Origin of the sequence: Mucilaginibacter conchicola, assembly GCF_003432115.1 — a bacterium.
In the GTDB taxonomy this organism is placed as follows: Bacteria; Bacteroidota; Bacteroidia; order Sphingobacteriales; family Sphingobacteriaceae; genus Mucilaginibacter; species Mucilaginibacter conchicola.
Genome location: NZ_QWDC01000003.1, coordinates 115,343 through 173,013, shown reverse-complemented (window position 1 = coordinate 173,013; position 57,671 = coordinate 115,343). Strand labels below are relative to the sequence as shown.

At 45.2% G+C, this 57,671-nt stretch carries 48 protein-coding genes and 1 tRNA gene (2 of these 49 running past the window's edge); 26 read left to right on the top strand and 23 right to left on the bottom strand.

The genetic code is table 11. From position 1 onward, the window contains the following. The 3 genes from D0C36_RS17355 to D0C36_RS17345 form a co-directional block, all read right to left on the bottom strand. Position 1, bottom strand: partial view of an acyltransferase family protein gene (locus tag D0C36_RS17355; protein WP_117392934.1) — a 1-nt sliver only. It extends 1,154 nt beyond the left edge of the window; only 1 of the gene's 1,155 nt is visible here; only part of the start codon is in view: it crosses the left edge, with 1 base visible at position 1; the stop codon falls past the left edge of the window. Between the two features lie 688 nt (positions 2–689). Further along, a complete protein-coding gene (uxaC, locus tag D0C36_RS17350) occupies positions 690–2,096 on the bottom strand; it encodes a glucuronate isomerase (protein ID WP_117392933.1) in 1,407 nt (468 codons plus the stop codon). 279 nt (positions 2,097–2,375) lie between these two features. Further along, positions 2,376–3,431: a glycoside hydrolase family 130 protein gene (locus tag D0C36_RS17345; RefSeq protein ID WP_117392932.1), complete on the bottom strand. Its 1,056-nt coding sequence runs from the start codon at positions 3,429–3,431 to the stop codon at positions 2,376–2,378. A 199-nt stretch (positions 3,432–3,630) separates the two neighbouring features. Here D0C36_RS17345 and D0C36_RS17340 point away from each other — a divergent pair, with 199 nt between their 5' ends. Further along, on the top strand, positions 3,631–5,607 hold the full coding sequence (locus D0C36_RS17340) for a PAS domain S-box protein (RefSeq protein WP_117392931.1): 1,977 nt from the start codon (positions 3,631–3,633) through the stop codon (positions 5,605–5,607). 373 nt (positions 5,608–5,980) lie between these two features. Here the strand turns inward: D0C36_RS17340 and D0C36_RS17335 are convergent, their stop codons facing one another. The 3 genes from D0C36_RS17335 to D0C36_RS17325 all read right to left on the bottom strand — a co-directional run bounded on the left by D0C36_RS17335 (position 5,981) and on the right by D0C36_RS17325 (position 8,665). Next, positions 5,981–6,286, bottom strand: coding sequence for a GIY-YIG nuclease family protein (locus tag D0C36_RS17335; protein ID WP_117392930.1), 306 nt, complete (start codon positions 6,284–6,286; stop codon positions 5,981–5,983). Positions 6,287–6,791: 505 nt separating this feature from the next. Beyond that, positions 6,792–7,289: a hypothetical protein gene (locus D0C36_RS24395; protein ID WP_147322032.1), complete on the bottom strand. Its 498-nt coding sequence runs from the start codon at positions 7,287–7,289 to the stop codon at positions 6,792–6,794. Positions 7,290–7,720: 431 nt separating this feature from the next. Continuing rightward, entirely contained in the window at positions 7,721–8,665 is a 945-nt protein-coding gene (locus D0C36_RS17325; protein ID WP_117392928.1) for a Smr/MutS family protein, read from the bottom strand. 105 nt (positions 8,666–8,770) lie between these two features. Here D0C36_RS17325 and D0C36_RS17320 point away from each other — a divergent pair, with 105 nt between their 5' ends. From D0C36_RS17320 to D0C36_RS17285, 8 genes are all read left to right on the top strand, one after another. After that, positions 8,771–9,271: a DUF892 family protein gene (locus D0C36_RS17320; RefSeq protein WP_117392927.1), complete on the top strand. Its 501-nt coding sequence runs from the start codon at positions 8,771–8,773 to the stop codon at positions 9,269–9,271. A 213-nt stretch (positions 9,272–9,484) separates the two neighbouring features. Further along, positions 9,485–11,371, top strand: a complete 1,887-nt coding sequence (locus tag D0C36_RS17315; protein ID WP_117392926.1) for a M1 family metallopeptidase — start codon at positions 9,485–9,487, stop codon at positions 11,369–11,371. Between the two features lie 572 nt (positions 11,372–11,943). After that, a complete protein-coding gene (locus D0C36_RS17310; RefSeq protein WP_147322031.1) occupies positions 11,944–12,633 on the top strand; it encodes a hypothetical protein in 690 nt (229 codons plus the stop codon). Between the two features lie 77 nt (positions 12,634–12,710). After that, a complete protein-coding gene (locus D0C36_RS17305; RefSeq protein WP_117392924.1) occupies positions 12,711–13,232 on the top strand; it encodes an RNA polymerase sigma factor in 522 nt (173 codons plus the stop codon). Beyond that, positions 13,213–13,482, top strand: a complete 270-nt coding sequence (locus D0C36_RS17300) for a hypothetical protein (protein WP_199502101.1) — start codon at positions 13,213–13,215, stop codon at positions 13,480–13,482. The genes D0C36_RS17305 and D0C36_RS17300 overlap by 20 nt, the downstream gene beginning before the upstream one ends. A gap of 18 nt (positions 13,483–13,500) precedes the next feature. After that, complete coding sequence (locus tag D0C36_RS17295) at positions 13,501–14,190, top strand: ClpP family protease (protein ID WP_394339849.1); 690 nt, start codon at positions 13,501–13,503, stop codon at positions 14,188–14,190. A 210-nt stretch (positions 14,191–14,400) separates the two neighbouring features. Beyond that, complete coding sequence (locus D0C36_RS17290) at positions 14,401–15,783, top strand: alpha-L-fucosidase (protein WP_117392921.1); 1,383 nt, start codon at positions 14,401–14,403, stop codon at positions 15,781–15,783. A gap of 210 nt (positions 15,784–15,993) precedes the next feature. Continuing rightward, positions 15,994–17,304 carry a zinc dependent phospholipase C family protein gene (locus D0C36_RS17285; protein WP_117392920.1) on the top strand — a complete coding sequence of 437 codons (1,311 nt, stop codon included), beginning with the start codon at positions 15,994–15,996 and terminating at the stop codon, positions 17,302–17,304. Here the strand turns inward: D0C36_RS17285 and D0C36_RS17280 are convergent. The 4 genes from D0C36_RS17280 to D0C36_RS17265 form a co-directional block, all read right to left on the bottom strand. After that, positions 17,294–18,031 (bottom strand): 4'-phosphopantetheinyl transferase family protein, encoded by a 738-nt coding sequence (locus tag D0C36_RS17280; protein ID WP_117392919.1) that lies wholly within the window; start codon positions 18,029–18,031, stop codon positions 17,294–17,296. The genes D0C36_RS17285 and D0C36_RS17280 overlap by 11 nt on opposite strands. A gap of 6 nt (positions 18,032–18,037) precedes the next feature. Then, a complete protein-coding gene (locus tag D0C36_RS17275) occupies positions 18,038–22,081 on the bottom strand; it encodes a non-ribosomal peptide synthetase (RefSeq protein WP_117392918.1) in 4,044 nt (1,347 codons plus the stop codon). Then, entirely contained in the window at positions 22,081–28,797 is a 6,717-nt protein-coding gene (locus tag D0C36_RS17270) for a polyketide synthase (RefSeq protein ID WP_117392917.1), read from the bottom strand. Before D0C36_RS17270 ends, D0C36_RS17275 begins: the two co-directional genes overlap by 1 nt. A gap of 161 nt (positions 28,798–28,958) precedes the next feature. Then, positions 28,959–29,300: a hypothetical protein gene (locus D0C36_RS17265; RefSeq protein ID WP_117392916.1), complete on the bottom strand. Its 342-nt coding sequence runs from the start codon at positions 29,298–29,300 to the stop codon at positions 28,959–28,961. Between the two features lie 256 nt (positions 29,301–29,556). On the opposite strand from D0C36_RS17265, the gene D0C36_RS17260 reads away from it, so the two are divergent. The 4 genes from D0C36_RS17260 (at position 29,557) to D0C36_RS17245 (ending at position 32,576) form a co-directional block, all read left to right on the top strand. Further along, complete coding sequence (locus tag D0C36_RS17260; protein WP_117392915.1) at positions 29,557–30,705, top strand: FAD-dependent oxidoreductase; 1,149 nt, start codon at positions 29,557–29,559, stop codon at positions 30,703–30,705. Between the two features lie 96 nt (positions 30,706–30,801). After that, positions 30,802–31,272, top strand: a complete 471-nt coding sequence (locus D0C36_RS17255) for a DoxX family protein (RefSeq protein WP_117392914.1) — start codon at positions 30,802–30,804, stop codon at positions 31,270–31,272. Positions 31,273–31,398: 126 nt separating this feature from the next. Then, positions 31,399–31,950, top strand: coding sequence for a PAS domain S-box protein (locus D0C36_RS17250; protein WP_117392913.1), 552 nt, complete (start codon positions 31,399–31,401; stop codon positions 31,948–31,950). Positions 31,951–32,003: 53 nt separating this feature from the next. Beyond that, entirely contained in the window at positions 32,004–32,576 is a 573-nt protein-coding gene (locus D0C36_RS17245; protein ID WP_117392912.1) for a hypothetical protein, read from the top strand. Positions 32,577–32,594: 18 nt separating this feature from the next. Here the strand turns inward: D0C36_RS17245 and D0C36_RS17240 are convergent, their stop codons facing one another. Next, positions 32,595–32,990 (bottom strand): hypothetical protein, encoded by a 396-nt coding sequence (locus D0C36_RS17240; RefSeq protein WP_117392911.1) that lies wholly within the window; start codon positions 32,988–32,990, stop codon positions 32,595–32,597. A gap of 128 nt (positions 32,991–33,118) precedes the next feature. Between D0C36_RS17240 and D0C36_RS17235 the strand changes: the two genes are divergently transcribed. Beyond that, entirely contained in the window at positions 33,119–34,210 is a 1,092-nt protein-coding gene (locus D0C36_RS17235) for an MBL fold metallo-hydrolase (RefSeq protein WP_117392910.1), read from the top strand. A 23-nt stretch (positions 34,211–34,233) separates the two neighbouring features. Here D0C36_RS17235 and D0C36_RS17230 read toward each other — a convergent pair whose 3' ends face one another. Beyond that, positions 34,234–34,797 carry a thioredoxin family protein gene (locus D0C36_RS17230; RefSeq protein WP_117392909.1) on the bottom strand — a complete coding sequence of 188 codons (564 nt, stop codon included), beginning with the start codon at positions 34,795–34,797 and terminating at the stop codon, positions 34,234–34,236. Positions 34,798–34,953: 156 nt separating this feature from the next. Between D0C36_RS17230 and D0C36_RS17225 the strand changes: the two genes are divergently transcribed. The 4 genes from D0C36_RS17225 (at position 34,954) to D0C36_RS17210 (ending at position 38,300) form a co-directional block, all read left to right on the top strand. Continuing rightward, complete coding sequence (locus D0C36_RS17225) at positions 34,954–35,382, top strand: hypothetical protein (protein ID WP_117392908.1); 429 nt, start codon at positions 34,954–34,956, stop codon at positions 35,380–35,382. Positions 35,383–35,535: 153 nt separating this feature from the next. Continuing rightward, on the top strand, positions 35,536–36,426 hold the full coding sequence (locus D0C36_RS17220) for an SDR family oxidoreductase (RefSeq protein ID WP_117393599.1): 891 nt from the start codon (positions 35,536–35,538) through the stop codon (positions 36,424–36,426). Positions 36,427–36,432: 6 nt separating this feature from the next. Next, positions 36,433–37,359: an NAD(P)H-binding protein gene (locus D0C36_RS17215; protein ID WP_117392907.1), complete on the top strand. Its 927-nt coding sequence runs from the start codon at positions 36,433–36,435 to the stop codon at positions 37,357–37,359. 20 nt (positions 37,360–37,379) lie between these two features. After that, positions 37,380–38,300, top strand: a complete 921-nt coding sequence (locus tag D0C36_RS17210; protein ID WP_117392906.1) for a helix-turn-helix domain-containing protein — start codon at positions 37,380–37,382, stop codon at positions 38,298–38,300. A gap of 204 nt (positions 38,301–38,504) precedes the next feature. Here the strand turns inward: D0C36_RS17210 and D0C36_RS17205 are convergent, their stop codons facing one another. From D0C36_RS17205 to D0C36_RS17180, 6 genes are all read right to left on the bottom strand, one after another. After that, positions 38,505–39,422 carry an alpha/beta fold hydrolase gene (locus tag D0C36_RS17205; RefSeq protein WP_117392905.1) on the bottom strand — a complete coding sequence of 306 codons (918 nt, stop codon included), beginning with the start codon at positions 39,420–39,422 and terminating at the stop codon, positions 38,505–38,507. A gap of 27 nt (positions 39,423–39,449) precedes the next feature. Then, positions 39,450–40,460, bottom strand: a complete 1,011-nt coding sequence (locus D0C36_RS17200; RefSeq protein WP_147322030.1) for an MBL fold metallo-hydrolase — start codon at positions 40,458–40,460, stop codon at positions 39,450–39,452. Between the two features lie 28 nt (positions 40,461–40,488). After that, positions 40,489–42,270: an amidohydrolase gene (locus D0C36_RS17195; RefSeq protein WP_199502053.1), complete on the bottom strand. Its 1,782-nt coding sequence runs from the start codon at positions 42,268–42,270 to the stop codon at positions 40,489–40,491. 18 nt (positions 42,271–42,288) lie between these two features. Continuing rightward, complete coding sequence (locus D0C36_RS17190) at positions 42,289–43,071, bottom strand: alpha/beta hydrolase (RefSeq protein ID WP_117392903.1); 783 nt, start codon at positions 43,069–43,071, stop codon at positions 42,289–42,291. A gap of 10 nt (positions 43,072–43,081) precedes the next feature. Continuing rightward, a complete protein-coding gene (locus D0C36_RS17185) occupies positions 43,082–43,837 on the bottom strand; it encodes an SDR family oxidoreductase (RefSeq protein ID WP_117392902.1) in 756 nt (251 codons plus the stop codon). Between the two features lie 119 nt (positions 43,838–43,956). Next, positions 43,957–44,436: a hypothetical protein gene (locus D0C36_RS17180; RefSeq protein WP_147322029.1), complete on the bottom strand. Its 480-nt coding sequence runs from the start codon at positions 44,434–44,436 to the stop codon at positions 43,957–43,959. Between the two features lie 49 nt (positions 44,437–44,485). Between D0C36_RS17180 and D0C36_RS17175 the strand changes: the two genes are divergently transcribed. Beyond that, positions 44,486–45,856 (top strand): alginate export family protein, encoded by a 1,371-nt coding sequence (locus tag D0C36_RS17175; RefSeq protein ID WP_117393597.1) that lies wholly within the window; start codon positions 44,486–44,488, stop codon positions 45,854–45,856. Between the two features lie 7 nt (positions 45,857–45,863). On the opposite strand, the gene D0C36_RS17170 is transcribed toward D0C36_RS17175, so the two are convergent. Next, the gene (locus tag D0C36_RS17170) at positions 45,864–47,810 is read right to left on the bottom strand and encodes a sigma 54-interacting response regulator (RefSeq protein ID WP_117392900.1); all 1,947 of its coding nucleotides are present in this window, start codon (positions 47,808–47,810) and stop codon (positions 45,864–45,866) included. Between the two features lie 326 nt (positions 47,811–48,136). Between D0C36_RS17170 and D0C36_RS17165 the strand changes: the two genes are divergently transcribed. Continuing rightward, a complete protein-coding gene (locus tag D0C36_RS17165) occupies positions 48,137–50,335 on the top strand; it encodes a tetratricopeptide repeat-containing sensor histidine kinase (RefSeq protein WP_117392899.1) in 2,199 nt (732 codons plus the stop codon). Between the two features lie 79 nt (positions 50,336–50,414). Here the strand turns inward: D0C36_RS17165 and D0C36_RS17160 are convergent, their stop codons facing one another. The 3 genes from D0C36_RS17160 to D0C36_RS17150 all read right to left on the bottom strand — a co-directional run bounded on the left by D0C36_RS17160 (position 50,415) and on the right by D0C36_RS17150 (position 51,558). Then, the gene (locus D0C36_RS17160; RefSeq protein ID WP_117392898.1) at positions 50,415–50,819 is read right to left on the bottom strand and encodes an EthD family reductase; all 405 of its coding nucleotides are present in this window, start codon (positions 50,817–50,819) and stop codon (positions 50,415–50,417) included. Between the two features lie 153 nt (positions 50,820–50,972). Then, positions 50,973–51,046 (bottom strand) — tRNA-Arg (locus D0C36_RS17155). A gap of 104 nt (positions 51,047–51,150) precedes the next feature. Further along, positions 51,151–51,558 carry a BLUF domain-containing protein gene (locus D0C36_RS17150; protein ID WP_117392897.1) on the bottom strand — a complete coding sequence of 136 codons (408 nt, stop codon included), beginning with the start codon at positions 51,556–51,558 and terminating at the stop codon, positions 51,151–51,153. 486 nt (positions 51,559–52,044) lie between these two features. Here D0C36_RS17150 and D0C36_RS17145 point away from each other — a divergent pair, with 486 nt between their 5' ends. Then, a complete protein-coding gene (locus D0C36_RS17145) occupies positions 52,045–52,905 on the top strand; it encodes an N-acetylglucosamine kinase (RefSeq protein WP_117392896.1) in 861 nt (286 codons plus the stop codon). A 129-nt stretch (positions 52,906–53,034) separates the two neighbouring features. Here D0C36_RS17145 and D0C36_RS17140 read toward each other — a convergent pair whose 3' ends face one another. Continuing rightward, on the bottom strand, positions 53,035–53,730 hold the full coding sequence (locus D0C36_RS17140; protein WP_117392895.1) for an NUDIX hydrolase: 696 nt from the start codon (positions 53,728–53,730) through the stop codon (positions 53,035–53,037). Positions 53,731–53,859: 129 nt separating this feature from the next. Here D0C36_RS17140 and pfkA point away from each other — a divergent pair, with 129 nt between their 5' ends. The 5 genes from pfkA to D0C36_RS17115 all read left to right on the top strand — a co-directional run. Beyond that, complete coding sequence (gene pfkA, locus D0C36_RS17135; RefSeq protein ID WP_117392894.1) at positions 53,860–54,843, top strand: 6-phosphofructokinase; 984 nt, start codon at positions 53,860–53,862, stop codon at positions 54,841–54,843. After that, positions 54,844–55,692 (top strand): hypothetical protein, encoded by an 849-nt coding sequence (locus D0C36_RS17130; RefSeq protein WP_117392893.1) that lies wholly within the window; start codon positions 54,844–54,846, stop codon positions 55,690–55,692. A 5-nt stretch (positions 55,693–55,697) separates the two neighbouring features. Continuing rightward, complete coding sequence (gene gap / locus D0C36_RS17125; protein ID WP_117392892.1) at positions 55,698–56,693, top strand: type I glyceraldehyde-3-phosphate dehydrogenase; 996 nt, start codon at positions 55,698–55,700, stop codon at positions 56,691–56,693. 170 nt (positions 56,694–56,863) lie between these two features. Then, entirely contained in the window at positions 56,864–57,385 is a 522-nt protein-coding gene (locus tag D0C36_RS17120) for a transposase (protein ID WP_117392891.1), read from the top strand. A 120-nt stretch (positions 57,386–57,505) separates the two neighbouring features. Beyond that, a protein-coding gene (locus tag D0C36_RS17115) for a polyphosphate kinase 2 family protein (protein ID WP_117392890.1) crosses the window boundary here: on the top strand, positions 57,506–57,671 show its 5' end (the start). 716 nt of this gene lie beyond the right edge of the window; only the first 166 of its 882 coding nucleotides appear in the window; it begins with the start codon at positions 57,506–57,508; its stop codon lies beyond the right edge, outside the window.

Here is a 57,671-nt window from a genome sequence, read left to right as displayed (position 1 = left end):
TTTGATAATAATGTGGGTTAAAGCCGGTTATAATCCCCGGAGAAATTGGTATAGCTAAATATAAGGTACTTTTTAAATGATTTAAAAAAGTGGTTAAGAAATATTTTTGTTACAAGGAAGCAATGCTTGATTTATTATGAGAAAATCAATTCTTCGTTAGGAAAGGTAGCAAGGTAAATGAAAGTTAGTGGATGTTACTTTCTTTTCTCCCACTGGTCGAAGTTTTCAACTTCGACCTAAAATGGCTCAAGGATTCTCCTTGAGTGTTAAGCTGAAAGCTTAACACATTTTGGGACTAAGTTACGCTGCGCTAAACTTAGACCAGCGATAGATTCAGCAATGCCCTTGCAGCCGCACAGGCCATCATTGTTCTGCCCGCTTTCGCCCAAAGCTTTTTTGCTGACAGAAAAAGACAAAGTAAAAAATGAAAAAGAAACAAACGCACAGACCAAGCGTCACCGAAAAATGCGACATAGCGTAACGTGCGGATAGCACAGGCCTTGCAGCGGCACTAACATTGTAGCTCGTTACCAAGTCGCGAGTTTTCTTTTTGGTACTTTTTCTTTTGCGGAAAAAGAAAAAGTACATCCACTAACAATTCATGTTACTCACTGCCATTCCTAACGAAGAACTAATCTTAAAGAGATAGCCGCGTCGTTATCGCTCCCCGCGATGGAGTAATATACCTCTCACATCTTAAACCCAAAATAGTCTTTGGCATTATGGTAACAAATATCAGCTATCACCTTCCCTGTCCATTCAATATCATTTGGCAATTCGCCGTTCTCGATATCATCACCAAACAGGTTGCACAACAACCTGCGGAAATACTCGTGCCGCGGGAATGACAAGAAACTGCGCGAATCGGTAAGCATGCCAACAAAACGGCTTAGTAAGCCCATGTTTGATAAAGCGTTGATCTGCTTGGTCATGCCGTCTTTTTGATCAAGGAACCACCAGCCCGAGCCAAATTGTACTTTACCGGCAATGGAACCATCGTTAAAGTTACCCGTCATGGCGGCCATTACTTCGTTATCTGCAGGGTTAAGGTTGTAGATGATAGTTTTGGCCAGGCGGTCGTCCTTATCCAAACGGTTAAGGAAACGCGACAATGCGCGGGCCTGGCTAAAATCGCCGATAGAATCAAAGCCTGTATCAGGCCCCAACCTGCTTAGTAAGCGCGAATTGTTATTACGCAAAGCACCTAAGTGGTATTGCTGTACCCAGCCCTTTTCATGATGCCAAAGCGCCAGGTTATACAACATGGCCGATTTAAATTTCACCTTTTCGCCGTTTGTTACCGGCTTTTCTGATCGTATTTTTTCAAATATGGTGCGAATCTCTTCATCCGTGTAGTCCTCGGCATAAATGTGCTCCAAGCCATGATCGGCAACCATGCAGCCGTTGGCAGCAAAGTAGTGGTGCCGGTTTTTCAGCGCGTACAGGTAATCTTCAAAGTTTACAATGGGCGTATTGGCCACCTCTTCCAATTTGGCAATGTAGGCATTAAGTGCAGTTACATCCTCAATGTACATGGCCTTATCCGGCCTAAAGGTGGGAAACATTTTAACTGTGCCGCCATCGCGTTTCAGTTGCTCATGATGCGCCAGATCATCCAGCGGATCATCAGTAGTACAAACAACCTCAACGTTCATCTTTTTCAGGAGTTGTTGCACCGAAAAATCGCGTTGTTGCAGTTTGGCCGATGCATCCTCATAAATATAATCTGCCGTGCCGCCCATCAACCTCGAATCGATACCAAAATACCGGCGAAGCTCGAGGTGTGTCCAATGGTAAAGCGGGTTACGCAGGGTGTAAGGTACGGTTTCGGCCCATTTCTCAAATTTTTCAAAGTCGGGTTTACCGCCGGTGATGTATTCTTCGGCAACGCCGTTGGCACGCATGGCCCGCCATTTATAATGGTCGCCGTTTAGCCAGGCATGCGTAAGGTTATTAAAGTTGATGTTGTTCGCTATCTGGTCTGGCGGCAGATGGCAATGGTAATCTATAATAGGCATGTCTTTCGCGTAATCGTAATACAGGCGGCGGGCCGTATCCGACTGCAGCAGAAAGTCATCATCTAAAAAATTCTTCATACAAGGCTATTGATAAGGCAATGTATTGTATAAAGTCAAAATTCAAAAGTAAAAAGTCAAAAATATAAGCGGGATGGCGTGATTGCCCATATCGCTCGCATAGTTGACTCACCCCGACATCTCCGCCATTCGGCGGATTGTCGACCCTCTCTACGCAAGCGTAAAGAGGGTTTGGCTCATTTTTATATTTCACTTTCTCACCCTCTTTTCGCACAGCGAAGAGAGGGTAGCACACGAAGTGTCGCGGGGTGAGTCATCTCTTACGTCAGCAGATTGCCCTTAAGCCCCCAAATTCTCAAATATCGCCTTCAAAGAAAAATTCGCCCCGCAAACGTGCTCATCGGCAGCGCCGTAATAAATGGTGAGGGTATCGCCATCGTCCTGTAAAACGTGGCCGTTGGTAAACACTACGTGGCCAAAAAATCCGGTTATCTCATAAGGCGCTGTCGGTTCCATAATGGGTTCAACAGAGCGGGCAAGCACTTTAGATGGATCGTTTAGGTCTAACAATACGGCACCCAGGCAATAGCGATGTTCGCGGGTGGCGCCATGGTAAATTTCCAGCCAGCCTTTTTTGGTTTTAATGGGTGCTGCGCCTGCACCAACCCTGCCGCTGTCCCACATACCTTCGCGGGTTTTGAGGATGCATTTGTGATTACCCCAATGCTCCCCATCAGGCGATTCGGCTATCCAGATAAAGTTACCGCCTATGTCCACGCTGCTGGGGCGGTGCAGGGCGTAATATTTGCCGTTTATCTTTTCTTCAAAAATGGCTACGTCCTTATTATGCGGCGGCAGTATCATGCCGTGTTGGGTAAAAGTTTTCCAGTTGGTAGTGGTGCGCATACCTACGCCTACGCCGCTGTCGCTTACTGCCGTAAAGGTGAGATAGAATTTATCTTCCAGTTCGGTTACGCGGCAATCCTCAATACCAAAAGTTTGCAACGGCCCGTTACCGAATAATTTGGGGTATCCCTCGGGTTCATAAAACTTTACGCCATCATCGCTGCAAAGCAAGCGCAGGTGCGATAGCGTAGTGAGGTAATCAACCCCTTTATAGCGCACTACGCGGGCATCGGTGGCTATCAGGTCGGCATCGTTAAGGGCAATTTCCATTATTTTGGTTTCGCCACTTTCGGTCAATATCGGGAATGATACATGGATATCATTCTGTTGCGGGCGCTCGGCCACGCGTACCAGCAGCCAGATTTTTCCCTCATATCTAAAAACGCCCGGGTTTAATAAACAAGCTATCAGCAACCCATCGGCACTTGGCACAAGGTCTTTTGGGGATAGTAACGGGTTTTGCGGAAAACGTTTTGCTATATCTGCCATAATAACTGTTAAACTTAGTTTTTATAACATCTCGCCATTGCAATAGTTTAAAGCGGATGTTATATTTGTTGACAATACCCCATACTCCCTATTGATTTTTACTCCCCGCAAAACGGTGCGCAATTTGATTTTTGCACGCCGATGGAAGGCTATTGAACGCTTAATTCCAATAACCAATATTTAAAGTCCGTAAACTTTAATGTCGCAACCCGTAACCCACACATCGCTGTCGTATACCGTATCAGAGCATTTGCCTATTGCCATTTACCAGTGCGATACTGCAGGCAACATCATTTCATATAACAAAGCAGCCGCTAAACTTTGGGGCGGCGTGCCCGATAAAAATGTGCGTTACACCGGCGCAAAATCTATCCTGAAACCAAACGGTGAACTACTACCCAATAACGAGCACCCTATTGCACGTGCCATAAGCACCGGCCTGCCTGTTGAGGGCGAGGAAATAGTTCTGGTACGCGCCGATGACACCTCGGTAAATGTTTTGGCCTATTGCGTGCCTGTATTTGAAGGTGATATACTTACCGGTGCGGTAAATACCCTTATTGATATTACCGAACAACGCAGCGGCGAACGCAAGCAACGTTTGCTGGCAGCTATCATTCAAAACTCTGAAGATGCTATTGTGAGTAAAACGCTTGACGGCACCATCACTACCTGGAACAAGGGTGCGCAAGAGTTATTTGGCTACACCGAAGAGGAGATGTTAGGCAGGCCCATAACCACGGTTATACCTGTTGAACGCCTTAACGAAGAAACCAGTATCATCAACAAAATAAGTTTGGGCGAAAAGGTGGAACATTTTGTTACCTACCGCCTGCATAAAAGCGGCGAAGAAATACCCGTTTCATTGGCTATTTCGCCTATAAAAGATATTGAAGGCAACATTGTAGGGGCATCAAAAATTGCCCGCGACATAACAAAACAACTGGAAGCCGAGAACGTGCTGCAGCGCTATGCCGAAAACCTGGAAGTGCTGAACAACGTTGGCCGCATTATATCTGAAAACCTTGACGTGCAAGAGATACTGCAAAAAGTGACAGATGCAACAACCACACTTACAGGTGCGGCTTTTGGGGCGTTCTTTTATAACAAGGAAGATGAAAAAGGCGAATCGTACCAGTTATATACCCTGACCGGTGCCCCGCGCGAGGCTTTTGATAAACTGGGGATGCCGCGTAACACCGCCGTATTTAGCCATACATTTGGCGGCCTGGGCGTTGTACGGGTAGATGATATTACCAAAGATGAACGTTATGGCCGCAACCATCCGCATAAAGGTATGCCCGATGGGCATTTGCCTGTAGTAAGCTACCTTGCGGTGCCGGTTATCTCTAAATCGGGCGAAGTAATTGGCGGTTTGTTTTTGGGGCATCCTAAACCGGGCAGGTTTACTAAAGAGCACGAAAACCTGGTAGTGGGCGTAGCGTCACAGGCCAGCATTGCGCTTGATAATGCCAAGCTTTACGAGGAGATCCAAAAGCTGAACTCCAAAAAAGATGAGTTCATTGGTTTGGCCAGCCATGAGTTAAAAACCCCCATGACAAGCCTTAACGGCTACCTGCAGATCATAGACCGCAGCCTGGATGAGAATGACCGTAATAAATCGTTCATCAAAAAAGCGCTTACACAGATCAATAAATTATCCGATCTGATATCAGACCTTTTAGATGTTTCTAAAATTGAAGCAGGCCTGCTCCCGCTCAACTATATAAATTTCGACCTGGCACAAATGGTAGATGAAGTGGTTGAGTTGATGCAGCATTCCACCAAATCGCACAGGATAGTGATATGCGCAAATGAATCAGAATTAAGTATCAGCGCCGATAAACAACGACTGGAACAAGTGATCATTAACCTGCTATCAAACGCTATCAAATACTCACCGGATGCTGATCATGTGAATGTAACTGTATCATCTGATACGGAGAAAGCCGTGGTTGAGATCCAGGATTTCGGCATCGGCATCAACAAAGAACAGCAGAAACGCATTTTTTCGCGTTTTTACCGGGTTGATGATGTGGCCTCGCATATCTCGGGCCTGGGGATAGGCCTGTATATCAGCAACGAGATCATCAACAGGCATAACGGCAAACTTTCTGTTAGCAGTACTGCAGGCAAAGGTTCTGTTTTCAGGGTAGAAGTACCGTTGAATAGTTGATAAATTGATGTCATTTCGAACGATAGAGAGAAATCTTGTTATTCCTGAAGAGTTCGCCTGCAGGGAGTAACAAGATTTCTCCTCGCTGTGCTCGTTCGAAATGACATATCTTTTTACTTTCAAATCAATACTCCCAACTGTCATTTCGAACGATAGTGAGAAATCCTGTTATTCCTGAAGAGTTCGCCTGCAGGGAGTAACAAGATTTCTCCTCGCTATGCTCGTTCGAAACGACATATCTCTTTACTGTCAAAACTATATCCTAAGCTGTCATTTCGAACGTAGTGAGAAATCTTGTTATTCCTTACAAGTTCGCGTGCATGTAATAACAAGATTTCTCCTCGCTATGCTCGTTCGAAATGACATATCTTTTTTAATATGCTGATAGATCTTTATTGAGAAACTTCCAATCCGGATTAGTAGAATTAACCAGCTCAATTTTCTTTTCTCTTCGCCACTTCTTTATTTCCTTTTCGCGTTCAATTGCATGTTCTATGTGTGTAAAATGCTCGTAATGCACAAGATAATAGCAATGATATTTACTTGTAAAAGAATTGTTAGTTCCAACATTTTCTCTGTGTTGCTGTAAACGAACATCTATATCATTAGTTACGCCTATGTACAAAACGTTTTTATCACGATTTGTGAGAATGTAAACGTGATAGTTATGGTTCCACATTTAATAAATATATAAATCCAATCAGTCATTTCGAACGATAGAGAGAAATCCTGTTATCTCTTACAAATTCGACTGCAAGTAATAACAAGATTTATCTTCAATGAGCTTCACTTCGTTCCGGTTCTCCTCGCTACGCTCGTCGAAATAAAATATCTCTTTACTGTCAAAACTATACCTAAGCTGTCATTTCGAACGTAGTGAGAAATCTTGTTATTTCTTACAAGTTCGCCTGCGTGTAATAACAAGGTTTGTCCTCGCTACGCTCGTTCGAAATGACACATCTCTTTACTGTCAAAACAATACCCTAAACTGTCATTTCGAACGACAGTGAGAAATCCTGTTATTCCCTACAAGTTCGCCTGCATGTAATAACAGGATTTATCTTCAATGAGCTTCACTTCGTTCCGGTTCTCCTCGCTATGCTCGTCGAAATGACAAGTTTGTAAATAAAAAAGCGCCCCGAAATTCGGGGCGCTTTTTGTATATATGGATTAACGATCTGCAATTATTTGCCGGTTGTACGCGGTACGGTTGGTGAACCGGTTGGCGTTGTACTTGGCGCGGTTGGCGAAGTAGGCGACATTGGCCTTGGCGTAGCCGGTGTTGTGGTAGGCGTAGTTGTAGGCGATGTGCTTGGTACAGTTGGACTACTTGGTGCAGGCATTGCCGGCGTAGTTGGTGTTGTACTTGGCACTGTAGGTGTTGTTGGCACCGTTGGGTTTGTTGGTGTTGTAGGGTAACTTGGGTTAGTAGGGTTTGTTGGTGTGTTCGGCGTAGTCGGTGTTGTCGGCGACGTCGGGTTGGTTGGTGTTGTTGGCGTATTAGGCACTATTGGAGTAGTACCTTTTTTCGCTTTTTTAGGCACTGTATCCTGATTAGCGGTTAACGCCATTTTATCAAAAGCAGCTTTGCTGATGGTATTGTTAGTGTGGTTTTTAGCCACTGCATAATTTAAACCGATTGCGGCGATCGCCGTCGCCATAATTGCACTTATCTTTTTCATGGTATTTTTTGTTTAGTGGTTTATAAATATTAACTAAAGGGTAACATATACCATGCCAGAGAAGGCGGGTAAGCCAATTAAATAAATAATTTTGTTTGTTTTTAGGTAGCGCCTACGGAGTAAAAAGCCTTAGGTTTTCTATGCTACAAAGCGGTTGTCCCTATATAAAAGAGCATATTTAACGCTTATTGTTATTATGTAAACTTACTGCCTCGTCAGGGGCTACCGCTTTGTAGAAAACATTTAATAGAGTTCTGTTTGCTCCGTGGGAGCTATCCAACAGGCGGACGATCAATTTTCATTGCCGTTGGCTTCAGCCAACGGAATGTCTAAAAGCAGATCTGGCTTTAGCCGAAACTGAACTTGGCTAAAGTCGGAAGCTTTTCTCATTTAAACCGTCAGCTGAAGCTGACGGCAATGAAAGGGCAAGTTTATTTTAATACCACCTTTGTAGCGCCATAACCAAACTTCTCTTTCTGCGCATCCATAAAAGTTTGCACCTTTTGGTTTTTGGCCAACAGCTTGTGCAGCTCGTGGCGCAGTATTCCGTTACCGGTGCCGTGTATAAATGTTATCTCATGCATCTGGTGAACTATGGCTGCTTCAAGGGCTTTCTTAAAGCGGTCAACCTGTATGCTCAGCATCTCGCTGCTGCCCAAAAAATGGTGGTCATCGCGCAGTTTTTCTATATGCAGGTCAATTTCTGATGCCGGCTTTTGTACTTCCTGCTTTTCTTCGGCTAGTTTAAAAAAGCTCTCTTTCAACTTTTCGGCATCTATCACCAGCTCAGGTTCATCCAGGCGGATCATCCAGCCTTGCTGTTTGATGTATGGGATGTTTTTCTTTGCCCCGGCAAAATCTTTGGCTTTAAACTGTTCGCTCACATCCAAAGGAGATAGTGCCGGCTGGTTCTGCTTGGTAAAGTACAGCGCACGGAATATAAACTTAGGCCATATCTGCAGGTCAGATAGTTTAGCCGAGTAGATCTTTGCTACCCCCTGCGGCTCAACCGTACCGGCAAATTCGCCTTTATATGTTTTTTGCTGTTCGCTGCTTAGGGTAAGCATCAATTGATATGAGGTTTCGTTCACCAGGTAAAAATGTACCAACGAATTGGCATGCGCATCGGTCACTACGGCTACGTGTACACCGCTGCTTTTAAATTCACCTGCAGGCGCTTTTACATCCTGTACGATCTCTTCGTTATGGCTATCCTCGCCGCGGCCGTGTACAAAGGTTACTTTGTTGGCCAAAACAGGGATCTCGAAATCATCATCGCCGGTAACGGCTATCATCTGTTCGTCGATTATGCGGGTTACATAACCTTCCATTTTTTCATCAACAAACCGAACAAAATCGCCTAATTTATATTTCATGGTACAAGTATAAGCAGCATTAATGCCTGTTTTATTATTTAACTAAATAAACATGCCTTTGGTTGGTGCTTATTGATACATTTGTTTACCTATTAATTTACAGTAATGACAAACTCCCCTACAACAGACGTAAAGACCCTGAAACGGATCTTTTTGCACAATCTTAACCGTATTTACAACGGTAAATGTTTTTTACGCAACCATGCCGATGGCCTTATTAAACAGGCATCATTTAAAGGCCTTGAGCTGGCATTGGATGAATTTACCACCGGCATAAAACGCCAGATAGCCCGCCTGGAAGAGATCTTCGCACTGGTTGGCGAAACACCATCGCCCGAGGGCTGTAACCCTATACGTAATATTGTTAAAGATGAATTTTGTATCGACGCAGAGCAGGATATCGCAGTTATAAATGATCTTGACCTGATGCTGTACGTGCAGGTACTGGAGCATATTAATATCACCTCGTACCGTATGCTGATAATGTTGGCCAAAGTATTACGCTACAGCGATGTTACCCAGTTGCTTACCGAGAATATTGATGAATCGGCAGATAATGATAAGTTGTTTATGCTGATCGCGAAGGAGTATATCACCAAGGATTGAGCAACCCTGAAAAAAACAAAGCCGGACATAAAAATCCGGCTCTGTATAGTTATTTAATACCCCTACTAAAATAACTTATCACAAAGTAAGGGAATTGACATGGTGCATACAAGCCTGTTGTGTAACAATTCGTTTACCTAAAAGTCCAACCCCAATACTGCGGTATAAATACTACATTTGCTGTTACTGAACCCACTATTTACCAATAAAACAATGTTAAAAAAACTACTTGTTACTGCTTTGTGCAGCACAGCGCTGTTACAATTGCATGCCCAAACGCTTTATCAGCCACGCGATATTAAAAAAGCCTTCGCCAATGGCACCCGCAGTATGGATGGTAAACCCGGCCCTAAATACTGGCAAAACCACGCCCGTTATGATATCAGCATTACCACTGCCCCACCGGCATCATTGGTTAAAGGTGTGGAGACCATCACTTATGTGAACAACAGCCCTGATACGTTGAAGAGGCTGAACATGAAACTGATCCTGAACATTCACCGCCCCGGTGCGGCAAGGATGGGTGGCACCAGCCCCGATTATTTAACCCAAGGTGTACAGATAGATGAGTTTAAAATTAGCGGTCAGGCCCGCCAGTGGAACAATGCTACTGCAGCAGGAACTAACCAGGCGGTAGCTTTGCCAAAACCATTGATGCCCCATGATTCGGTTAAGCTGGATATTACCTGGCACTTTGATGTATCAAAACAAAGCGGCCGCGAGGGGATGATAGATTCAACCAGTTTCTACCTGGCTTACTTTTACCCACGCGTTTCGGTTTATGATGATTACAACGGCTGGGATCGTGTTGAATTTGTGGATGCACAAGAGTTCTATAACGATTTTAACGACTATACCCTAAACGTAACCGTGCCTAAAAACTATGTAGTTTGGGCTACCGGCACGCTGCAAAACTCAGCCAAGGTTTTACAGAAAGAAGCTAATGACCGCCTGCAAAAGTCTTTTACCAGCGATAGCACCATCCACGTTGCTACTGCCGAAGAAATGGCTGCAGGCAAAGTAACTGCCCAAAATGCCACCAACACCTGGACATGGACTGCCGACAACATCAGCGACGTAGCCGTAGGTATCAGCAACCATTATATATGGGATGCAGGTAGTGTTATTGTAGATAAATCAACCGGTCGCCGCTCAAGCATGCAGGCTGCATATTCGGTTCAGGGTACCGATTTTAAACAATCTGTACAATACGGCCGTAATGCATTAGGCTGGTTTAGCCACAACTGGCCTGGTGTGCCCTATCCGTTCCCTAAAATGACGGCTTTCCAGGGCTTTGCCGATATGGAGTACCCAATGATGGTGAACGACAGCCAGATGGGCGACCCGGGCTTTGCGCAACTGGTGCAAGACCATGAAATAGCACACACCTGGTTCCCTTTCTATATGGGTATCAACGAAACCCGCTATGCATTTATGGACGAAGGCTGGGCAACTACTTTAGAATACCTGATAGGTATTGAAGAAAAAGGTAAAGAGAAGGCTGATGCTTTCTACAAACAATTCCGTATCAACGGCTGGATCAACAACCGATCAAGCAACCAGGATATCCCTACCATTACCCAAACCAGCGAACTTACCACCGGCTATGGTAACAATGCTTATGGCAAACCATCATTAAGCTACCTTGCCCTTAAGGATATGCTTGGCGATGAGTTGTTCAAGAAAGCACTGCATGGCTACATGGACAGATGGCATGGTAAACACCCCATCCCATGGGATTACTTTAACTCGATGAGCAATGTATCGGGCCGTAACCTCAACTGGTTCTTTAACAACTGGTTCTTCACCAACGGCTATGATGACCTTGCTGTTAAAAACGTAGTGACAGGCAAAGATGGTTATACATTTACTGTTGCCAATGTGGGCGGTTTCGCTATTCCGTTTGACGTAGTAGTTGAATATGCCGACGGCACTAAGAAAACCATCCACCAAACCCCTGCCGTTTGGGAGAAAAACCAGAAAGAAACCCTGGTAACCTTTAAAAACGAACGCGGCAAAAGCCTCAAATCTATCACGCTGGATAACGGTATCTTTATGGATGCGACCCCTGCTGATAACGTTTGGACGCCAAAGAAATAATTAATAATTGATATTACAGCAAAGCCCTCAAATGAGGGCTTTGCTGTTTTAAGCCCCCTATCCAACACGTCATTGCGAGGTACGAAGCAATCTCTTTAAGAGTAGTTCTTCGTTAGTAATGGCTTGAGCAGTATGAGCCGTCAGTGGATGTCACTTTCTTTTTCCGCAAAAGAAAGTAACCAAAGAAAATTCGCGACTTGGTAACGCGCTACATCGGTTGTGCTTTAGCAGAGCCTGTGCTATCCGCACGTTACACTATGTCGCATTGTTCGATAGCGTTCTGTCAGTGCTTCTCATTTTTATCTCTCTCCTGTCAGCAAAAAAGCTTCGTGCGAAAGCGGGCAGAACAATGGTGGTTGTGCGGTAGCAGGGGCATTGCGGAATCTATTACAGAAGTGATGGCCAAAGAGCGGCAGAGTAAGAGATTTCCAGCCCGTGGTTCTGACAGCTTTGCAGGGTAAAGGCCTTGTGCGTAGAGAAGCCTCTTTGCAGACTTGATTTTTTGCTACTTTTTTATCAAGCAAAAAGTAGTAGCCCCTGCGGCAATGAGCAGACTGACGTAAGAAAACCGCATGCACCCACAATATTTCTTATTTTTATCTATATTAAAGACAATTAAAATGACAAACTGCGTTTACACTGACTTTTGTAACAACATCCTTTCTGAACAGCAAATTCGTGATTTAAACGACTATTGGAAACACATATACGAAGACGGCGAATTGAAAATCACAGAATTTTGGTCATATAATTGGATGAAGAAAAAAGTTGTTCCTGGCGGCGGACTTTACTTTGTGCCTGAAAAAGAAGATTATAAAGATGTGATAGAATCCTTTGCAAAGGCCGACGGGCGATGGACCATTTATTACAACAAAAAGGCTAACACTCAAGGCGACGCACTTTGGGAATATCAAATTATTTATAGGGGCACTTCCGAAAACTTAGGAAAAATAGTATTTGACAGCCAAAAGCGAGAAATTGCAGAGACTGTATTTTCAGAATTAAGAAATCGTTATGACAGAAATTTAAAAAAGTTCTACGGTGACCCTAAGATTTTCTCACCAGCCTATTACGGGGCACCAACTTTCACGTTTTTCTATGACGAAGTAACTGGAAAACCTACTAAGGCTTGGTGCGAATACGGTTCTGAAGCAGATAATGAATATAGCATAAATCAGTTTTTTAAAAACGAGAATATAATGTCGGTTTTCTCCTGGAGCGAACACCCATATTATCACAGCTTCTATCCAATATTGACATAAATAGCCCTTCAAAAAATATTTGCACTTTTACGGTGATATATCCCTTACTAACCACACATCATTATAAAAGCAAGGATATGACAAGCAAAGCAGATCGCGAGGCGGTATTAACGGAGCTTTACAAAAGTATGTTCCCGGTGGTGGCTAAATATGTGGCTAAAATGGGGGGCTCTTTTGATGATGCTAAGGATGTTTTTCATGATGCATTGATTATCTACTACGAAAAAGTGGTAACAGGAGGCCTGTCGGTTGCAAACGATAAGGCTTACATTACCGGCATTGCTAAGCATTTGTGGTTTAAAAAGTTCAATCAGGCTATCAGCACAAAACCAATGGACGATATCCATTTCGATATTGCCGACGAGCCTGCCGAACATCCATCCACCAACAGAATACTTCAATACCTGCAAACCGCGGGCAAGCGCTGTATGGACCTGCTGAGTGCTTTTTATTACGATAAGCTATCGATGAAAGAAGCTGGCGATAAATTTGGCTATGCTGGCGAACGCTCGGTAACCGTGCAGAAATACAAATGCCTGGAGAAAGTTAGGGAAACAGTAAAACAACAATCACTGGAATATGCGGACTTCATTGAATAACATCAAACTAACGGATGATTATATGAATGGCCTGCTCCCCACCGGCGATGCGCTGGTGTTTGAGGCACGCCTTATCCTCAACCCTGCGTTACAGGAAGAAGTTCTTCTGCATAAACAAACCCTTGCCCTGGTAAAGCAATATGGCCGTGAGGCGTTGCGAAAGGACATCGAGGATATCCATCAGCAGTTGTTTAGCCATCCACAGCACCGCAGCTTTAAAGACAGCATCCTGCGCTTTTTTAAACATTAACCCTTAAATTTTATTGAGATGAACACTAATGAGTTCCGCAAGTATGCGGTGAGGCACCGCCATGTCCAAAGTTTACACGTTGATAGGTTTATAGCACGCGTAAATAACGCCAACATCACTGCATCCCTTACCCCCGCCATTATGGAAGAACGCCAGATGAACATCACCCAGATGGATGTTTTCTCGCGCCTGATGATGGACCGCATCATTTTCCTCGGCACGGCTATTGATGATCAGGTGGCCAACATTATCCAGGCACAACTGCTCTTTCTGCAATCGGCAGATGCCAAACGCGATATCCAGATCTATATCAACTCGCCGGGTGGTTCGGTGTATGCGGGTTTCGGTATTTATGATACCATGCAGTTCATCAACCCCGATGTAGCAACTATTTGCACGGGCATGGCCGCATCTATGGCGGCAGTGATACTGTGTGCCGGTGCAGCGGGCAAACGCGCTGCTCTGCCCCATTCAAGGGTGATGCTACACCAGCCATCGGGCGGCGCGCAGGGTACGGCATCAGATGTGGAGATAGCCGCCAGGCAGATCGCCATCATCAAACAACAACTCTACGAAACCATTGCCAAACACAGCGGCCAAACTTACGAACGCGTGCACCAGGTATCAGACCGCGACCACTGGATGATAGGCGCCGAAGCCAAAGAGTTTGGGATTGTTGATGAAGTGTTGGGGCGGGAAGAGTATTAAGTCCATAACAAACCATGTCATTTCGAGCGAGCAGAAGAGCGGGCTTGTGCGCGTGGGCGACGAGAAATCTTGTTAGATAAGACAAGCGATGAACTTAGCATTAATATCAGGATTTCTCCTCGCTGTCGCTCGTTCGAAATGACATTATTTTTCCTTAGATCATGGTTCAAAAATATTCCCTAATTTGGAGAACTACATTCTCCGCCAACAATGAAGAAACTACTGACTGCAATTCTACTATTAATCACTACCGCTTTTCACACATCAGCCCAAACAAAAACCGACCTTTCTGCATTGCAACAACGCTTTGTTGATCTTAAGTTTGGCATGTTCATTCACTTTAACATGCCTACTTATTGGGATGCCGACTGGCCTGATCCGGAAGCTTCGCCGTCGTTATTCAACCCTAAAAAATTAAACGCCGACCAGTGGGCCAAAGCCGCCAAAAGCGCCAACATGACCTATGGTTGCTTAACCACCAAACACCACAGCGGTTTCTGTATCTGGGATACCAAAACAACAGATTATAACGTAATGAACAGCCCGTTGAAGCGGGATGTGGTGAAAGAATATGTGGATGCCTTCCGCAAGAATGGCTTAAAGGTTATGCTGTATTATTCCATACTGGATACCCACCACCGCCTCCGCCCAAATTCTATCACACCGAAACATTTTGAGATGGTGAAAGCGCAGTTGACCGAGCTATTAACCAAATATGGTAAGATAGAAGCTTTGATAATTGATGGCTGGGATGCACCATGGAGCCGCATTAGTTATGACGATATTCCGTTTGAGGATGTGTATCGACTGGTAAAATCTATCCAGCCCGATTGTGTGTTGATGGATCTGAACGGCGCCAAATACCCTGCCGAGGGTTTGTTCTACAGTGATATTAAGACCTATGAAATGGGTGCCGGCCAGCGTTTGGATAAAGGCAATAACATTATGCCGTCGCTGGCTTGTTTGCCGCTGCAATCGAGCTGGTTTTGGAAAACCAATTTCCCTACAACCGCTGTAAAAGAGCCTGCCAAAATGGTGAACGAGCTAACTACGCTGAACAATGCCGGCTGTAATTACATCCTTAACGTAGCGCCAAACCGCGATGGCTTATTTGACGATAATGCCATTGCTGCCCTCAAAGAGATCGGTAAGCAATGGAAAGGCGACGCTGCTGCCCCTAAACTTGCCCCTACCGGCGAGCCTATCATCTCTACCAACCTGGCTAAACACAAACCCACCAACAGCAGTTGGAGCGAGGATATGAACATCATGGACTTTGCTAACGATGATGATTTCACTACCTCGTGGACATCAAGTAATACCGTTAAAACCCCATGGTTGGAAGTTGACCTGGGCCGCGATACGCAATTTAATACCATTGCCTTGACCGAGCCAAAAAGCAACATTAGTAACTACCATATCGAGTACCTGCAAAACGGCACCTGGAAACCGCTGGTAACCGGCGATGTTGCCAAGCGCGTAAAGGTTCATCGTTTTAATACCGTGTGGGGTAACAAAGTGCGCATAACTATCGATAAAGCTGAAAGCCAGGTTAATATAGCCGAGCTTGGTATTTATAATGAGAAAAAGTAATGCGCGAATTATAGAAGGAGTGAATTAGTGAATGATGGAATGAATGAGGACTGAATTAAGAGTTTCCCATTCACTAATTATCCTACTCATTCACTAATTCACTCATTCTATCCATCACTAATTAAATTTAGCGTAACATTTACATTATTCTTACCTGCAGGTAAAACCATGCGGGTAGCTTTGCCGTTACTACCGCATTAGATACTGCACATGTCAACGGCCCTTACATCTATCCGTATTTTCTTAAGCTCTCTTTTATTGCTCTGCTTTAGCAGCATGGGGGTTAAAGCCTATTCGGTTTTAGCGCATGAGGCCATTATTGATGCATCATGGAAACCCGTGATGCTGCCTATGCTTATAGAAAAATATCCTAACGCCACTCCACAAGATCTGGTAATGGCCCACTCCTACGCCTACGGCGGCAGCATTGTGGCCGATATGGGTTATATGCCTTTTGGCAATGGCTTTTTTACCGACTTGCTGCATTATGTACGTAGTGGCGATTTTATTACCAACTTGTTAGCCGACGCACAAAACCTTAACGAGTACGCTTTTGCTTTGGGTGCGCTATCGCATTACATGGCCGATAAATACGGGCACTCCATGTCGACCAATTTGAACGTGCCCATCATTTACCCCGATCTGCAGAAGAAGTTTGGTGATGTGGTTACTTACGAGGAAAATCACATGTCGCACAGCAGGATGGAGTTTGCTTATGATGTGTTGCAAATAGGCCAGCATGGCTATACATCAGAGGGTTACCATGATTTTATTGGTTTTAACATAGCAGTACCTGTTCTGGAACGTGCTTTCTTTAAAACTTACGGTCGTAACCTGAATACTATTTTCAGCAACATTAATGCTGATATCAACACCATGCGTTGGGGCGTACGCAATCTTTTCCCTAAGCTAACCAAGGCAGCTTACGAAGGCAACAAAACCGAGATAGAGAAACTTAACCCCGGTATTACGGCCAAAAAGTTTCAGTATAAGATGAGCAAACGTGCTTTTAACCTCGAGTTTGGCAAAAAACGCAAAGAGCCAAAATTTTGGGCCAAAGCCGCTGTGTTTATGATAGGGATACTGCCGAAAATAGGCCCGCTGAAAGCATTAAAATTTAAATCGCCGGGCGAGGAAGGGCAGAAACTGTTTGCCCAAAGCTTTGAGGCTATTCTGGAGAACTACAAAATTGCACTTAACCAGGTGCACGATAATACCCTTATACTGCCCGATATTAACTTTGATACCGGCGAACCTACTCTATTGGGCCAATACCGCCTCGCTGATCATACCTACTCTAAACTGCTGGAGAAACTGCAGGAACAGGGCTACAAGAACGTATCGCCCGAGTTACAGAAAAACATTGTGGAATATTACGCTAAAGCGGATACTTCAAAAATAAACAGCCTCAGCAAAAGCGATAAAAAGAAATGGGATATCACCGCATCAAGGGTTTTAGAATTAACCAATTTTAAGCCTGCCAGTGCCGACTCTACCCAGACCCTGGCTACTAAAAATTAATATCAAAGGCTTTTAGCCACCACTCTCCTACCGCTGCTACTGATGCCATGTAACCGTCAGCAACGAAAAAACTTTGCTGGTTCCAGTCTTTATGTGCTCCGTATAGATTTGCTTTTAACTCATGCTCCCCATCAAGCGATGGTGTATCACGCAGATGCTCACCTAAACCCTGGCCTGTCGCTTTCAGGAAAGCTTCTTTGCGTGTCCACAATTTATAAAAGAGGTTGGTTTTATCGAGTGATTTTATGTAAGCGATCTCATTAGCAGAGAAATGCTCCGGCAGGATATCATCGAAAGGAAAAACGGAGTCAATAAATTCCACATCAGCACCCACGGGATCTTGCGAAACGGCCAGCATTATCCAATTGCCCGAGTGGGAAACATTATAATGCAGCTCCATGCCATCACCGGCAGGCAGATAAGGTTTCTTGTTATCGCCTAAAACGAAGTTCAACCGTGCAGGCTCCTGATTCAGATATTTTCCGAGGACGATGCGCTGCAAGCCCCTGCCTACCACAAAACGCTGCCGGTCTTTCAGCTGATGATATTTATCACCACGGCTTATTTCTTCGGGCGTAAGCAGTTTTCGCAGATCATCTAAACGATAAATATTAGCCGAAATTTGGATGCGCCAAACATGCACCTCATCCTGTTGGGGCAAAGCTAATTCTCCTGCAGTAGTCTCCCAGTTTACGTTATTGATGAACCGATTGGTAAGCGTACCCAAAGTATTTTAGTAATTGATCTTGTCCAGGCAATCCTGCAGTACGCGGGCAAAGGTTTTGTCGTTCGGCTCCTTAAACATGGTATTGTGTTCGCCCGGCACGCTGTGGATGTTGATACCTTTCAGCGCGTATGGTTTCCAGCCCATGTAAATGTAATCGTCCAGGTAATAAGAACGCGTTTCGGCGCGGAACAGTTCAATTTCCAGATCAGACGGTTGAATGCGGTAATACTTCTGCGCATCGTTGTTCATCTCATCAATACGGTGCGAGTAACCAAAGAAACCAGCCTGCTCCTGCTTATCGCCATAACGCAGCTTCCAGAACAATCTTGTAAGGCTACGACTAACGGCAGTTGCGCGTTTACGGATGGTTTTTTCAAACCCATCCTGAAAGGTGAGGCTATGCCAAACCTTACGACCAAAATACAATCCACGTTTAACCTGCTTGGTTGTCCATGGGTCGTAATGCGGAGTGCGGTAAGCGTAGGTATCAAACATGCCCAGCATGCGCACTTCTTTGTTAAGCGCTTTAAGCTGCCTTGCCATTTCAAAGGCAATAAGGCCACCGAAAGAGAAGCCTGCCAATGCATAAGGCCCGTCAGGGTTTTGCGCAAATATGGATGATACGTAATGTGCTGCCATATCCTCGATACGGTTAAGCGGTTCATCAACACCATTTAAACCTTTGGCCTGCAGGCCGTAAACCGGTTGGTCATCATCCATGTGGCGGGCAAGGGTATTAAACAGCAACACGTTCATACCGGCACCGTGCACAATATAGATAGGTATTTTGCTTCCGGTTGGTTTTATAGGCACCAGCGAGTCCCATGAGATGGCATTGGTATCGCTATCCAGCACTGCGGCCAATTTCTCAATGGTCGAATTTTCAAACAAAATAGCCAGTGGCAGGCGCTCACCTGTTTCCTGTTCTACACGGGCCATCACCTTTACGGCAATCAGCGAGTGGCCGCCCAGTTCAAAGAAATTATCATGAATACCCACCTGCTCAATACCCAGCATCTCGCGCCATATAGCGGCCAGCATTTTCTCGGTATCGGTTGCCGGGGCAACATATTTTACGGTCTCAGCGGCATCAATATCGCGCGCAGCCAATACTTTCTTATCTACCTTCCCATTCGGCGTCATCGGCATTTCATCGATGATGGCAAAGTTATCGGGAACCATGTAATCAGGTACCGAACTGCGCAGGTCAATACGCCACTGCTGTATCAGGTCGGCAGGATTTTCCAGTTTTTTGAACGTATCATTCAGCAGAATATAAGCCACCAGTTTGGCGACGCCGTTCTTATCGTTACGGGCAACCACTACAGCCTGTTTAATGGCTTCTTCTTTGCCCAGATTAAACTCAATTTCGCCGGTCTCTATACGGTAACCGCGGATCTTTACCTGCGCATCAATGCGCGAAATGTACATCAGGTCGCCATCGGCAGTAAAGGTACCCAGGTCGCCGGTGCGGTACATGATAGCGCCGGGGGTTGAGTTATCAAACGGATCGGGTACAAATTTCTCGGCCGTTAACTCAGGTTGGTTCAGGTAACCTTTGGCTACGCCCTCGCCGGCAATATAGATCTCGCCCGCGGCACCAGGCCCCATCGGGTTCAGAAATTTATCTAAAATGTAGATGTACGTATTATCTATCGGCTTACCAATGCTGATAAACCCATCTGATGATTTGATCTCTTTCAGGGTAGACCACACAGTGGTTTCCGTTGGCCCGTAAACATTCCACAGCGATGAAGCACGCTCCAGAATGCGTTGCGCCAGGTCCATAGGCAAGGCCTCGCCACCACAGATCACTTTTACCTGCTCAGCACCCCAACCTGCTTCCAGCATAATACGCCAGGTATATGGCGTGGCCTGCATTACGGTTATTTTTTCGTTGCGGATGATCTCCAGCAGCGCGTAACCGTCTTTTGCCGTAGCGGCATCGGCCAGTACAATTTGTGAACCGGTTATCAGCGGCAGCCAAAGCTCCAGCCCCGCAATATCGAAACTGATGGTGGTCACTGCAAGCAGTTTATCAGCAGCGGTCAAGCCCGGCTGCTTTTGCATGCTGTACAGGAAATTCACCATGTTATGATGTTTGATCTGCACACCCTTAGGCTGCCCGGTTGAGCCCGAAGTATAAAGGATATACAGCAGGTCTTCGCCTTTTACCTCAACAGCAGGGTCGGTATCGGGATAACTGTTTAATTGGGCAACAATATCTTCCAACAGCAATTCTGTAGCGGTCGATTCATAGCGACCCTGGTATTCTTTTGATGTAATGAGCACCACCGCTGCCGAATCTTCCAGCATGTAATTGATACGGTTGATAGGGAATATCGGGTCGAGCGGGATATAGACGGCACCTGCCTTCATGATGCCCAGCAGAGCAATTACCAGTTCGGCATTTCTGTCAACAGAAATAGCTACTTTATCGCCCACCTTAACGCCTTTCTCTATCAGGATAGCAGCCATTTGGTTGGCTTTGGCGTTAAGTTTGGCGTAACTATATTCATCCCCGCCAAACTTCAGGGCGATGTTATCCGGGCATTGCGCGGCAGTTTCGCTGATGATCTGGTGCAGTGGTTTTTCCTTCGGATACTCCACCCGGGTATCGTTCCATTTGTTCAGTTGCTCGCGTACCTGTTCGGCGTTCATCAGGGGCAGTTTGCCTATCAGTACATCAGGCGTTTTGATCACGTACCGCAACATGTATTCAAACTCCTGCATAAAACGGCTGATGGTTGCCGCCTGGAACAGTTGCGTATTGTACGACCACTCGAAGGTTAGTGTTCCCTTGTTATCCGTTATGTTCAGGAATATTTCAAAAGTTTCGTACTCGCGCGGGTTATTAAGGTATCGGTGTTTCAGATCATAAAAGGCAATCCCATCTTCCATACCGATATCGATATTGAACATGATAGGCACCAACGGCAAACGCGAAGGATCGCGCGGGATGGCCAGCCTTTTCAGCAGGCTGCCGAAGGTATATTGCTGATGATCATAGGCATCAAGCACTACGCTCTTGCGGTCTTTTAAATAATTGGCAAAGGTTTGCGCCCCGTGCGGAAAGCTGCGCAACGGCAGCAAATTAACGCAATGCCCCACCAGCCCGAAGTTGCCGGTAGCTGATTGCCCGGCGGCAGGTAAACCAATAATTACTTCATCCTGCCCCGTCAGCTGGTGCAAGAACACCTCGAACGATGCCAGGATGGTAGTTACCAAACTTGTGCCTGTTTTACGCGCCAAGCCTTTAAGGTCGGCAACGAGTGCGGTATCCAGCCCGTAATCAGCACGGGTACTTTTAAAGGTACGCGGTGTCGGGCGCGGATTATCTGTAGGCACATCAAGCAAGTGATCGCTGCCTTTAAACTGGTCTATCCAGTATTGTTCAGTTTCGATATGCTCGGGGCTATCCTTAGCATTAGCCTCATCAACCGCATAATCGCTAAAACGTGGCGCAGCAGGCAAATTTGGTTGCTGGCCCTGTGCATAAGCAGAATATAATTTACCCAGATCCTGCATCACCAAACCCATCGACCAGCCATCGCACACAATATGATGGGTTAATATCACCACCTGATGCTCACCATCATTCAGTTTGATAAGGGCTATCTTAAACAGCGGACCATTGATAAGATCCAGCGGAGTGATAGCCAGCTGCCTGCAGTAATTTTTAACAAACTGGCGGTTCTGTTCATCATCCTGGGCAGATAGGTCATGATAATCAACTTTTACCTCTGGGTTCTTATAAACAATGATATTGGCACCATCGGCACTAAAAACGCTGCGCAAGGCCTCGTGCCTGTCGCTTAAAGCCTGTACGGCCTGCAGCATGGCCTCTTTGTTGAACGAGGGTCCGTTAAGGATAATGGTAGCAAAATCATTATACGCGCAGCTGGCATCGTTGCCACCAATAAGGCACGATGTCCAGATCTCCATTTGCGGCTCGGTGGCGGGCGCTATTAAGGCGATCTCCGGCCCTGCAAAGGGGTCAAAATCCTGGGCGCTAACTTGGGGATTATATGTAGCGGTTAGTTCGGGCATTAATTATTATTGATGTTGTACTGCACGTATTTACCCGGGTTGGTTTCGTCTTTAACAAACCACGCGGGGTTACCGTCTTTATCGCGGCCAAGCTTTGCACCTTCTACCGGCGGCGTGTTAAGGGTTTCAAGGCTCACCTTATCTGCCGTGCCGTTTGTAGCGGGCTGCGCATTGGTTTCTGCGGATGTAAATTTAAAAAATCCTACGTCAACCATCTCCTGTATGCTCTGCTTAAATTGCTCTATCATAAAATCCACATCCTCTTCGGTATGGGCATCGGTCATAAAGCATGGGAAACCATCCAGGATATGCACACCACGCAAACGCATCAGCGTAAATAACAACTCGTTATAAGGTACATCCTCCAGGAATTTAATTCTCCAAAGCGAGCCATAACCCACAGTGGTTACCGGGATACCGGCCTCACTGCACACTTTTGCAAAGCCATCGCGCAGGCGGGTAGCCATGGCGGTAAGCTTTTGTTGCAGCGCAGGGCCGCGTTCTTTCATATAATCTAACGATGCTTTTGCAGCGGCCAGGGCCAGCGGGTGGCGCACAAAGGTACCGGCAAAATAGGTAACACCTACCTCTGGTACCGAGTCGTCTCCATACTCCCAGAAACCGCCATCAAGGGCATCCATATATTCTTTTTTACCGCAGATGGCGCCCACAGGCATACCACCGCCGATAACTTTACCGTAAGTACCCAGATCTGCTTTGATACCGAAGATGGCCTGTGTGCCGCCAGGATGGAAACGGAAACCGCTGATCACCTCGTCGAAAACCAGACAAATACTTTCATCTGCAGTTAAGGTACGCAGTTGTTTCAGGAACTCGATAGGCTGAAACTCCGGTCTGCGGCTTTGTACCGGCTCAACCAGTACGGCGGCAATCTCGTCTGCTCGTTCTTTGATGATGCGCAGGGCCTCATCGGTACCGTAATCCAGTATCAGCATGTTCTGTACGTTATCCGACAGGATACCCGATGCAGCGGGGAATGTCTTTAATTTTTTGGTACCACGTACTATCACCTCGTCCATAATACCATGGTATGAGCCGGCGAAGGCAACAATTAACGGCCTGCCGCTAACGGTACGGGCAACACGCATAGCGCCCAACACGGCTTCAGAACCGGTGTTACACAATGCAGAGCGGTCATGACCGGTAAAATCACACATCAGTTTACAAACCTCGCCGGCAAGCTCGTGCTGCGGGCCTATCTCGTAACCATTGTCAATTTGTGCAACGATGGCTTTCTTCAATACCTCGGGCTGATAGCCCAGCATGTTTGAACCAAAGCCATTCAGTGCGTCGATATATTCGTTACCGTCAACATCCCAAAGGCGGTTACCTTTCGAGCGATTAATCACTATCGGGTAAACCAGTTCTTTTGTTAACGGGCGGAAACCACTTACCACGCGCGGATCGGCCATGTAGGCGCGATGCTCCTGGGTTTGCTCTTTGCTTTTGCGGGTTTTAGCGTTGTAGCGGGTGGTTAAGCCGTCCAGCCACTCCATTTGCTTATCATCAAGCTCTTGTACTTTACGCTCTATGCGGGCAGTAGCACCAAAAGGTTTTTTGATCTCTACCATTTCCTCGGCCGTTACATCCGGCTCGGGTTCTAATACAGGTGGCGCAACAGGGCCGCCTTTTAACTCACCTGATGGCATTGGCGGTGGTATAGACACTACCGTTGTGCTTATTGGCGTACCTTGTAAGTGTGCTATCTGGCCTGCCAACAATTGCAACTGCTGACTGATCATATTCAGCGCCACCTCGCTGCCGTTACCGCTTAACGGTATTTGATTATAAGCTATCGGTTGCGGTACAGCAGTTTGTGCATAAACCGTTTGCGATTGCTGTACAGGTGCAGTTTTTGGGGCTACTGTTGCAGGTTCAAATTGCCCTACCGGGATAGTTTTATCAAGAAAATCAGCCAACAGGTTGATGGAGTTGTAATCCTCAAACAGTTTCCTGAAGGTGATATTTACGTTGAAAGCCTTTTTAAGATTGGTGGCTATCTGGGTAAGCAAAAGCGAGTCGAACCCAATTTCGGGGAAGCTGACATCAACAGATGAGCTGTCAATATCAATACCTGCGGCATCTGCAAAAATGCCCTGAAGTTTTTCGGCCAGAAAATCTTTTCTCGTCATCATATTCTGATTAGTATCGTCCTGTACGGTTGCGGGCGGAGTATCGGGCACTATCTCCTCTGGCTGGTACATTACCTCACCTACGGGATTCATGGCCACGGGCTCCACCCAATATATTTTGCGATCAAACGCGTAAGAAGGCAGTCTAAGCCTTTTGCGCTGACCGGTATAAATCTCATTCCAATTTGGCTCAATGCCGTTTAGCCACAGTTGGCCCAAAGCTTTTAATACCGACTGATATTCCGGCTGGCCATTACTGTTATCCAAACCTGCTATAGTAACAACAGGTTCGGCAGCAGTTTGTTGGGCTGCAAGGGTTGCCAGCGTACGGCCTGGGCCAACCTCAAGGTAAACTCTGCCCTTGTCTTCAGCCAATTTATCTATAGCGGTAGCAAAGCGAACAGTCCTGCGCAGGTGGTTAGCCCAATATGCAGGGTCGCAGGCCTCGGCCTCGGTTAGCCAGTCGCCGGTAACGGTTGACATGAGCGGCTTAACCAATGAATTGATTTTCACTGAGCGCACTACCTGTTCAAAAGGCGCCACAATATCATCCATCATGGCCGAGTGGAAAGCGTGGCTGGTTTGCAGCAAACGGCCCGGTGTGCCCCTGTCTTCTAAAACCTGTGCGAAGGCGGCAACGGCATCCTTCTCTCCTGCTACTACCGACAATTTATTGCTATTGATTGCTGCGATAGATAAGTTATCCGGCAGGATGACTTCCAGCTCCGCTGGCGTTAAACGTACCGATAGCATATCGCCTTCGGCTACTTCACTTACCAGTCGGGCACGTTCGGTGATGAGCTTCAATGCATCTGCCAGGCTAAATACGCCTGCAAAGTGTGCGGCAACAAACTCGCCTATGCTGTGGCCGGTAAATATCGTCGGCTCAATTCCCCAGCTCATCCATAGCTTGGCCATGGCGTATGAGGTGATGAAGATTGCCGGTTGGGTATAAAAAGTATTCTTTAATTTTTCTGTTGCCTCCGGCGATTCAGGCGCGTAGATCACATCAAAAATATCAGCCTGACCGGTACCTTGCAGCAGCGCCACACATTCATTAACGGCATCGGCAAAAACAGGTTCGCCGGCGTAAAGCTCGCGGCCCATGTTCAAATACTGCGCACCCTGGCCCGGGAACATAAATACCACCTCGGTAGCGTTCTGGCTGATGACCTTAGAGTTGGTGATATCGCGCTTAAAGTTCATTAGCTTTTGCAGCAGGTCTTCTCTGTCGGCAGCGATAATGAAGTTACGCTCCTTAAAGTTATTGCGCGTAGTATGCAGCGAGTAAGCAATATCTGCCAAAGGCGCCTCAGGGTTATCCTGCAAGTAGTAGTACAATCTGTCGGCAAATTTTGAAGCACTCGTAGCCGTCTTAGCCGACCAGCTGATCAACTGCAAAGGCCTGCTTTCGCCCGACGATTGTACGCCGTTATCGTACTCCTCTAAAATGGCGTGAACGTTGGTACCACCCACCCCGAAAGAGCTTACCCCTGCGATGCGCTTGCCATCGGTTTCCCATGGGCGCAACTCCGTATTTACAAAGAACGGGCTCTCGCTGAAATCAATATTGGGGTTGGGTTTGGTGAAATATAACGATGCCGGGATCTGCTTGTAGAACAGTGCCAGTGTGGTTTTTATAAAACCCGCTACACCTGCAGCAGCCACCAAATGGCCCATGTTACTTTTTATTGAACCAATGGCACAGTACTGGTTCTTGTCCTGTTTGCCAAAGGCCAGGTTTAAGCCCTCTATTTCGATAGGATCGCCTAAAGCAGTTGCCGTACCATGGGCCTCTACATAAGAAATGTTTGCTGGCTCAACTTCCGCATCGGCGATAGCCATAGCAATTGCACCGGCCTGGCCTGCTGCGCTCGGTGCGGTAAAACTACCTTTGCCGCCGCCGTCGTTATTAACACCCACTCCTTTAAGTACAGCGTAAATACGGTCGCCATCGCGTTCAGCTTCCTGTAAACTTTTCAGTACCACTACACCCGCGCCATCGCTGAACACGGTACCATCGCTTTCCGCATCAAACGGGCGGCAATGGCCATCAGCACTCAGCATGGTACCCTGCTGGTATAAGTGACCACTTTTGATAGGCGCACTTATGGATGACCCGCCCGCCAGCGCTACATTGCACTGCCCATTACGGATGCTATCTGCCGCCTGCGCTATCGCCAGCAGCGATGTTGAACAAGCTGCATGCACACTCACCGCGGGACCAGTCAGGTTCAGTTCGTAAGCAGTGCGGGTGGCTATATAATCTTTCTCGTTGATGGTAGCCGTTAAAAAGCGGCCAATGTTCTCAACTTTATCTATGTTAGATAGTACGTTGCTGGTGTAGTAAGTATTGTTACCCACCCCGGCAAAAACGCCAATAGGACCAGCATATTTATCGGGCAGATGACCGCTGGTTTCCAGGGCTTCCCAGGCCAGTTCAAGGAAAATACGCTGTTGCGGATCCATCAGCTCAGCAACCTTAGGGTTTATGCCGAAGAAGGCGGCATCAAAGCTTTGGACGTTCTCTACAATACCGCGGGCCTTTACATAGTTGGCTGCCGTGCGGATATGATGCGGAATGCTGGCATCCAGTTCATCATCAGTAAAGAATGAAGTGGTTTCGCGGCCTTCGGTCAATAATTTCCAGAGGTCGTAAATGGTATCAGCACCGGGGAAACGTACCGCCATGCCAATTACGGCTATGTCGTTGTTGCTCCTGTCGCGTTTGTTTTTAACGGCAGTAACCTTGGCTACGGTTTTGTTGCCATCAATAAATGAAGCAATACCATTTACCGTTGGGTACTGGTACAGCTTGGTTATCGGCAGCGAGTAGTTGAACTGCTTTTTAAGCGCAGCTACCGTTTTCAGGGCCAGGATGGAGTTACCACCCAGTTCAAAAAAGTTATCATAAACGCCTACTTTATCCAGCTGCAAAAGCTCCGTCCAGTAATCGGCAACGCGTTTTTCTGTTTGGTTTGATGGTGCTTTGTACAGTACCGATAGCTCGGGCCTTTGCATATCGGGCACGGGCAACTTGTTACGGTCAATCTTGCCGCTGGTGGTTTCGGCAAAGCCATCCACCCACACAAATGCAGATGGCATCATGTAATCGGGCAGTTTTTGCTCTATACTATCGCGCAGGTAGGCAACATCTTTCTTCTCGCCGGTTGCTATGAGATAAGCCACCAAACGTTTCTGCCCCGGCACATCCTCACGAGCGATAACTACCGATTGCTGTATACCATCCAGTTGGTTCAGCAGTACCTCTATCTCACCTATCTCTACACGATTACCACGAATTTTTACCTGCGTATCCTTACGGCCCATGTATTCGATGTTATCGTCGGGCAGGTAAAAACCAAGGTCGCCGCTGCGGTAAAGTTTCATGGTTTTGCCCGTGGCATCCGTCCAGTCGATAAATTTATCGGCAGTAAGATCGGGGCGATTCAAATATCCTTCGGCAAGGCTAATGCCTGCAATGCAAAGCTCGCCCTGCCCGCCTTCAGCAACCTGCTTAAGGTCGTCATCCAGTATAATAATATTGGTATTATCTATCGGTGCACCAATATTGGGCAGCAGAGGCCACTCTTCAGGGTCGCCGCTTAACTGGAACGATGTGCTGCACACGCTGGCCTCTGTCGGGCCATACATGTTATAAAAAATACAACCTGGTACCGACTTAAAGAAACGCTTAACCTGCGGGGTTATCTTCAGCTGTTCGCCCGCGCTGATCACATCTTTAAGCGACTGCGGGAAAAACTGCTCGGCGTCGGCCGCCTCTGTCATGTATTGCAGAGCCACAAAAGTAACAATGATGCGGTTCACCTGCTGCTCATCAATGTATTTGAGCAGTTTCATCGGGTCGATACGTACCTCATCCTGTACCAGCACCATGGTACCACCAATACACAGGGTACAAAATATCTCCATTACCGATGCATCAAATATCAGTGGGGAAAACTGCAACGTACGATGGCCTACACCAAGGTAAGGCGCAATACGCTGGTTCCACCTGATAAGGTTGATAGGCCCGGCATGCCCCACGCAAACACCTTTAGGTTTACCCGTAGAGCCGGATGTATAAATGATGTAAGCAATTTTGGTTTTGGCAACTTTATCAGGCGCTTGTACCTCTGCAACAGGCCGATCAGAAGCAATAACGTTCTTCACTATATCGCCGAAAACTGCCGCATCACTTGCGGGAGCCAGGCAGGTATCCATACCGCAATCGGCAACAATGTCCTGCAGGCGCTCGGCCGGGAAAGTGGGGTCTAATGGCAGATAGGCTTTGCCTGCTTTTAATATTGCAAACAAGCTTACCATGGTAGCTATAGAACGGGTGGCGCTAACGCCTATTACCAGCCCTTCGGGCGAGGTGGCCTCAATAACGCGTGCCAGTTCATTGGCACGGGCATTCATTTCGGCAAAAGTTATCTTGTCGTCGCCAAATTGTACGGCAATTATATTGGGGTGCTGTTGCGCCTGCTGTTCAAACAGGTGGTGTATCAACAGTTCATCGCCCGGGTCGCCGTAATATTTGTTATCAGTAAGAATACTCATTCAGTTTTATCATACCTGGTTGGTTATAATAACCAGCCAGTAACATTTTTGTGACGGTTTTAGACGGGATTAAGATAGAAAATTTAAAACTTACCGGATTAAAAGCCGTGTTATTTTTTTCACACAAATTTCATCTAAGCAAAAAAAAGCCTCTCTAATAATTATTTAACATCAATCTGATTAGGTTGTGCAACCACAATTTCGGGGCGGTTCTTATGTAACTCATACACGCCGGTAACACAAATGGTCTTGCCTTTCAAATTAGCCCAATCCAGCGTTATTTTATTGCCTTTTACGGCTATGGTGTACTTTTGGTTGGGGTAATTTGCACCCATATTTATAAGCGTAAGTGTATCATTAAATATCTTGATAGAAGTTACCACATCACAAAGGGTTTTGGTTTTGCCAAGGTTGGCTCTAAAATCCTCTTCGGAGAATGTTTGTGCCGATGCTTTTGTGCTAAAGGCAGCTATAAATAAGGCTATTGCAATAAGCTTTTTCATGGCTTTAAATTAGGATAAAATTGGGAAAATGCCCATAGCGTATAAACGGATAGTTTTTTAAAAGATTTCGGATGATGGGTCGTCTGTACTTATAAACAATGCTGTCATTTCGAACGAGCGACAGCGAGGAGAAATCTTCTGAAACGTTAGTATCGCACGTAGAAGATTTCTCGCCGCCCCCCAGTGTGCAAAAAGCCCGCGCCTGGCTCGCTCGAAATGACATTGTAAAAGAAATATAGAATAGAACAACAACCACATGTCATCCATCCAAAACAAAACCATAGCCATTATAGGTGGCGGCCCGGGCGGGCTTACACTGGCTCGCTTATTACAAATGCGCGGTGCGCACGTTAAAGTTTACGAACGCGATACCCACCGCACGGTGCGCGTGCAGGGCGCTACATTAGACCTACATTATGAATCGGGATTAAAAGCTCTTGAAGCCGCCGGACTGATGCCGGCCTTTGAAGCTAACTATCGCCCCGGTGCCGACCTGATGGTGATAACTGATAAAACCGGCAAGGTTTTGCTGCGCGATGAAGAAAGCCGCACCGGTGAAGATGCCCGCCCCGAGATAGACCGTGGCCCGCTGCGCGATATCCTGCTTGATTCGTTGCATCCTGGCACCGTAGTTTGGGATAGTCAATTCTCATCCATGGAGCAAACGGATGGCAAGTGGACCATCACGTTTAAAAACGAAACCGTTGCAGAAGCAGATATTGTTGTAGGTGCCGATGGAGCCAATTCTAAAGTGCGCCCTTGCCTTACCCCTATCCAGCCATTTTTTGTGGGGATGACAGTTGTGGAAGGTGCCGTTTACGATGCTGCCCAAAAAGCGCCGCGGGTAAACCAACTGTTGAACGGCGGCAAGATCTTTACCCTCGGCGATTCGCATACCCTGATCGTAAGTTCTAAAGGTGATGGCAGCATTGCCTTTTATGTGGGTTTTAAAAGTGAAGCCGATTGGGCAACGGCATCTGGTATTGATTTTACCAAACCGCATGAGGTGGCAGAATGGTTTAAGCGCGAGTTTAAAGGCTGGGGCGATATTTGGCTGGAGCTTTTTGACAATGCCGAACCAAAGCTGATCCCCCGCCCGCAGTATTGCATGCCTTTAGATCAGGACTGGCCTGCACAAGACAATTTAACCCTTTTAGGCGATGCCGCCCACCTGATGCCGCCCTACGCCGGCGAAGGCGTTAACATGGCCATGTTGGATGCGCTTGAACTGGCCGATAGTTTAACCAACGCTGATTTTACTGATACCCAAAGCGCCATTGCCCATTATGAGGCCAACATGCGCAAGCGGGCTTCTGAAACGGCAGATATTACCCTGCAACAGACCGAAGTGATGCACTCACCGGATGGCCTGGAGCAAATGCTGGCCTTTTTTGGTGGAGCGTAATCTATAGTGGAAAAGTAAACGGTAAAACTTGCCTTTTAATAAAATAATGTTCGTAACTTGTTTAATACCAATTACAAACATTAAAAGGAGGTTATCATGAACACTGTTCGCAGAATTGAACACTGGGGCGACCTACATCACCCGCGCTGGCTGGATTATGTACGGATTATACTGGGCTTAATTATCCTGGCAAAAGGCATTATCTTTATCAGCAGCACGGCAGTACAGCAGGACTGGATCTTTAGCAAAAGTTCCATCGAGTTTTCGGGCCTGATGGCGGTTGTATTGATCCACGTAGTGGCATTTGCGCACGTTATCGGCGGGCTCATGATCACGATGGGCTTACTCACCCGCCTATCAGTAGTGATACAGATGCCGATAGTGCTGGGTGCCATCGTTTTTGTAAACGCCACCCACGGCCTTAGCTTCCTCAACTCCGAGCTTTGGTTATCCATACTGGTATTCATGTTACTGGTGGTGGTTTGGATAGTAGGCTCGGGGCCGTTCTCTGCTGATGCATGGATCCGAGAAAGTAATGACCATCAAAAACATCTGCACGAAAGCTAAACCGTTATAAAAAAAGCCTTTACATAAGTGTAAAGGCTTTTTTACAATAAAACTGAACCAATAGCGTATTACGTAGTTATAGCTTTACGCCTGAACCACCCTAAAAATGTATATTTAACAATTGATATGAGGTCGGGCGCTTTTAAAATTGCCATTATTTATGTGATAGCGGGTATACTTTGGATAACCCTGAGCGACAAGCTTCTGCTTGCCATGCATGAGCATATCGACCTTAACATTATCCTTTTCCTGAGCAGTATAAAAGGCGTTGCCTACGTTTTAATTACCGGCATATTCCTGTTTTACCTTATCCGCTACCATACCTCGTTGCTGGCAGATAGCAGCAAACGTTACCGTACCTATTTTGAAGATAACCCCCACCCCATGTGGATAACCGATGCCCGCTCCATGCTTTTTACCGATGTGAACGAAGCCGCCATTAACCTGTACGGCTACACCCGTGAGGAGTTTCTGCGCATGAACCTGCTGGATATTTGCCCTGCTGAACATAAGATAGATACCTATACTACATTGAAAAGCCTCAAAGCAGGCATCAACAAAAACATTCCTTTTCGCCATAATAAAAAAGATGGCAGTACCATCAGCATAAGTACCTCATGCCACTTAATTGTGAGCAAAAAGGGCGGCAATTTGATGTGTATGGTGGAAAACGGGTAAGGGTAGATTAGGAATTAATTTATCTTTATCCTTATCAAACTTAACCTGTCATCTTGAAACATTTAAATAAGATATTTTTAGTACCGCTTATCATCGTTTTTATTTGGGAGCTTATCCTGCTATGGCAACACAAACTGGAGCTTCGTTCAGGTAATTTTGAAATGCTGTTACTTCTTGGGGCAATCTTATTATTTAAACAACGCGGCCTTAATATCCTCATGGCAATATTGGGCATTTATTTATTGATTGATTCTGTGGGTAACGTGATAGTTGCCGAAAGATATCCATCTTTAAATATTCAGCTTACCTTCGTATCAAGCATAGTACTACTTGCTATGATATCTGTTAAACGGCACAAACAGCATATCTTATTTTTGCTAACGGCTGTTTACGCACTTTTTAACATCATCTATTTTGGAAGATACTGGTCGAGCCCTATCAAAACCGACTTTACATCCGGCATATATTTTTCAGATGAAATGTCTAAGAGTTTAAGGTTCTTTTTCCAAGTACTGCCATGCTACTATTATTTAATAGCAATTGTTGTAATAAGTATCGTCCTGATAAAAAATGCAATGGCTTACCCTAAGCAGCACTCCAAAAGCATTGATCAAGCGAAGATCTAATAAATAATCCTGCCCCCGTTATTTATCGCAACGTTGCGCGGCCGCCATTGCAGTAATAGAAAGGTCCATAGCTTTTTTTGCTTCTGGTTTCATTTTTTCTAATTCGGTAGCATCTAAAGCCTTTTTGCCGAATCCATAAGCCGTTAAGGCATTACTTTCAGATTGTGTACAATCGCATTGTACTGCGTAAGCCGATGCCTGTTGCACCTGTTCCATTCCTTTTTTTATAAATGGTTGCGCCGCTTCAATAGTTTTGGCTTTGTAGGCTTTCTTAAACTGTATCATTGCCATTTCGCTGTATGTAACAGCCATCATACAATTAGCAGGTGCGGATTTGTTAACAGATTTAAATGATGATATAGCGATAACCCCTATCGCAATTAATAGGCTAAAGAAAATGTATTGCTTTTTCATGTTGAGGTAATTTGTTATACAAGATAATCAATATTGATCGCATTGATTAATAAGTATTTAATTATTTCCGTTTCGTTGTTACATAAAATATTCCTGCCCATTGGTGCGTTATTTGCACGCATAAGGATATGATAAGGAGCCGGTTGGGTATTTTATTTTTTTTGATGGTGCTGATGGGTCTTGCAGGCTGCCGTTTGTTTAAATCGGTTGGCCGTAATCCCGATGGTGATGCGCTCGCCAAACTGCAGGCTTTGCCTAACTATAAGAACGGATCATTCGAAAACCTGGCCGAACAGGCCGATACTACCCGCAAACGTAGTTTCCTTTTTTTGCGTACGCATAAGCCCAAAACTGTAAGGCCATCAAAACCGCTGCCATGGGTTAAAACCGACCTGAATAAACTGGCTTCGCCGGCACCAACTGTGGTGTGGTTTGGGCATTCGTCGTTACTGATAAAAACCATGCAGGGCAATATTTTGATCGATCCGATTTTCAGCAACCACGCCGGGCCGGTGCCGGGGCTGATAAGGGCTTTCCCCGGCACGGGGCATTACCAGGCAGAGGATATGCCGCCGATAGATGTGCTCCTGATTTCGCACGACCATTATGACCATCTTGATTACCGCACTCTTAAACGTTTAAAAAACAAAATAAAGTTAGCCGTGGTGCCCATGGGTGTTGGCTCAAACCTTATCTACTGGGGTTTTGATCCCAAAAAGATCATTGAACTGAACTGGGACGAATGCACTACCCTGCCCAGCGGCTTGCAGATAACTGCCACACCCGCACAGCATAAAAGTAACCGCACCTACTCCAGCGAGAACAAAACGCTGTGGGCATCATACGTGATACAAACAGATGCTTATAAACTGTTTTACGGCGGCGATGGTGGCTATGGGCCACAATTTAAAAAGATAGGCGATACTTATGGCCCTTTTGATATAGCCTTTCTGGAAGCGGGCCAGTACAGCCCCAACTGGCCCTGGACTCACCTTTGGTTGGGTAAAGCGGCGGAAGCAGCCGTTGACCTAAAAGCCGGCATGCTGCAACCCATACACTGGGGTAAATTTGTAGAAGCTGCACACCCATGGAATGAAGCGATAGAAAAACTGGTACCCGCCGCGCAAAAGGCAAATATCCTACTCAACGTACCCAAAATTGGCGAACCCTACATGCTCGGCGATCCGCCAAAAACAGATGTTTGGTGGGATTTTAAGTAAGCCGCCAAACATCCGGCAGTAAATTATTTATGGCCGATGCTTAACAACTTCGTTAATTCATCCATAAAAGATACGCCCTTATTCTGGTTATACCATTGCTGTAAAGCTTCGGATATTACATCGTGGTCTGCATTTAAAGCTTTCAGATCGTTGTATATTTTTTGAGCAGCCTGCGGACGCGGGCCCCAAACAAAAACATCAGCACCTGTACTATCCCTTACAACAAATTTGGGGATACTTTTGGCAGTGCCGGTTAAATAGGAGTTGATCAGAAAAGGCTCGCTATCCCTTAACTGGATGTCGTAGCTTATCTTATCGTTCAATCCGGCCATCTTTATCATAAACGGAAGTGTATGCGCGGCATCGCCGCACCATGGTTCGGTGATGATGATCCATTGTTGAGGTTTCGTTAAATCACCAATGGCCCGCAACAGTTCTTCGCTCAAAACCAATTGCTTATCCCAACGGTTCATACGCGCTTTATTAAGTTTAACGTATTTCAGATACTCTGGATCGTTGTACGGATAAACGGGATCTTCGCTGTTAAGGATGGTATCAAAGATGCTTTGGTATTGCGCGTAGTTCATGATTGTGGTAATTACCGGTAATGCAAATTACGGTAACACGCATGATGTATACAATGCATTTAACACCTTGAAAATAGAAACAAATAAAAATTACTACTATGTATTGCATAATACTATTTAAAACATATATCTTTGCTATATAAATAACCTTATATCATGAAATCAAAAATTTTAAAAACACTCGTAGCTGCAGCATTTATAACTTTTGGAGCTACCCAAATTACATTCGCGCAATGCGATAAAACCGTTATGCTTACTTCATCAGAAACGTCATTTTTGGATGATAAAGGTGAGGTAACACGCACCAAAGCCGAGGACGTGAAAGTGACTATTACCCCTACTGATATTACCATTGAGCCGGGCGACGACCCGCAGATGAGCGGTAAGATCACTTCTAAAACCTGCGACTGGAAGGTGCCTTACAAAGAAGGCAAAACGGTAATAAAATCAACTATCTCCGGCCAGGGCGATGATAAGCATATCACCGTAACCATCGAGGGCAAAGGCGGCAAAGTAACCCTGCTATTTGAGGCCGAAGAAATGAAAGGCAAAAAGATACAGGTAGTTGCCGATAAATTTGAGTAAACCTTATTACTGATTGAGCAAACAAGCCCCGTGATGATCCGTCACGGGGCTTATTTTTTGCGGTTTATGGGTTTCGGCTAAGCATATCGCAGATTTGGATAAATGCGGCGCCTGGCATCTGTGCAACTTTGTATCAACAAAAAACATACAACCATGAAAGTATTTGTTACAGGAGCCACTGGCTTTATAGGAACTGCCATTGTGCAGGAGTTAATTAATGCAGGCCACCAGGTATTAGGCCTTGCCCGTTCAGATGCATCAGCCCAAAAACTGATAGCGGCAGGCGCCGAAGCCCACCACGGTGATCTGGAAGACCTGGAAAGCCTGCGCAGCGGGGCTGCCGCTGCAGACGGTGTTATACATGCCGGTTTTATACATGATTTTAGCCGGTTGGAAGAGATATGCCGCATAGATAAAACAGCCATTGAAACTATTGGCGATGTATTGGCCGGCAGCAATAAGCCATTTTTGGTAGCATCGGGCACGGCGCTGGCCAGCCCTGGCAAATTGGTTACCGAGGATGTAAAACCGCCGGTAAGCCCAACATGGCCACGTGCCTCAGAACAAACAGCCGATGAGGTTGCAAAAAAAGGTGTAAGCGCGGCAGCTGTGCGTTTATCACCATCAGTACATGGCGATGATGATAAACATGGCTTTATCCCCATATTGGTTAACATAGCCCGCGAAAAAGGTGTATCAGCCTATATTGGCGACGGGCAAAACAGATGGAACGCCGTGCACCGTCTGGATGCCGTAAAAGTTTTCCGCCTTGCATTAGAAAATACCGAACCTGAAGCACGCTACCACGCTGCCGCCGAAGAAGGCATTACCGTAAAAGCGATTGCAGAGGCTATTGGTAAAGAATTGAACCTTCCCGTAGTTTCTGTAGCGCCCGAAGCTGCTGCAGAACATTTTGGCTGGTTTGCCTACATGGCCGGTATCGATTGCCCTGCATCAAGCGAATGGACGCAGAAAACACTGGGCTGGGAACCTACTCACAGCACCCTGTTACAGGATATTGCTAACGGCATTTATACTAAATAACCTGTCATGAAAATTATTGTAACCGGTTCTTTAGGTAACATAAGCCTGCCGTTAACGCAACAATTAGTAGCCGATGGCCATCAGGTAACCGTAGTAAGCAGCAATGCTGACAAGCAGTCGGCAATAAAAGAATTAGGCGCCAGCGCGGCTATCGGCTCTATGGCTGATGCTGCTTTCCTTACCGATACTTTTGCAGGTGCAGATGCGGTTTATGCCATGATCCCCCTCAGCTTTACCGAACCCGACCTTGGCGCGTACATGCACAACACCACGCAGAATTATATAACAGCCATTAAGGCTTCCGGAGTAAAGCGCGTGGTGCTGCTAAGCGGTTGGGCAGCCGATCTGGTGAAGGACGAGAATATTGAACATTTGTTTGATGGGTTGAATACATCGCTCACCATTATGCGCCCTGCGGCTTTCTATACCAACTTTTATCAGTCGATAGATTTGATAAAGGGCAAGGGGTTGATGGGAAAGTTCCTGGCCTTGCGTTACCTGGGTCTGGGGGCATTGCTTAGCGGCAAAACCGGCCTGCTGATGGGTAACTATGGCGGTGATGATCGTATTGTATTTGTATCGCCAAAAGATATTGCCGATGCCGTTGCGGAAGAGTTGGTTTTGCAACCCCGCGAAAAGAACATCCGCTACGTAGGCAGCGAGGAGATGGCCTGCAACGAGGCGGCGCGCATTATTGGTGCGGCAGTGGGTAAACCTTGGTTAAAATGGGTGCGCCTTTCTGATAAGGACATGCTGCAAGGTTTGAGGATGGCCAAAGTGCCCGAAAAGCTGGCCGAAACATTGATAGAGATGGGTGCCGCCATGCACAGCGGCAAAACGCTGCAGAATTTCCATAAGGCAAAACCCAAAATGGGTAAGGTAAAACTGGCAGATTTTGCAAAGGAGTTTGCCTCAGTTTATCAGCAGAAATAACGACCTTTAATTATTAAGCGATGAATAACCAGCAGTTACACCGTTTTCATTCCATTACCGAATATCACCGCGCGGCAGGTCTGCCTGCACCGGCACATCCGCTTATCAGCTTAGTACGCATGCAGGATGTTACCCGCCCGCTGGCCGATGGTGCGTTCAGTATCATCTATGATTTTTACTCGGTATCGATGAAAAAGGTAAAGAACGCCACCTTTAAATACGGGCAACAACCCAGCGATTTTGACGAGGGCGTACTGTTCTTCATGTCGCCGGGGCAGGTTTTAAGTATCGAGATAGATAAAAACGCCGACCACAAGCGCGATGGCTGGATGCTGCTGATAGATCCCGATCTGCTTTGGAACACCCCACTGGCTAAGAATATTAAACAATATGAGTTTTTTGGTTACTCGGTATATGAGGCGCTTTACCTGTCTGATAAGGAGAAAACCATGCTTACGGCCATCACCGAAAACATTGAGCAGGAATACAACGCCAATATTGACCGTTTTAGCCAAAGCGTGATCATCGCCCAGCTGGAGCTGCTGCTTACCTATTCGGAAAGATTTTACCAGCGGCAGTTCATCACCCGTAAAATTACCAGCCACGAAATACTCACCAAACTGGAAGACCTGCTTGATGATTATTTTAACAGCGGTGCCCTTGCGCAAAAAGGCCTGCCCAGCGTAACGTGGATAGCAGAGAGCCTTAATATCTCACCGGGCTATCTGAGCGGTCTGCTTAAATCGCTTACCGGTCAAAACACCCAGCAGCATTTGCACAATAAACTGATTGATCTGGCAAAAGAAAAATTATCAACCACCAGCCTTACCGTTAGCGAGATAGCTTATGAGCTGGGGTTTGAGCACCTGCAATCGTTCAGTAAGTTGTTTAAAACCAAAACCAGTTTCTCGCCTATGGAGTTCAGGCACTCGTTCAATTAAAATCCGGAAAAGCTTTAAGTCGCAAAAGATTTAACTAACAGAAAGACCGTCTTATTAAAAAGGGCTTCGGCTATTAATGCCGAAGCCCTTTTATTTTACAAGTTTGCTGGTAGCCCCCTGTCACCGGTCATTACTTCAAAAGTCATTATTGCTACGCTGCCCAACATGAGCAAGTGCGTGCAGATGAATATCGCTAACATGGGCTTACTTTAAAAAGAAATCGAGCAGATCTTTTTGAACCTGAGGGGTATTTTCCTGCACCACCCAATGCCCCGAATTTTTGATGATGGATTCGGTAACATTATCTGCAACAAGGCGGGTATGTGCGGCCAGGAAAGCACCGGCAAAATGATCAGAACCCATGGCTAAAACAGGCATGGTTAGTTTGTTTTTTGCAAACGCAACATTGTCTTTCGCATCCTGGTCAAAATAACCAAACCAGTGGAACGCCCCCGTAGTAGCACCCGGAACGGAGTATGCGCGGATAAACTCTTTACGTTCTGCCGCAGTAAATGCATTTTTTTGGAAACCAACCACCGGCCAAAAATCGGTTAAGAACAAACCTACTTTGCCAGCTACCAATTCGCCTGCATGCGGCTGCGCAAAAAAACCAAACCACCATGCCTGGGCCTTCACCTGGCTCCATACGGGTTCAATGCCAGGCAGCAGGGCATCCATCAAAGCCAGCTTTTTAACCTCTGCGGGATATTGTGCAGCGTAGGCATAAGCTACCATAAGGCCAATATCATGGCCGGCAACGTTTACGTGCTTATAGCCCAGCTTTTGCATCAGCTCGTGCATATCAACCGCCATGTTCTTCTTATCATATCCCGCAGTAGTTTTTTGAGATTCGCCAACGCCGCGCATATCCGGTGCTATCACGGTAAAATGTTTAGAAAGCTCGGGCAGCAGGCGGTTCCACATGTACCAGTTTTGCCCAAAGCCGTGTATTAGTAATAATGGTTCGCCCTTGCCGCCTATTACATAGTGCAGTTTTACACCGTGCACCGTGGCGTATTGATGTTTAAAATTAGAAGGGGGATTTGCCGGTGAAGTTGCCGCATAAAGATTCCCGATAAAAGCTGCTAAAAGCAGCGTAATTAATAGTCGTTTTGTTTTCATGTTAGTTTATTGTTTAAGCATTAATAGTTAGTTCTTTTTGTTGGTACTGATGTCTTTATAGGCATTGGGCAGGTTAAAATTGTAGTGCAGCCAGTTAAACAGTACGTAGCCTTTATCAAAGTCTTTCATCTTTACCACCTCTTTGGTTTGCTCAAGCGTGAGGCCTTTGTTAACTGCTGCCTGCACCTGGTCTTTTAGTGCATCTACATAATCAATAGTGTATTTTATGCCGGCCTTGTTAGTGATGCGCCCGTGGCCGGGGATAACAATGGCATCATCGGGCAAAAAGTCATATACCTTTTTAAGGTTGGCTGCAGGCTCCAGAAAAAAGCCATCAAACAACCACGGTATAGCCGGGCTTTCGGCAATGAACGGATTACCCGCCCAAAAAACCTTTTGATTAGGCATCCACACAAACAGATCGGCCATGGATTGTGCAGGCGAGATGTTCAGCAACTCTACCAGTTTGCCCCTGCCCATATCTATCTGCAGTTTGCCGTTTTGGGGGATAGCAATATCTGCAGGGCGATAAACTGTGTTCTCGATACCTCTGCCGCTGCCAAAAAGTGTCACCATAAATTGCTTTATGCCTTCGTAATTTTTGGCAAGGTTATCTTTAGCAAATTGGTTTTGGACAATAACGGCTGATGCAGGCAACAGGTAATTACTAAAGCAGTGGTCGCCATGGTCGCTGGTGTTTACGGCGTAGATGATGGGCTTATCCGTTACTGAGCGAATGAGTTTCAATTCCTGATCGTAAAGGCGTTTGGTCATCATCACCTCTATCAGCAGCACACCTTTATCGCCGATAATAAAGCCACCCGTAGTGGCTTGCGGGATACCTTTGGTGGTTTCAACTTCAGCCGTTGCGGGGATGATCGCATAGACGTCGTTGCTGATCTTCTTAAGGCCAAGCGTTACCTTGTTAGCATCCCATATTGGTACCACAGGCGGCATCGGCATCTGCGCAAACGCTGGTGTGCAAAGGTAAAGTAATAGCAAACCCTGGCTTGCGAGTAGTGAATAAAGCTTTTTCATTTTTTAAAGGTTTCTGTAGGGTTAGTTGTTATTTCTGATAGCCGCCAAAGTAGTTTACCGGCGACCATGCAGGTATGGCAGCAGCAATTGGCGGGCATTGCGCGGCATAAGGCCCGGCGGCATAAACTATCTTGCCATTCACGATGGTCATCAGGGATGTGATCTGTTTTACGTTTTCAGGAGAGGTAGTGAAATAGTCATCTGAGAGGATCACCATATCGGCATACATACCTTTTTGCAGTTTGCCTTTCAAATCCTGCTCGCCCGAGCACCATGCACTGCCGCCGGTATAAAGCCCAAGGGCAGTAAACTTATCCAGCACCTGGTCTTTGGGCCAAAATTGCATACCGCCAATGGTTTGGCCGGTTAACAGCCAGTGCAGCGCCATCCAGGGGTTATAGGTTGATATACGCGGCGCATCAGTACCCATTCCCACTGGAATGCCCATGGCCAGCATTTTTTTAATGGGTGGCAATTGCGTTTTGGGTTGCCCATACATTTTGGTATAAAGCTCGCCCTGGTAGTACATCCTGAACTGTACTGCCACGCCGCCGCCCAACGCCTTAACGCGGGCCAGTTCAGCATCGGTAATGGTTTCCGCGTGGTCAAAGAACCAGCGCAGGCCGTTAAAGGGAGTGTCTTTATTTACTTTTTCAAAAACGTTCAGCATCCGGTCGATTGATTCGCCGTAGGTGGCATGCAGGCGAAACGGCCAGCGGTTTTTCACCAGCAAACGGATGATGGGTTCCAGATCGCTTTCCATCTCTGGCGGCAGCACAATACGCGGTTCCAGGAAATTCTCAAAATCGGCACCGGTGGCAATTAGGTTTTCGCCTGCACCTTCCATGGCATAGCCGTTAGCCATCAGGATATGATCGTTTTTATTGGGATGTGTTTGCGAGATCCATTTCTCATAATCGGCCAGTTCTTTTCCCTTTTGCTGGGCAAACAGATAGTAGGCAGTGCGCACTGTCAGTTTCCCGGCTTTGGCCAGGGCGAGTGAGGCCTGGTAATCGGCATCGTAGTTTTGCGAACCGCCCGCAGCATCAACCACGCTGGTAATGCCAAAGCTGTTTATCTCGCGGTAAAAATGCTCCGAGCTGTTTATCCTTTCTTCGGGCGTTAACTTACCCGTGAGGGCCAGTGTGCGGTAAATGGCCATCGGTGTTTCTTTGGCGTATAAAAGGCCGGTAGGTTTACCGTCTTTATCCAGTTCTATCAGGCTGCCGGGGTAATCGGTATTCTTATCATAACCCAAAACCTCTATGCCTTTTTGGTTCAGAAAAGCCTTGCCGTACAGGTAAGTGATGTACACAGGCTTATCGGGCACGGCAGCGTTGATCTCGTCTATAGTCGGCTGGCGCTTTTCCTCAAACTGAAACTCGTTCCAGCCGCCTACTACTTTTACCCAGGCGCCGGGCGGTGTTCGGGCCGCCTGCTCTTTTAGCATTTCCATGGCCCGCTTTAAAGTTTTCACGCCATCCCAGCGCAGCTCCATATTAAAGTTAAGCCCTTCGCGAATGGCGTGCATGTGGCTGTCATTTAAACCGGGGATAACCGTTTTACCTGCTGCATCAACCAATTGGGTACTTGCATTTTTATACGTTTTAAGAATATCTCGCGAATTGCCCGTAGCCAGTATCAATCCTTTCTGCATGGCAATGGCCTGCTTAAACTCGCCGGGTTTGGTCATGGTGGCAATTTTGCCATTGTAAATGATCATGTCAGCTTTTTGCTGTGCAGATGCCGGGCCGCTCATCAGCAAAAGCATAAGGCCTAAGCCCCTCTTTATCAGGTTATAGTTTTTCATGTGTTTTGATGTAGGGTACTACTGTTTTAAGATCCAATCTTGTATATACTCAGCAATTTCTTCCCAACCGGGCTGGCCGAGCACAAAGTGATTGCGCCCCGCAAACTCACGATATGTAGTTACGGATGCTGTATGGCTGTATTTTTTATAATTGCTGTAATTAAGCGAGGCGGGAATAAAGCGGTCTGTACTGCCCGATATGAATAGCAAAGGCTCATGCGGGCGCTCAAAGTCTATTTTGGCTGCATCGGTAGTAGCATCGCGCACTACCAGTTTTGACTCGGGCACTAAGAGGTTATAATAGCCATCCTTCTGCGCTTCGTAAGGCATTCCGTTGGTAAAAGCGTACTGCCACTCGGGGAACGACATGAGGTAGGTTTTGTGGGCATCAGTAAAAAAGCCAAGCGCTTTCCAGCCTGCTTTATAAAAGGAGAATTTAAACGTAAAAATGCCTTTGGGCTGCAGCGAATGAATAGCTATACCAGCAAATGCCTGCCCTTTTTGTACCAGTAATTGCGTGACGAGCCCGCCCATGGAATGGCCTACCAGGATCGGCTTCTCGGGCAAGGCTGCTACTATTGCCGAGAAATAGCTGGTTAAGTTTGCCAAACGCTGATTGGTCACATCCGCATCAGGGTGCCTTTGGCGAAGCGTGCAGGCGGGCGCATCTTTATGAGGCCATGCGGGGGCGAGTGTGGTGTAGCCCAAATTCTCAAAATAGGTCCGCCAGTCGTTCCAACAATCGCTGCTTACAAAGGCGCCGGTAATAAAAACAATGGTTTTGGGGATTGATGCTTTCATGGTTGAGGGATTAATTGATGACAGGATTTACAGTAAGACCACCATCCACCACTATCTCGGTACCGGTAATAAAGGATGAATTTTTACCGGCAAGGAAAACCGCGAGCTGGGCAATTTCCTCGGCCTGGGCAAAGCGCTTCAATAATATCTTATCGCTTAAAACTTTGCTGAACGATGCAATCTGCTCTGCATCCATACCCAGTTTGCCGTACACCGGTGTTTCTACCGGCCCCGGCGAAATACAGTTTACGCGGATCTGCCTTGGTGCAAGCTCTGTAGCCAACACCCTGCTCAGAGCTATCAACGCTGCTTTGCTGGCTGCGTAAATGCCCGAGTTTGGCATACCCAAAGTGGCGTTAACTGATGTATTGAAGATGATAGAACCGCCATCATTTACTATAGGCAGCAGTTTTTTCAGGGTGAACAACACGCCCTTTACGTTGATGTCCATTATTTCATCATAGTGCTGCTCTGTAATTTGCTCAAACGGCGAGAAGGTAGCTATGCCGGCATTAAGGAAAACAGCATCGAGTTTTATGTTCTCCGCATTTAATAAGGTTACCAAACCATCAAGAGTTTGCAGATTGGCCTGGTCGGCTATCAGGCCGGTTACACCGAGTTCGGTTGCGGCTTTATTTACGGTTTCCGGGTTTCGGCCGGTGATAATAACTGATGCGCCTTCCTGCTTAAATTTTTTGGCTGCTGCGTAGCCTATGCCGCTGTTGCCGCCGGTAATTAATGTGGTTAATTGCTTAAGGGTTTCCATGTTGTTTGCTTGTTTGGAAACAGCACTTACAACAGCAGCGCCAAAACAATAATCAACTATAAATCAATATATTAAATTAAAAAAACAGCTTATTTTTTGCTGTATTTCGTTGAAAGGAACTAAGCGGGCAACGACATGCAGTTGTTAAGTGGCAGTATACCGTTGATAATGAGCAGGCCACGGCAATTGGTATCGGTATCGATAGTATGGATGTATTTATAGGTATAAGTTGAGCAATCGAGCACGCAATCTATCAGGCGGATATTCACCGTATTAATGGCGAAGCATTCGCTTGTTTGCAGGCATTGGATGTTTTGTCTTTCCACGAGCCTGAAATCTTCTGTATAGCCTATCTTGTGCAGGCTTATCACCCGCCGGGTTAGGCAAGTATTGAATGCGCGTTGTTCTGTCTGTATCATGTTGATGGCATTTTTGCCGGTAATGGCAAGCCTTATTCCAAGCGATAAAACAGCGATAACAACACTTTTTGGAATAACACACAACGCTATTTCGCCAAACAACCCGGCAAACTGCGAAATGCAGGGGTTAAATGCACTAACGGGCGTATAATCAACTGTAAAACAACACAATGTAAACAAGGCACAGGCATTGGTTAGCAAGCCTTATAAATCAAAGCCTTGCATAACCGTGAAACATTTACTCACCTTTATTAGCCTACTGGGTTGCAGCACCTGCCTTGCCCAGAACGCTCCTTTTAAATCATTACGATACGACGAAAATTACAGCTACCTGGGCCGCGATACAGCTGCCGACTGGTATAGCCGCCTCAAGTTTAATCCGCTATCAAAAGATAAAACCGTTTACCTGAGTTTTGGCGGCGAAGTACGTTACCAGTATTTCCATTTCACAAACCAGGATTGGGGCGAAGCACCTGTAGATAAAGATGGCTTTATACTAAGCCGCTTCCTGGGGCATGTTGACCTGCACGTTGGTAAACACTTCCGCACGTTTGTGCAACTGCAAAGCAGCCTGGCAGATGGCGAAGCCGAAACACCATCGCCGGTTGACCAAAACCCACTTGAGCTACACCAGGCTTTTATGGATTATGCCTTCTATACAAAACCAGAAGGTTCACTTACCTTTAGGCTGGGCCGCCAGGAGCTCTCTTATGGCTCGCAACGCCTTGTTGCTGTGCGTGAGGCACCAAATAACCGGCAATCGTTTGATGGGGCGAAACTGATGTATGGCCGCAAACAACTTAAGCTTGATCTGTTCTACTCTTACTATGTACCGGCTAAACCCAATATTTTTGATGATGCTGTAAACAAAGGCACCAAATTTTGGGGTGCTTACGCGGTGATAAACAAAGTGCCGTTATTGCAAAATATAGATGTTTACTATTTGGGGATAAACAAAAGAACAGCTGTGTTTGATGACGGCAAAGGTGTAGAAACCCGCCACTCAATCGGCGCAAGGGTTTGGGCCAATGCGCCGGCCTTGCAGTATGATATTGAAGGGCTTTACCAGTTTGGTGATTTTGCCGGTGGCGATATCTCTGCATGGACTTTATCTGCTAACATATCTTACGGATTTGAACAAACAAAACTTAAACCACGCATAGGCTTTAAAACAGAAGCCATCAGCGGCGACAGGAGTAAAGGCGATGGCAGGTTAAATACGTTTAACCCGCTATTTCCTAAAGGTGCATACTTTGGTTTAGCTGCGCTAATAGGCCCTTATAACTTGCTGGATATGCACCCATACCTGGAACTTAGCATCAGCAAAAGGCTATTATTAAGTGCCGATTATGACCTGTTTTGGCGCATGAACAAAAATGACGGGCTTTATGCTGTTAACGGCAGGTTACTGTACTCATCAAAAGATGGTGCAGCCAAAAAGATAGGCGGCCAGTTGGGTGGTGAACTTAATTATTCGCCCAGTAAATATCTTTCGCTAAGGCAGGAAGTTACCTGGTTTGTAGCCGGAGATTATTTGAAACAAGCCGGGCCGGGCAAAAACATATTGATGACCGGTACTACCGTTACACTCAAATTTTAGCAGCAGGTTACACCCTATAATCTTTACGAATACCCAGTTTCTTCATTTTTGAGTTGAGGGTTGTTGGCGGCAGGTTCAACAAGCTTGCCGCTCCCCCCTCTCCCCATATTTTACCGTTACACTTCTTTAAAGCAGCAAGGATATGGGCACGTTCGCCATCGCGCATGGTGATGGCACTGGTATCTGCGGCCACATTTACAACTACAGGCTCTGGCTGAGTTGGAAGGGCCATGCTGCTAATCATGTCATCGCGGGTAAGCAGTACGTTGCGTTCTATAAGGTTCTCCAGCTCGCGGATGTTGCCTGGCCAGTGGTATTCCATCATACTATCCAGTACACCTTGGGTTATTCCTCTTATATTTTTACCGGTTTTGCGGGTGTAGATCTTTAAAAAGTGTGCAGCGAGGTCGGCAAGATCCTCTTTCCTATCGCGCAAGGGTGGCATATTTATCGGAAATACGTTGATTCGGTAAAACAGATCAAGGCGAAAATGCCCTTCTGCCACTTCCTTATCCAGATCACGGTTAGTGGCGGCAATAATGCGCACATCGGTTTTAATGGTACTGCGGCCGCCTATGCGCTCAATCTCTTTCTCCTGTAACACGCGCAGCAATTTAGATTGCGATTCGCGCGGCAACTCTCCTATCTCATCCAGAAAAATGGTACCCGTATGCGCCTGTTCAAACTTACCTGTCTTGCGTTCGTATGCTCCTGTAAACGCCCCTTTCTCGTGCCCAAATAACTCCGAATCTATCAGCGTAGCGGGTAATGCAGCACAATTGATACGGATAAAAGGCTTATCTTTCCTTGCCGATAACGCGTGTATGCGCTCGGCTATCTTCTCTTTGCCGGTGCCGCTCTCGCCCAATATCAGCACCGAACAATCTGACGGGGAAACCTGCGCAACGTGGTCAAAAACGGTAAGTAGTAAATGGCTGTTGCCGATAATACCATTGAATAGGTTGGAACTGTGACTGGCAGAAACTTCGTGATGAACGGAATAATTACCTGTTTCTACAAACAAGGGGTTGTTTGGCAACCGTTGCAGGCTTTCCATAAAAGCGCTTAAAGGCTGCCGCAAATGGTTACATTGTACTAAATGTGCTGCGTCATAAGCATCGGGGCGGCGGCTGTAAAAGTTTAAATAATATACCTTGCCTGCGCCTGTTTTTACCGGAAAACTGAGATGCGACCTTAAACCATATACATCGGCCAGCAATTTTTTAAACAGCTCAGACCTTACAAGGCGGTTAAACTCCTGTTCATCGTACCAGGTAGCTATAGGGTTTGGTTTCTCCACACTCTTTAATCCGGCCAGTTCATGTTGCTTTAAATTGGTAACCACCATTAACTCTGCCGGGCCAATAAGTTGGTATTCGTCAAAACCTATTCGCGAAAAACAGATCTCGTAAAAATTATCATCCTCTTGCTGCTGCCCGCCAACAGACAAAAACTCAAACGGGATATAAGGCTGCAGCGCCTTGCCCATTTGCAGCAATTTATGCTCGCAATTTTCTGCCGAGCTTAAAATTTCTGCGGCTTTCTTTTGTAGCAAAGCGTTCTGCCGTTCGCCCTGTTCCAATTGGTTCTCGTGCCTGTAAATGGCAATATCAAGCGCCACAAGCACATCTTTTTCCCTGAAAGGTTTTACCACAAACCCATAGGGGTTAGTCACCTTTGCATCTTCTAACACCTTTTGGTTTGAGTTGGCTGATATGTAAATGAACGGGATATTCATTTGCCCAAGGCGTTGCGCAAGGTCAATACCGGTTAGTTTTCCCTTTAAATAAATATCAAGCAGGATAAAATCTGGCTTAAATTCGGTTATCATACCAAGGGCCTCGCCTACACTATCGGCAATACCACAAACCTTATAGCCCGCGGTTTCAAGTATATTACTTAAAACATCGGCGATAATAAATTCATCTTCAACTATAAGTATGGTTTTACTCATGAACAACTGTGATAAAATTAAATATGAAGATACGCAAACAAGTAATTTACCGCATATCAAATATCGCTCCTCATTACATTTTTAGAAAGATTACGGGCTTTACACAACCACAACAACGATATGTAATTGCCCAACAACGATATATCGCTGCAATTACACTACCCCTTAACCCACAAATAATGCACAATACACTGTAAATAAAATAATTATACACTATATTAACTTACGGCATAATATTTAAACACCGTATTAGGCTAAGGCAACTATAGTTTTACAAACAGGTTAAATTAAATTAGCTTAGGCATACTTTATTAAACTGTACAATTTTGAAATACGTAGGTTGCCTGTTCATTATTTTTGTAAGCCTGGTAACAAAAGCCCAAGTGCAACGAACCGACGCTGCATACCTCAACACCCTAACCAGGAGGTTGCAAAACCAAACAACCGATACCGGGCGCATTTCTGCTTACATGGAACTGGCTAAATATCACAACAGCAGGTTTTTTGCTGATCAGGATACAAATAACATTAATAATGCAATACAATCCCTTAAAAGCGCCATTAGTATTGCGGGCCGCATAAAAGATCAAAAGCGCCAATATGAAGGCGTGCGGTTAATAGCCAACAATTACATCAACAAAGGCGATACAGTAAGTTCTTACAAATATTTTTCGGAAGCTTTAAAGTATTATACCGCCGGGGTCGATCATAAAAAATTGGTTTCGGTATATATGAGCTTTGCCAGTGCGGCCAGTCGTTCAGATTTTTATCCTATAAGTATCCTGTATCTTCAAAAAGCCCTTGCTGCTGCGCAGCAATACCGGCTTCAGCAATTAGTGCCCACTATACAAATTGCTATTGTAATGGCAACATGGAGAAACGGACAAGGTAACGATGCTGTAAAAGAAGCCCATGCGCTTATTGCAAAATACCAGTCAAAGCCTGTTAACTTATCGGTGTTATACGACTTTTTAGCGGGCGATTATCGCTACAAAGGCGACCTGAAAAAGGCGCTTGCTTATGGCTTATTATCTGTTGATGATATTGAAAAATACCGCGATACTCTTAATGGCCACAATACCTACGGGGAAGTAGGTTTGATATACGAGGCCTTAGGAAAAACCGAAGAAAGTATTATTTATTTAAGAAAATCACTTGCCGCGCGGGAGAAGATGGTAATTAAAGAGATATACCGCTACAGAACACTTGGCTTTATTATAAAAGGACTGATAAAACTGGGCCGCTTTAATGAAGCACTGCAAGAAACAACTGCTTATGAGCTAAAACATCCACCCCAAACAAATGATGGCAGGGTTTTTTGTACGCAAAATAAAGCTTACTGTTATGAGGCTCTTAAAGACTATGCTAAAGCCGAAAAAGCTTATAAAAAAGTGATTGAAACCATTGGTATACGGCCAAGAGATGGTGAAGTGGTTGCTTTGGCCTATTATGATATTAGCAGCTTTTACATTAAAACCGGAAAATATGAGCGTGCACTGCTGTATCTCTCAAAAATCAGAGCGAGATCTTCTTTAGATAACAATAAAAATATTGAGCAGCTTTATTATAAGATAGATTCTGCAATGGGAAAATACCAGTCTGCTTTAACTCATTTTGGCAATTATCAAAGGCAAAAGGACTCACTGCTAAACGCATCAAAGCTTAGGGAAATATCTGAGATGCAGTTGAAATACGAAACAGCCCAGCGCGAGAATGATATTGCCCTGCTAAAAAAAGATGCCCAACTACAACGCGACCAACTTAAACAGGCCGGCCATACCCGTAACCTTACTTTTGCAGGCGTTATTTTCTTGCTGGTAAGCATAGGGTTATTGTATAACAGTTATCGCATCAACATCAAAAAAACCCGCGAAATTGATGAGAAGAACATCTCTCTAAACGCCCTTATAGAGGAAAAAGAATGGCTGATGAAAGAGATCCATCACCGGGTAAAAAACAACCTGCAGATAGTGATGGGGCTTTTGCAGCGCCAATCGTCATATATCGATAATGCAGCAGCCTTGAAAGCGATAAAAAACAGTGAGTACCGCATTCATGCTATAGCCCTTATTCACCAAAAACTCTATCAGTCTGATGATCTTACACTGATAAATATGCAGGAGTATATTGAAGAATTATTAACTCACCTTAAGGAAACCTCTGATGCCGAAAGCAGAATAATATTTATTAAAAACATTGAAGAAATATACCTGCATGTTGCCCAGGCGGTACCGCTTGGCCTGATTATTAATGAAGCCGTAACCAACGCTATTAAATATGCTTACCCTGATAACGGGCACGGCAATATCCGGATAGTGTTTAAGCAATTAAACGACGATCAAACCCGGTTACTGATCGAAGACGAAGGCATTGGTATAACGGAAAATGCCAACAGTAAATCAATGGGTATGAATTTGATGAAAGGACTAACCAAACAACTCGGCGGCAAACTCGAGCTGCTGGCCACCGGAGGGGTAACCATTGGCATAACTTTTAAAAACAACCAAACAGAGCCACCTGTGTAAAAGCGGGTGATCATGGCAACCTCGTAAGGTTTTTGCAAACGGGCTTGCTAAGGCAAACATGTTGCAATGGTGTTGTTTGTTATTTTATCACCTCGCTAACCAGTATTACAGGTGTTATATTGGTATAATTAGGAAAATCGGCACGTATAGCATCCAGGTGAGGCTTTATAGCCGATTGATATTCGCTCAAACTTTTTACGTAGAATGTGCCAATTGCAGCAAAAGGCAGCGGCTGGCCCGGCATACCTGCCGAAAGCCCTTTATCGATGGTATACTTTTGCAGATTGGTGCCTAAATATGCGGCAACCATAGGCATGTGCTTGGTTTGGTAATACGTCATGTTAAAAGTTTTACCTTCTGCGTATGGGTACATCACAGAGATCTTGATCAACCCTTTCTCCGCCTCAATAGCTTTGGGGGTTTGTGCAAACGCCGCGCAATAAGATACTACAAGGGTCAAAAACAATATCAGCTTAGCTTTCATAATGATAATATATTGTTAGCCAATTTAATACTTTTAGCTGATAACGTGATAGTTATATTTTGGCTGATTAACGAAACGTCTGTAATCTGCACCAAAGCTCTTAAAACAATAAAGCCTCAAGACTTCCGACTTGAGGCTTTATACTTTATTCTGTGATCCCATTTGGATTCGAACCAAAGACCTACAGATTAGAAATCTGTTGCTCTATCCAGCTGAGCTATAGGACCATCGCCAAAAACATTAGAAGCAAAGATTGCTTAACTGCGTTTTCGCGGTGCAAATATGCAAAAACTGGTTGAATTTGGCAAGAATTATTCGGGCCGGGGGTAATTTATTTATGCCCGTCGAAAAACGTTTTTATTAGTTTTACTGCTTCGCTCTTACTGTTTTCTGGCAAATTGAGTTTAGCCGGTTGTACATAAGCTTCTATTTTTGAGAACTCCTCGTCTGATATGGTTTTGAATGCCATGGCCCAATCACCAAATGCACGCTCTTCTATTTCCTCTTCGGCAAGTTTTATAACGGCGGTATGGCGTTGATCTTTTTCAATGTTCCTGAAAAGCTGCGTAATATGTTCGCTGCTACCTTCAATAACCTGCATAAAAACGCCTTTGTAGTATAACAGCAGGCCGGTTACATCATATTTTTTATTGCTGGTTTGGCTCTGAATTAGCAAGTCTTTCAGATCTTCATCGGTCAGCAAATCAACCGCAGCACTTATGTAAACTATAGATAGCATAAATTAAATAGCATCAAACATCAGCATTTAGGGGTTGCCAAAATTATACATTGACAGCGGCAATAAGAAAAAAGACTTATCCCCTGTGGTTGTAAACAAAGTTTAACTTAACAATACAATGAGGTTTTGGTTTACAGAAAGGTGGGATACGCTATATAGCGGGAGCATTCGGTAAATAATAACATGAAGATACTGATCTTAAAAAAACAGTGCAAATAAATTATTGTTAAAATAATGTATATTATTGCAACCGATATAAACCCGCTTTGCATGGCGGAAAAGCGCTGCAACTCTGATTTTTATTAGCATCGAAAATTATTAATATCCGTTAATAAGACAGGTATTTTAAGGCATAAAATAATGCCTTAAAAGCTAAAAAAAGAAAAGTTTATTCGCTGTGTATCAGAATTTTAGTTTTTTAAATAATTTAGTGTTTTATTTACAATAAGTTAATCATACTTTTAGCCAATTTTAAAAACTTATTTTATGATCATAATTGCTGACGGTGGCTCAACCAAAACCAATTGGTGTTTAGTTACCGAAGATGGTAAAAAGGTGTATTTCAATACCGAAGGGTATAATCCTTACTTCTCAAACACAGAATATATTATTCAGTCTTTAAAAGAAAGCCTGCCTACCGACCTTAACAAAGAAGAAATTACCGAAGTTAATTACTATGGCGCTGGTTGCTCAACACCAGAGATGCGCAAGATTGTTGAAGATGCCATGCAAGTGGTTTTCGAAAAATCTAAAGTGTACATAGGCCACGATCTGCTTGCTGCTGCACGCGCATTGCTTGGCAATAACGAAGGTTTTGCCGCCATCCTTGGTACAGGTACCAATACCTGCCTTTACAATGGCCGCGAAATTACCCACAACATTGATTCTGGTGCTTACATACTTGGTGATGAAGGCAGCGGTTGCTACATAGGTAAAAAATTATTAACAGATTACCTGCGTGGTTACATGCCAGAGGCTGTTCGTAAAATTTTCTGGGAAGAATTTAAACTTACACCAGATGATATTAACGAGATTGTTTACACCCAGCCACGCGCTAATCGTTTCTGCGCAAGCTTCAGCAAGTTTGTGTATGATAACAATGTAAACATCGAGTACTCACGTAACCTGGTACGTACCTCGTTTGAAGATTTCTTCAAAAACCTGGTTACCCATTACCCTGATTTCCAAAAATATACTTTTAACTGTATAGGTTCAGTAGGTTACAACTTCCGCAATGTGCTTGAAGAGGTTTGTGTTGAAAACGGCATGACCGTAGGCAACATCATCCGCTCGCCTATAGATAACCTGGTGAAATACCACCTTGAAGCTGCTGCTGCTAAAGCATAGTTTGAAGAGATTCAAGAGACGAGAATCAAGATAAAATAAAAGCCGCACGTTGATCAACGTGCGGCTTTTTTATGATTTTAATGTTTGTTTTTGTCTTGGTTCTTGACTCTGATATCTTGATTCTATCCCCTAACTATCCAGGTTTAACTCGTTCTGGAATATCTTGGTGTATTTGCGGCGATCAAATTTATAGAGTTTGGCGGCACGGTATGATACACCTTTTTGTTTCTCGTCAAGCTCTTTCAGGAAACCATAGCTCAGCATCTTTTTGCGGAAGTTGCGTTTATCCAGTTTCTTGTTCAGCACTGCTTCATAAAGCGACTGCAATTGGGTAAGTGTAAATTTCTCGGGCAATAACTCAAATGCTATTGGCTGATAGTTTAACCGGCGGCGCAGCTTGTTAAAGCCTGTCTGGAATATCTCGGTATGGTCAAAAGCCAGTTTAGGCAATTCGTTTACCGGGTGCCAAAAAGCACTTTTGGCGTACTGCGTTACCGGTTTTAATTCTTTTTGGCCGTTGATGCGGATCAATGCATAATAAGCAACAGTAATAACGCGCCCTTGCGGGTGGCGGTTTACTTCACCAAATGTATGAAACTGCTGCATGTGCAGATCACGAAGTCCGGTTAATTCATAAAGGATACGTTCGGCAGCGTTGTCAATACTCTCGTCCTGTTCCACAATATATCCGGGCAATGCAAGCCAGTCTTTATACGGCTCCTCATTACGCTCAATAAGCAATATTTTCAACTCCCCCGCTTCAAATCCAAATATGACACAGTCAATGGAGAAAACGGAGTTAAATGTAGGTAACTTAACTTCCAAGGTTGGCTATTTTTAGGTTTATTGGTCTAAGATAATTGTTAAATCTTATTGTAAAAATAAAAAATAAATTTAATGGTGTAAATCTGACACACTATATTCGCACTGACAATTTACTTGAGTTAAGAGAAGATGCAGAAAATTTCTAAGATCGCAGTCCTTACATCAGGTGGTGATGCCCCCGGCATGAATCCATGCATAAGGGCTGTTGTACGTACCGCTATTTATAATGGCTTGCACGTAGCCGGCGTTCGCCAGGGCTACCAGGGGCTTATCGACAATAATATGTACGATATGGACCCACGCTCGGTTAGTAATATCCTTAACCTGGGCGGTACTATCCTTAAAACCGCAAGATGCTTACCATTCCGTACTGATGAAGGTATGGAAACCGCATATAAAAACCTTAAAGCTAACGGAATAGACGGCCTTGTTGTAATAGGCGGCGACGGTACTTTTACAGGCGCCCTGCGTTTCTCAAAAAAGTATCCTGATATTTCGGTTATCGGTGTACCGGGTACTATTGATAACGACCTTTACGGATCTACCTACACCCTGGGTTTTGATACCGCCACCAATACCGTTATTGAGGCTATTGATAAAATTCGCGATACGGCTGATGCGCATGACCGCCTTTTCTTTATTGAAGTAATGGGCCGCGACTCGGGCGCTATTGCGCTGCGCGCAGGTATATCATGCGGAGCCGAAGCTATTTTACTACCCGAGCGCGATACGGCTATTGAGCACCTGATAGAGAACCTTAAAGCAGGCCAGTACAATAAAAAATCATCAAGTATCGTAATAGTAGCTGAAGGCGACAAACGCGGCGCTTATGACCTTGCCGAAGAAGTTAGAAAACAGATTAAGTTTTACGACATAAAAGTTACTATCTTAGGCCACTTGCAACGCGGCGGCAGTCCTTCAGCTTTTGACAGGATACTGGGCAGCCGCCTTGGTTTTGCTGCCGTAAATGCCCTTATAAAAGGCGAAACACAAAAAATGGTTGGTTTGGAGGCTAACCATATTAAACTAACCGACCTCGAAGAGGCCTTAACCCAACATCAGTTTAAACTGGAAGATGATCTGATGGAAATGTCAGATATACTATCGATATAAATGATTGCAGTTGTATATAGTGGATCTAACAATGCCGGCTGGCGATTAGCCGATAAAACAAGAACTGTTGCATCGTTCAATACGGCCGCTATAAATCCCTATTTCAGCGATGAGAAATACATCATACAACTGTTCAACAAAAATATCAACCTTATCCACCACGCCGAGGAGATAAAACGCATTTATTTCTATGGCGCGGGGTCATCAACACCAGAGCTGCAGAAGATAGTCCACAATGCTTTTTCGGCCTTTTTTAAGTTTGCCAAAATAAGCGTTGGGCACGATATTGAAGGCGCTGCCATAGCCTGCTGCCGCAATATGCCGGGCATTATCAGTATCTGCGGAAGCGGAAGTAATGCTGCCTGGTACGATGGCAAAAAGGTAAAACCAAACAATTACGGCCTGGGTTATATTTTAGCCGACGAGGGATCGGGCAACTGGCTTGGCCGACAGCTGATAAAAGGTTTTATGAACGAGACCCTGCCGGCCAACCTTAAAAAGAAATTTGTACAGCGTTACGATGCCGACAGGAAAACTTTGCTGGAGAAGGTTTATCGCCAAAAACAACCGGCATTGTTCCTGAGCTCGTTCAGCGATTTCTTTTTAGAGAATAAGCAGGATGCTTATGTGCGCACGCTGGCTATAGCCGGTTTTACAAAACTGATACAAACTTATATCATACCTTTGCAGCGCCAACACCCCGATGCACCTATACACTTTGCAGGTATACTGGCATCAAGCATGCAGGAGTACTTACATGAAGCAGCCGAAGGTTGCAACATTAAGATAAACGATATTATTAAAGAGCCTATAAACCACTTATTAACGTACTATACAAGTAAAAATTAAAAATCATGAAAATAGGAATCAACGGCTTCGGCCGTATCGGCCGCTTAGCTTTCAGAGCTGCTATTGAAAGACCAGATGTTGAAGTAGTAGGTATCAATGACCTTGTTGAGCCTGATTACATGGCCTACATGTTAAAATACGATTCAACTCACGGCCAGTTTAAAGGCACTATCGCTGTTGAAGGCGGCCACCTTGTAGTAAACGGTAAAACTATCCGTGTAACTGCAGAAAAAGATCCTGCTAACCTTAAATGGAATGAAGTAGGTGCCGAGGTGATCATCGAATCAACCGGTTTATTCTTAACTATTGAAACTGCACAAAAACATATCGACGCCGGTGCTAAAAAAGTAGTAATGAGCGCGCCAGCAAAAGATGATACCCCTACATTTGTAATGGGTGTTAACCACAAACAATTAAAAGCTGAGCAAACTATCGTTTCAAACGCATCATGTACTACTAACTGTTTAGCGCCTATTGCTAAAGTATTAGATGATAAATTTGGTATCGAAGAAGGTTTGATGAGCACTATCCACGCGGTAACTGCTACTCAAAAAACAGTTGATGGCCCATCGGCTAAAGACTGGAGAGGTGGCCGTGGTGCTTACCAGAACATCATCCCATCATCAACTGGTGCTGCTAAAGCTGTAGGTTTAGTTTTACCTCAGTTAAAAGGTAAATTAACTGGTATGTCATTCCGCGTTCCGGTTGCCGACGTTTCTGTTGTTGACTTAACTGCACGTTTAAAAACTCCTGCTACTTACGAGCAAATTAAAGCTGCTATGAAAGAAGCATCAGAAGGCGAACTTAAAGGTATCCTGGGTTACACCGAAGATGAAGTTGTATCAGAAGACTTTAAAGGTGATGCACGTACATCTATCTTTGATGCAAAAGCAGGTATCGCACTTAGCGACACTTTTGTTAAAGTTGTATCATGGTACGATAACGAGTGGGGTTACTCAAACAAACTGATCGATTTAGTACAAGAGATCGGTAAACTGTAAGTTTCAACCACTTTATAAAAAAAGCCTTCGCAAACGTGGAGGCTTTTTTTATAAAGTGGCGGTGAGGACACCGCCGCAAGGGAGAAAAAAAATAAACTATCTCCATCTCCCCTTATTGGCGGTGTCCCCACCGCCAATAGCTAAGCCATAATTAATTGTTATATTAGATAATGGAATTAGGCGAAGTTTACTTTTACACCGTCGCTATCGCTGATTGGACCTCTTTGCTCAAAACTGACCAATTCAAAACCATTATTTTAGAAAGCCTCGCTTATCTGGTAAATAAGCAAAAGTTAAAGGTCTACGGCTTTGTGATAATGCCTAATCATATCCACATAATCTGGGAAAATATTGAGATAAACGGAAAGGAAATGCCTTATGTAAGCTTTATGAAATTTACAGGGCATAAGTTTTTAGATATACTGAAAGAAGCCGAGAACCCCATACTGGAACAATTTAAAGTGAAAGATAATGACAGGAATCATAAGTTCTGGCAAAGCGACGGTATGCCCAAACTGATAAGCAGCAGAAAAATGCTGGAGCAAAAATTAGACTATATTCATTTAAATCCGCTTCAGGAACACTGGAATTTAGTGAACGATCCAAATGATTATTACTTCTCTTCTTGTTCTTACTACGAATTAGAAGATAGAAAATTTGACTGGTTAACGCATTATATGGATGTGTTTTAGAAGTGGCGGTGAGGACACCGCCACATAGAGTGTAAAACGAAAATATTCTTATTGGCGGTGTCCTCACCGCCAATCCCCCCCAAGCAAAACATTCTCCCCCTTTCCCCTATTCTATATAGCATGAAAGATATCATTCAGCAATTCAAAATAACTGATACTAAGAAATTCTCTCTTGATAAATACGATACCGGCGATACGCTCGGTTACGATAAAGATGAATCAGAAGCTTTGTTAGCCGATCTGATCTCCGAAACAGCTAAACTGCAGAATGAGTTATATGCGGCAA

Bases quoted from the DNA above. Each gene is read 5' to 3' on its own strand.
- uxaC (WP_117392933.1), bottom strand. From the start codon at position 2,096: ATGAAGAATTTTTTAGATGATGACTTTCTGCTGCAGTCGGATACGGCC.
- D0C36_RS17345 (WP_117392932.1), bottom strand. From the start codon at position 3,431: ATGGCAGATATAGCAAAACGTTTTCCGCAAAACCCGTTACTATCCCCA.
- D0C36_RS17340 (WP_117392931.1), top strand. From the start codon at position 3,631: ATGTCGCAACCCGTAACCCACACATCGCTGTCGTATACCGTATCAGAG.
- D0C36_RS17335 (WP_117392930.1), bottom strand. From the start codon at position 6,286: ATGTGGAACCATAACTATCACGTTTACATTCTCACAAATCGTGATAAA.
- D0C36_RS24395 (WP_147322032.1), bottom strand. From the start codon at position 7,289: ATGAAAAAGATAAGTGCAATTATGGCGACGGCGATCGCCGCAATCGGT.
- D0C36_RS17325 (WP_117392928.1), bottom strand. From the start codon at position 8,665: ATGAAATATAAATTAGGCGATTTTGTTCGGTTTGTTGATGAAAAAATG.
- D0C36_RS17320 (WP_117392927.1), top strand. From the start codon at position 8,771: ATGACAAACTCCCCTACAACAGACGTAAAGACCCTGAAACGGATCTTT.
- D0C36_RS17315 (WP_117392926.1), top strand. From the start codon at position 9,485: ATGTTAAAAAAACTACTTGTTACTGCTTTGTGCAGCACAGCGCTGTTA.
- D0C36_RS17310 (WP_147322031.1), top strand. From the start codon at position 11,944: ATGCACCCACAATATTTCTTATTTTTATCTATATTAAAGACAATTAAA.
- D0C36_RS17305 (WP_117392924.1), top strand. From the start codon at position 12,711: ATGACAAGCAAAGCAGATCGCGAGGCGGTATTAACGGAGCTTTACAAA.
- D0C36_RS17300 (WP_199502101.1), top strand. From the start codon at position 13,213: ATGCGGACTTCATTGAATAACATCAAACTAACGGATGATTATATGAAT.
- D0C36_RS17295 (WP_394339849.1), top strand. From the start codon at position 13,501: ATGAACACTAATGAGTTCCGCAAGTATGCGGTGAGGCACCGCCATGTC.
- D0C36_RS17290 (WP_117392921.1), top strand. From the start codon at position 14,401: ATGAAGAAACTACTGACTGCAATTCTACTATTAATCACTACCGCTTTT.
- D0C36_RS17285 (WP_117392920.1), top strand. From the start codon at position 15,994: ATGTCAACGGCCCTTACATCTATCCGTATTTTCTTAAGCTCTCTTTTA.
- D0C36_RS17275 (WP_117392918.1), bottom strand. From the start codon at position 22,081: ATGCCCGAACTAACCGCTACATATAATCCCCAAGTTAGCGCCCAGGAT.
- D0C36_RS17270 (WP_117392917.1), bottom strand. From the start codon at position 28,797: ATGAGTATTCTTACTGATAACAAATATTACGGCGACCCGGGCGATGAA.
- D0C36_RS17265 (WP_117392916.1), bottom strand. From the start codon at position 29,300: ATGAAAAAGCTTATTGCAATAGCCTTATTTATAGCTGCCTTTAGCACA.
- D0C36_RS17260 (WP_117392915.1), top strand. From the start codon at position 29,557: ATGTCATCCATCCAAAACAAAACCATAGCCATTATAGGTGGCGGCCCG.
- D0C36_RS17255 (WP_117392914.1), top strand. From the start codon at position 30,802: ATGAACACTGTTCGCAGAATTGAACACTGGGGCGACCTACATCACCCG.
- D0C36_RS17250 (WP_117392913.1), top strand. From the start codon at position 31,399: ATGAGGTCGGGCGCTTTTAAAATTGCCATTATTTATGTGATAGCGGGT.
- D0C36_RS17240 (WP_117392911.1), bottom strand. From the start codon at position 32,990: ATGAAAAAGCAATACATTTTCTTTAGCCTATTAATTGCGATAGGGGTT.
- D0C36_RS17235 (WP_117392910.1), top strand. From the start codon at position 33,119: ATGATAAGGAGCCGGTTGGGTATTTTATTTTTTTTGATGGTGCTGATG.
- D0C36_RS17230 (WP_117392909.1), bottom strand. From the start codon at position 34,797: ATGAACTACGCGCAATACCAAAGCATCTTTGATACCATCCTTAACAGC.
- D0C36_RS17225 (WP_117392908.1), top strand. From the start codon at position 34,954: ATGAAATCAAAAATTTTAAAAACACTCGTAGCTGCAGCATTTATAACT.
- D0C36_RS17220 (WP_117393599.1), top strand. From the start codon at position 35,536: ATGAAAGTATTTGTTACAGGAGCCACTGGCTTTATAGGAACTGCCATT.
- D0C36_RS17215 (WP_117392907.1), top strand. From the start codon at position 36,433: ATGAAAATTATTGTAACCGGTTCTTTAGGTAACATAAGCCTGCCGTTA.
- D0C36_RS17210 (WP_117392906.1), top strand. From the start codon at position 37,380: ATGAATAACCAGCAGTTACACCGTTTTCATTCCATTACCGAATATCAC.
- D0C36_RS17205 (WP_117392905.1), bottom strand. From the start codon at position 39,422: ATGAAAACAAAACGACTATTAATTACGCTGCTTTTAGCAGCTTTTATC.
- D0C36_RS17200 (WP_147322030.1), bottom strand. From the start codon at position 40,460: ATGAAAAAGCTTTATTCACTACTCGCAAGCCAGGGTTTGCTATTACTT.
- D0C36_RS17195 (WP_199502053.1), bottom strand. From the start codon at position 42,270: ATGAAAAACTATAACCTGATAAAGAGGGGCTTAGGCCTTATGCTTTTG.
- D0C36_RS17190 (WP_117392903.1), bottom strand. From the start codon at position 43,071: ATGAAAGCATCAATCCCCAAAACCATTGTTTTTATTACCGGCGCCTTT.
- D0C36_RS17185 (WP_117392902.1), bottom strand. From the start codon at position 43,837: ATGGAAACCCTTAAGCAATTAACCACATTAATTACCGGCGGCAACAGC.
- D0C36_RS17170 (WP_117392900.1), bottom strand. From the start codon at position 47,810: ATGAGTAAAACCATACTTATAGTTGAAGATGAATTTATTATCGCCGAT.
- D0C36_RS17160 (WP_117392898.1), bottom strand. From the start codon at position 50,819: ATGAAAGCTAAGCTGATATTGTTTTTGACCCTTGTAGTATCTTATTGC.
- D0C36_RS17150 (WP_117392897.1), bottom strand. From the start codon at position 51,558: ATGCTATCTATAGTTTACATAAGTGCTGCGGTTGATTTGCTGACCGAT.
- D0C36_RS17145 (WP_117392896.1), top strand. From the start codon at position 52,045: ATGATCATAATTGCTGACGGTGGCTCAACCAAAACCAATTGGTGTTTA.
- pfkA (WP_117392894.1), top strand. From the start codon at position 53,860: ATGCAGAAAATTTCTAAGATCGCAGTCCTTACATCAGGTGGTGATGCC.
- D0C36_RS17130 (WP_117392893.1), top strand. From the start codon at position 54,844: ATGATTGCAGTTGTATATAGTGGATCTAACAATGCCGGCTGGCGATTA.
- gap (WP_117392892.1), top strand. From the start codon at position 55,698: ATGAAAATAGGAATCAACGGCTTCGGCCGTATCGGCCGCTTAGCTTTC.
- D0C36_RS17120 (WP_117392891.1), top strand. From the start codon at position 56,864: ATGGAATTAGGCGAAGTTTACTTTTACACCGTCGCTATCGCTGATTGG.